Origin of the sequence: Bacteroides uniformis (assembly GCF_025147485.1) — a bacterium.
Classification (GTDB): Bacteria; Bacteroidota; Bacteroidia; order Bacteroidales; family Bacteroidaceae; genus Bacteroides; species Bacteroides uniformis.
The window spans coordinates 3,388,747-3,446,417 of sequence record NZ_CP102263.1; the positions used below are offsets into that span (position 1 = coordinate 3,388,747).

Here is a 57,671-nt window from a genome sequence, read left to right on the forward strand (position 1 = left end):
TGATTATATTAAACAAGACAGTTTGATACCTGACTATCATTATATGACATTGCGTGCTGATTCTAAACAGTATATTTCACCGGATATTTATTCGGCCCGTATCCGTCCATTACATTTAGAAGGTGAGAACCGTTATCAGATGCTACGCGATTACTTAAAAAAGGCAGTTGCCGAAAAAGCAAAGCAAAATGCATTTGACCAACTGACTATGGCCCGTGGCCATGGTTACAATTCTGAAGATCCTTTGGCATGGAGCGGTGAGCAAATAGCCTTACGTGAGCAATTGCCGCAAATATTCAAATCGGGTAATACAGTGAAGTTCTATGATTTTAACATGCGCTATCCGATGAAACCATTATACTTGAACGAGATTCAGCGCGAAGGATTAGATGTCATGCTATTCCATCACCACGGTGGCCCCACCATGCAGTATATCAATGGCTATGAAAATGGTTCCGGTATTAATTTGAGTATTGAGAATGCCAAAATATTCTTGCGAAGCAAAGTGCCTTCATACGCCAAGAAACATGGGCGTGAAGCTGCTATCAAAGAATATGCCAAGCAGTATGGGGTGCCTGAAAGTTGGTGTGCGGAAGCTTTCGATGAGGAGAAAATAAAATCGGATTCCATTGTAAACCGTAATATGGATATCTATACTGAAGATATTCGTCTTTTGACTCCTAATGCGCGTTTTATATTGTTCGATGCTTGTTTCAACGGTTCTTTCCATTTGGATGACAACATTGTAGGCTCTTATATATTCAATAAGGGTAAGACCATTGCTACTATGGGATGTACGGTTAACACCATTCAAGATAAATGGCCGGATGAATTTCTCGGCTTGTTAGCTGCCGGTATGCGCATCGGGCAGTTCACTCGTTTTACCTGCTTCTTGGAAAATCATCTGATCGGTGACCCGACTTTTCACTTCACCAATAATGCCGGGCTGGATATGGACATCAACCAAGCTTTAGTTGCGCAGGAAGGAAATGTTACATTCTGGAAAAAACAGCTGAATTCCCCTATGGCTGACATGCAGGCAATGGCGCTCCGTCAATTGTCAATGGCAAATTATAGTGGTCTCGTTGAGTTGCTGAAGAAAAGTTACCACGAATCGAACTATTTCGTTGTGCGGTTGGAAGCATTACGCCTATTAGCTTTGAACTATCCGACAGAGGTTGCCGATGTATTGCAGACAGCCATGAACGACAGTTATGAACTGATCCGTCGTTATGCGGTGGAATACGTTGAAAAGAATTGCAATCCGGAATTGTTGCCGGCATGGATAGAAAGCTATTTATTACGCGGACATGAAAACCGCCATCGTTTCAGAATTTTTAGTGCTATCAACACGTTCGACCATGATATGGCTTTGAATGAATTGAAGAAACAGGCTGCCGATTGGTCTTTCTACGATTCTTCCTATGTGAATGAATTGTTAGAATACCTTCCTCGCCAAAAGAAAGGACTTGAAAGAGATTTTGCACTTATTGACAGTCCGGAAAGTACTACCAAACAGATACAAAGCGAAATAAGTAGGTTCCGAAATAAACCTATTGCTAAAGCTATTGAGCCATTACTGAACATTATAAAAAATGAAAGCCAAGAAGAAGAACTTCGCATATTGGCTGCTGAAACATTAGGCTGGTATAATTTATACTATAATAAAGCAGATATAATCAAAGAACTTAACACATTTAGAACTTCCAATCAAAAGCTAATGAACGAAGTTACCAAAACAATTAATAGGCTGAAAAGTCAAAATAGGTAGAATCATCCAAACGATGAGATAGACCGGATCCAAAGGGCGGTTCTGCCATTCCTGAGCAGCCTGGTTGACTTTGTTCGTGATGATGGAAATAGCTGATGTGGACAGTTCTATCTCATAGATTTCACGCATCTCCTCTTCTATGTCTGACACGCTCATTCCTTTGGCATATAGGGAGATAACAAGTTTTTCTTTAATATTATCGACACTATACAGGGACATTCAGTAAATGTCTATAGTATAACTCCTCAACCAGTTCCAGACACCAATCATTAAAACAGGGATATTCCTAAAATAATAAAATTTAAGGCAACTAATTCATTGCGAGTTAGTTGCCTTTTTTGTATCTTTAAGCATTCCCCCCAAAAAACGGTTTGACGGCCAAAACGGGGGTAATCTAAAATAAAAACACATGGTAAAGATACAAAAAATCTCAGAAATCGAACCTCGTTTAGGTTTTACCGAGTTCGATATGCTAAAAAAATATCGTCAAAGTTTTGCAACGAGTGAATTAGGTCGCCTCCATGCTCTGTTTCCTTTCTCGGAACTGGCCCGACAAATGCATTTGAAGTCCTCTGCTTTGGGTCGTAAAAGTTATTTTTCTCCCGAAGGTAAAATAGCCTTGATGGTCTTGAAGTCCTATACCAACTTTTCCGATGCACAACTGATTGAGCATTTAAACGGTAATATTCATTACCAGTTGTTTTGTGGTGTTCAGATTGATCCGCTTCATCCACTAACCAATCCTAAAATCGTTAGTGCAATTCGTCAGGAACTAGCGCATCGCCTTGACGTTGAGCCCCTCCAGCTCATTCTTGCCGAGCATTGGAAACCTTATCTTGAGAACCTTCATGTCTGTATGACCGATGCCACCTGTTATGAAAGTCATCTGCGTTTTCCTACTGATACCAAACTCTTATGGGAAGGTATTGTATGGCTTCATCGTCATCTGTGCAAACATTGCCAGACCTTGCACATACAACGTCCCCGTAACAAGTATCTTGATGTACGCCGTGCCTATCTTGCTTATAGCAAACTGCGTAAACGCAGGAAATCACAGACTCGTATGATTACACGAAGGTTACTTCAGTTATTGGAAAATTCAATACTGCCAACAGATAATCCAAATGATCGCCTGTCATAATATAACAGGCATTGTTCATTACATAATTGTTGGCATCATATGCAAAAGCCATTTGGTTTCCGATTATTTTCCATACAATTTTTGGCTTAGAAAAATCCTCCCAATAACTGATGCTATCTTGTGTTTCAAACCACTCGTTACTAGTTTTCTTTCGGGCTTTTATTTTTTTGCCATTAACAATATGAGTTTCTCCTGTTTGTTCTAAACGCTCTATGCCAATTGACAGAAGATAATTTTTCACCGCAGGATAACTTTCTATATCATAATGCCGCGAAGGAAATGTGGCTATAATCCACAAGTCCGCCCATTCATATTCATATCTCTTGATATCCCTGCCACGAAGAATCGGTCGTATAAGTTCAGCCGTCCGAACACGTTCATCTTCTGTTTGACAATTCGCTAGTATCTCATCACGCTTTTCGGTAGAAATGATAAAAGCATCATTGAAACCAGTTTTTATCCCATAGTTGATTTGGATGTTCCAATCCTTCAAGGGTATTCCCACAGACTCAATCTTCTGCTTGATGCTCTGTTCAATGGGAGACAATATCACCCATGGGATAGAATCTGCAAAGTTACACTTCACGCCTTGTTGCTGCACGAAATCGCTCAAATTATTCAAGCCATTCGAATCTTGTACCAAACAAGCTTGTGTGTTAAAAATATTTGCTGCTTTTTGAGATAAAAGAATATTTGCTTCTACCGTTATTGCATCGAATATTTTTATACCTGCAAAATCTACCAACATAATAGGATTGGTCTTGCTTGCGAAATAACCTCGCAAGGCTTCACCATACCCTGCACGCATCCATTTATTAGACGTGATATAGCAAAGAAAACCATTGGGAGTAAGCAGGTTCATACCCAACTCATAGAAGAGGCAGTAAATATCACCAGTGCGTGCATAAGTTATGTAACCCATGCATTCTAATACATCGGCACTCTTACCCATAGATTGTAACTGAATGTAAGGTGGATTGCCAATGATACAGTCAAATCCCAAGAAGTTGCCTTCGGCATCGAGTACTTCTGGAAACTCTATACGCCATTCGAATGCACCAAGATAAATTTTGTTGGAGCGTATTTCCTCAAATATATTTTCTAAAGTCGCAATTTCTTTCTTTAAATCGGCAATGCGCTTGTCCGACGCTTTCTTTTCCTTTTTTGTCGGTTCAAACAGTTGAGGCGCTTGTAAGTTTGCCAACTCAGAGCGGCGTTTGTTCAATCTAACCAATCGTGCATCCCGGCGGTTGATCTCTGTTTTCAGTTTCGACTTGATTTCTGTTATAAACGTTTCCAAATCCTGCTTTTCGCTTTTACTTTGGGCATTTTTATATTTAGCTACAGCCTCCTTATATTGGCTGATGCTGATACTAGACTCTCGCAGTACGGTCTGAATACTGTCTGTCAAAGCGAATCGGTGAAGCAAAGAATTTCCACATTTGATGTTAATGTCGATATTTGGTAAGGTTTCTAAATAAGTGTAATTACTTTCAGCCGTATAGTAAGCATTCTTCAACAATTCAATCCACAGTCGTAGGCGGCAAATCTTCACAGAGTTGGGGTTAATATCAACGCCAAATAAACAGTTCTCAATGATTTGACGCTTCTCCTTGAAAAGAGTTTCCTGCATGCGGCGACTTTCCGCATTGAGTGGGTTGTAAGCAAATAAATTACCTTCGGTATCGGTAACAATCAGCTCGTCATTTTCAATGGCAAGTTGATAGTCCGCTTTGCGGATACGCTTACCGGTAGCATCTACCAAAATACCTAATTCGTATTTCAAGAGTATCAGTTCATTGAGAGCAGACACAAGAAAGTGACCCGAACCAACAGCTGGATCACACAGTCGCAAACTGTTAATTAGTTCATTAGCTTCGACTATATTGTCAATATGGTTGTATAGTTCTATACGGGTGGTACAATTCCAGCCATAATAACCATTAAACTTTTGCAACACGGTCTTGGTGATTGCTTCACGGCACATGAACATAGTGATAAAGCCTGGAGTGAATACTGAACCATCCTTGTGACCATTTATTTTCTCGAATATAAGCCCTAAAACAGAAGCATTGATGAGTGTTTTAGCCTCTTCTTGCACTTCTTCACTGCCTTCGCTCGCAAAGTTATAAGCGTCGAGAAAAGCAAACAAATATTGCAGGGTGGGTAATGCGTTGACTTGTAGATTGCGTTTTTTATTTCGTAATACGCTACTCGCCAAGACAGGAAGTACCGTACGTTGTGAAAGGCTGTTTATCTTAATTGTTTTACTTTCCAAATCTGTCACCTCGAAAAGAGAACTGTTAAGATAGGGAACGTAAGCAAAATCACGCATAATGGAGTGTGTGCGGCTGCCCATGTCACGTGCAAGCACTTGGAAAAAGAGTGTGTTGAGATCATCATAGTCATGAATCTTAGTTATTGAAAGAAATTTATAGATTGCATCTCCATTGTGGTATTTCAACATCTGAGCCTCCAACAGTTTCAAGAAAAGGATACGATTCATCCAAGTAATACACAATTCCATTGCAACATTGAATAACCGTTCCTCATAATCATTCCCATACAAACGACCATTTATGTGACGCAAACAATCTTCTGCATCCAGTTGGTTAATAGTATTCTCTAGTAATGAAGCCTCGTCACGCCGTTCCACAGCTTTGCGTACAATCACGGTTTTATTATTCTCTTTGCGTTCCTCAATACCAATAATGTGTAGCAGCTCAGTGTAGAATCCACGGTTGAGCGAATTGCTGTCATTTTGGAACGATAGCTTCAAAAGATGTGTATCGCTGAATATCTTATAAAGTTCGATAAGTTTGCGTGAAGCGCTACTGTCTGTTCTATCAAGCAGGTGTTGATAGTCTTGTAAGTTGAAGTAAGTGTATTCAAGGCTATCTTTCACCTCCTCAATATAGGTTGTTGCAATTTCAGTATAGAAGAAATCGGTTTTGTTACTGGTTTTGCGTCCATCCACAAAGTCTTGAAACTCACGACGTAATTGTTTGTTCTGATAGAATTTGCGTTCAAACTCATGGGCATCAAAAATAAAGAATTCATGAATATTAGTAGCGATGAGATATTTAATATCATTGTTCTTCTTATTGACACGTTCTTTAAGATAGTATAGCAATAATTCCTGCAAAGCCTTACGATTAAGATTGTCATTAGAAATCATCTCACCTTTGTTGGTGGTACTCTTTACTTCAATCAATAACCCTATATTGGACTTGATAGTTTTATCCAATCGGATAGCCAAATCAATATCTTCTTCGGGAGCCATGTAGTATGGCTTGTAGAACGTTTCACTCAGAAAATTACGTAAATGTTCTTTTTGCGTGTGTTCTCTTTGCCCATCCACAATATTGTCTCTCAATGTGCGAAGGGCATTTTTGAATAAGTCAAAATCTGTTGTTTCAATCGCAACCTGTCTATATGCTTTGTTCAAAACTTGATTCGGTTTGAGTAGTCCCATAATGTTTGGTAAATGAGTTAATAAAATACAAAGGTAGTCTAAAAACTTGATAATAAAGAATGAACGTATTGGTTTAACGAAAGTTTGTTCTACTGCCAGCCATTATCAACAAACAATAGCAGCAGTAGATTTGACATGATTCTACTTATTATATTGTAATAGCCAGCCAAAGTAATCTTTTCACATCCGGATCTATCACAGGTTGGATAAGTTGTTAACCTGAAGGTAACCGACCTGATGGTATAGGAACAGGAAGAAGTCTGTAATCATGGCATTTACCCGGATAGAGAAGCCACATTTTTTATTGCCGGACTTCCGGCATTGCCTCATCCATGTGTGAAAAGGAGTTTTTTCTTTCACCACAACGTTCCTTTCACATACCCAAAGGGGGTAGTGGATCCAGACCTGCTTCGGCTTTCTTTTTCCTTCCCATATGACAAAAACCGACTATCCATGACTATTCCTGCCAGTGTGCCGGTCGTGCTTGCCTCTCATGGTTTCTTCCCTTATATTCGCACTGATATTTAAACGAGTTGAAAATATGGAAATATGCTACATCGAGGCCGGTGTCCTTGAGAGGATGCTGGCGCGCGCCGAGAACCTGTCCGCACGTGTGGACAGATTGTATGAGAGAAACCGCTGTAAGGAACCCGGAGAGTGACTGGACGGCCAGGATGTCTGCCTGCGCCTTGACATCTCGCCGCGTACCCTGCAGACTCTCCGCGATACCGGACGGCTGGCGTTCACCCGCCTCCAGCGCAAGTTCTATTACAAGCCCGGGGATGTGGAGAAGTTGATGGTCTACGTCGGCATCAGACGCAAGGAGAAGGAGGTGAGAGAAAGAAGGAAGAACGGAAACCTTTAAAGAGCGGAAGAGATGGAAGGCATTATCGACAAGGAGAACGAACGTGTCCGCAGGTTCTTTGCCCTGCTGGACGACATGGAGAAAAAAGTGGAACGTCTTGCCCGTGACAACCGTCCTCCCTTCAACGGGGAACGGTTCCTGACCGACAGGGAGCTTTCCGGGATGTTGAAGATCAGCCGCAGGTGCCTGCAGGATTACAGGGACCAAGGACGGATTCCCTATATCCAGCTTGGCGGGAAGATCCTGTACAGGCAGTCGGACATCGAGAGGCTGCTGGAGGAGAACTATCACCCTGCATTGGTATAATATCGTATTTAAGTTTAAGGATTGTCGCCGGAATTGCATTTACGATTCCGGCGGCAGTTTTTATTTAGCCTGCGGCTTCCTTGCCGGCCGCGGGCTTTCTTCTTTCCATCAGCCGGTTCATGTCCGAGGATATCTTCCGGTCGGTGACCTGGGCGTAGACCTGCGTGCTGTCGATGTTCGTGTGGCCCATCATCCTGGCGATGCTCTCTATCGGAATACCTGCGGTCAGTGTCAGGGTCCCGAACGAATGCCGGGCCATGTGGTAGGACAGGTTCTCTTTCATGCCTAATGCCACGCCCATTCCATGTACCTCATACCAGAGGACGTCGCGGACCGGCAGCGGGAATACCGGCCTGTCGTCATCCGTGGTGTTGTAAAGCTCCAGTATCTGTCCGGCTATGGGATGCAGCGGGATGAACGCCTCCACGTCCGTTTTGGCGCGGCGGATGCGGATATACCTTCTTCCTTCCGAAGTCGTTCCGATGTGACGGGGATGGAGAGCCCTCGTATCCGCGTAGGCCAGACCGGTCAGCGAGGAGAAGATGAACGTCCTGCGTGCCAGCTCCATCATCGGGTCGGGCAGCGGGGTTTCCATCATCCGCTTCAGTTCACTGCGGCTGATATGCCTTAGTTTAGGTGTTTCTTTCCTCTCGTATGCCACGTCCTCTATCGGATTGGCTCTTAGTATTTCCCGGTCCACGGCGATGTAGATGAGCCGGTTGAGCCAGCACAGGCAGTGGTTCACGTGTCCGTTCCTGTGTCCCAGCTCCTTCTTGAGAAAGACCTTGAACGATTCGGCGAACTCCTCGGTGATGTCCGAAAAGGCGATGTCCTTCATCCCGCGGGATTCGATGAACTGCCTGAGGTTGAGCTGGGTGGTCTTCGACTGGCGGTAGGTGGAAGTGGAGTTGATCTCCTTGGAGCGGACCCTGAGCCGTTCGCGTTCCACCTCTCCGGCCTGCAGGAGGTATTCCGGTACGGAATTGGCGCCTGACACGGTGGTCTTGAGCAGTTCGGCCGTGACCACTCCCTGGTTCCTCAGCAGGTTCCCGTACGCCTCTTCCAACCGGCTGCGGAAGGCGGCAAGGCGGTTGTTCTCCCTGGCTGTTTTGATTTCACACTTCTTGCTGTCCCAGTCCCCGGGTTTGCAATAGACGCCTGTCGTGACTGCCGATTTCTTTCCGTCGATGCTGATCCGGCAGAGGACGGCGGTCGTGCCGTCCGATTTCACCTTGTTACGGTTGATGTAGAATAAGAGCTTGAATGTACTGCGCATGATAATGATTGTTTAGGGATTAAAGGATAAGTTTCAAATCGCGGGTTGCCTCGACGAACCTGTCCATGTCCTCGAACAGCTTCTTCGGGGTTACGCGCGCGTATATCTGGGTGGTCTTTATGTTGGAGTGTCCCAGCATTTTGCAGATGGTCTCTATCGGCACTCCCTCCTCGAGCGTGACCAGCGAGGCGAAAGAATGCCGTCCCATGTGGTAGACAAGGTCCTGGCTCAGCCCTGCCATCAGGCGCAGGGATTTCATATTGGCCCTGAGCGTGTGGTAGTCCTGCGGCGGGAAAAGAGTCTCGCGGGTATCGTCCCGGTATTTCTCAATCAACGCGACGGCTTCCGGAAGCAGCTTGACACGTCCGAGGTAGTCGGTTTTCTTTCGCTGGTATTTCAGCCAGAGGCTGCCCTCGTCATCCCGGAAGAGGTTCTTCCGGGTGATGCTTACCGCATCGGCATAGGCGGTGCCGGTGTAACAGGCGAAGAGGAAGAGGTCCCGGGTGATGACATGTGACCTGCGTTTTTCCGGTATCTCCAGATCACGCAGCTTCTCGAAATTCTCACGGCTGAGTGCTTTCGGTGTTGTCTCCTTCTGCTTGGGCAGCTTGAAGTGGCAGAAATGGTATTTCTCCGAGTGGCCCTCCTTGTAGGCGATGCGGCAGATCTTTTTCAAGATGGCCAGGTAGCCGCGAAGCGTGTCCACGGCATATCCCTTTTCCAGAAGGATGAAATCCTGATAGTCGCGGATGAACTGCTCGTTGAGCTGCCCGAAGACAAGGTCCGGAACCTTGAATTTCGCCTTGATGAATTCGGAAAGCGTGCGGTAGGTGAAGAGGTAGGTCGAGAGTGTGGTGAGCGCACGGTCCACACCGACACGGGCCTTCATTTCCCCGTTATGCCGGTCGAGAAGTTTGAGCAGGGTCATCTGCATGCCCGCATTGCCCTGGAACATGTCCCTGACCGCGGCGGCATCGAAATCCCTTTTTCTTTCCATGAGGGAATTGAAGGCCGAGTGTACGGCAAGCAGCAGTCTTTCTATTTTTTCATTGGTCTCCACCGCTTCCCGGCTCTTGCCGTTCAGCCGGCTCTCACGCGCGTTCCACAGCCCGGGGGTGCAGGAGAGCTTGCAGCTGAACTGCGCCATCGTGCGGTTGAGGGTGATCCGTCCCATGATCGGGGCTTTGCCGGTCTTGTCCGGCTCGCTCTTTTTCAGGTAGAGCAGCACCTTGAATTTTTCCACTTTCATAACGCTCTTTTTTAGGTTGTAAAAATACTCCTTTGAAAAGCGTCCTTTGGCATGCAAAACATTGATAAACAGTGAATACAAATCCGCTTTGTTCTTATCGGTAAAAATTCGGTTACCTGCCGTCGTTTCCGAAACAGGCGGCTAACAGTCTGGTAACTGAAACGTCGCAATATTTTGTTTTCTTTTGCAGGTCTGTCTGTTCTGCAATTCTCGCAAAATGCTTAATTATAAACGTTTTACGTTTAATTATCGTCATTCTGTTTTTTATTGCATTTCTAAATATTACTTATGCAGCGCGCCATACATGGGCTACGTTGGCTTTTCATGCAGGAATGAGTATCGGCATCATCAGCAAGGCATTGGGCCATTTCTCTATCAAGGTGACGGAAACATACCTGAAACCTTTTGAGAATGAAAAGGTGGATGCGGCCAATGAAGAACTGATAATCTCGGTCGCAGGATACAATGAAAAGAAAGTTGCATGAAAAATGCCGTCTGACAATGGCTCTGGTAAGGGAAGTGTTACTTACCAAGTAACGGATAGTTTGATTCACAAAGATTGGAATTCTTCCTCATAAATCCAAATAATAGTTTAGTTTTCTATAAAAATCTTATCATTTTATTTGTTTACCGACACAACACACGAAAAAATACATATTGTTCCGGTGTGTATTCTGAAAAACACACAAAGTGCTCCTCCATTTCTGATGCCTCAAAAACGGAATATATTTCTTTACATCATTATATGACTCCCAAAACAGCTTTTTTATTGCGGATAGAGAAGACTATCCGTTACTTGGTAAGTAACGGCTTGACAAAGCAAATTATAATGATACTTATAAAAATAAAACACTTGCTTTTTGCATCGGGAAACATGCTGCTATTGTGGGTGTTTTACAACTTCACCTTCTTCATGTTGGTCGCTTGTAGTCACCGTGAGCAGGTTTACTCCCTTGAAACTGAAATCATGATCAGTGCCGATTGGAGTCGGTCGGGATTGAATGAGAAGGAACAGGATTATGGTGCCACCACTGTATTCTATCCTACAGACGGCAGTAGTCCCCTTATGGTACTGATGGGCGACCGAACGTATAAGACTGTGTATCTGAAAGAAGGACGTTATGACGTTGTTCTCTTTAACCGTTCATTTGACGATTTTGGTAACCTGGGCTTTAGGGGAGAAGATGCCTACCGGACGTTGGAGGCACATGCCACAAATGTGGTGACAAAGGATGTCCCTTCCACGGAGATAATCATTATGGATAGTCCCGACGAACTTGCAGCCGATTGTATGGAAAGTTTTGAAGTGACTCCGGGCATGTCGGGAAACTATTCATCGGGCATGACTAACTGGGGGGGCAAAAAGATTGACGGTAGTAAAAATGGTTGCCAGCTCTGTTTCCTTCCCCAAAAACTGACTCAAAAGATAACAGTTAAAATCCGTATTAAAGGAATGAACAATATACGTAATGCCACTTGTAAATTGGATGGTATTGCAGAATCTGTGTTTCTCGCTTCGGGACAGATTTCAGAAAAGACTGTGGCGCAGGAGTTTTGTCTCGGTAATCCCGTTTATAATTCCGGATCGGCGACGGACGGAACACTAAGCGCCTCTATCAGCGTGTTTGGTTTTGATACGGAGATTTCACATAACCTGCATTTGAGAGCAGAATTGGTGGACGGGAAAACCACATTTGAAGAAAGTTTTGATGATCTGAAAATAAGCCAGTTGGAAGAAGGAGATGGAAGAATGAGCATTTTCATCGACATGACGTGCGAAAAAAAAGTACCGAATGTGAAAGTTGAAGGAAGTTCGGGTTTTGACGCCAATGTGGATGACTGGGAGGATGAAGTGAACAGTGATATAGATATTTGAGGACATAATTAATATTAATTGAAAAAATGAATAGAAGATGGGAACGAAAAGTTTATTGATGGCAATGGCAGCGCTGACGATAGCCGGTTGCTCGCAAAATGAAGTTACGGAGATAAATCCGGATGCAGACCGGACAATCGGTTTGGATGTATATACGGGAGTACAGACCAGAGGAACGGAAACCACTACGTCCACGCTGAAAGAAGCGGATGCCGGTTTCGGTATTTTTGCCTATAAAACAAGCAAGGAAGGATGGGATAGTGAGAAAGCGAGTACAACACCCGATTTTATGTATAATGAACATGCTACATGGACTTCCGGTAGTTGGGGGTATGCTTCTCTGCGTTTTTGGCCGACGAATGATGATAAAATAACTTTCTTCGCTTATGCACCTTATGAATCCAATCCGGGAGAGGGAACAGACCAAAAAATAATTTTATCGGCACAAAGTGATAAAGAGGCTCCTAAAATCACCTTTGAAGTAAAAACTTCAAATAATTGGAAAGATATGGTGGATTTAGTAACGGATTGCCGTACTACCATAAAAGACTTGACTTCTGAGAGCAATGTCGGTAACAAAGGAACAGTCCAGTTTAAATTCAGCCATGTGCTTACCCAAATAGCCAATGTCAAGGTGAAGCCGGACGTGAATCTGGGCGCTGAAACAAGAATCTTTGTAACAGGATTAAAACTGTCTCCGGGAAGTGGAATACTTTACAACAAAGCGGTTTATGATTTCGGTACTGATGCTTGGAATGCCATCTCACCTTCCGCATCCTATTTTTCGGCTGAGCAAGACCTTAGTGAGTTTGTGAATAGAACAGGTATTGACCAATGGGGGTATAAGAAGAGTGCTGTCGACGTGAGTAGTAATACCGATGCAACAGCTTTGTTCTCAGAAAAGGAAGCTCTTTATTTCATTCCTGTGAATAACCAAAACGGTACAGCCAAGGAAGGGGATTTGAGCCTAAAGATTAGTTATGATGTTGTGACAAAGGTGAATGATAGTAGTAATCTGACAAGTACTGTGACGGATAAAGAAGTCAAATTGCCGCAAGGAACTTTTAAAAAAGGGACACAGCATACTTACGTGTTGACCATCAAGATGAATGCTATCAGTATTGCTGTTGATGACAATATGACGGGATGGACCAGTAATGGGGAAAGTAACATTTAGGTAGAAGGAGTATGAAAGGAAAAGCAGAAGATATAGGGATGAAGCGGTTGTGTAGCATCCTCCTTGCATTACTTTTGTTGTTTGGAGCATGCAGTGGGGAAGAAAGTAAGAACGGACTTCCGCAGGAGAATCTTCCTATCGGCTTTTCTGGAGTTATTACAATGACGAGGGGAACCGGGAAATTTGCCACTGCCGGTGAACTTAAGAATGTGGGAGTGTTTGCATATTTTACACATGGAAAATTCAACGAGAATACTGCCATACCGAATTTTATGTATAACCAGCTTGTGGAAAAACAACAGGATGAGGGAACATGGTCTTATAGTCCGGTCAAGTTTTGGCCGGACAATTCCACCACGGATAAAATCAGTTTCTTTGCTTATGCCCCTTACGTGAATGAAGTGGAAAATGGTTACCTCTCTTTTCAGGATGAAGGAACGGCAAGCGGATTTCCGGTGTTGGGGTATACCGTTCCGATAGCTGTAAATAATCAGATAGATTTTCTTGCCGCAACTCCGGTAATGAATCAAAACAATGGTAATGTAACTTTCAAACTGCACCATACACTGACCAAGGTCAATGTCTATATAAAAAGTAATGATAATACGGAGGGAAAGTCAGTAACTTCCTTCTCGATTACGGGAATGAAGAGTGGATTGCTTACCTATTATAATCCTACAGCAGATAGTGACATAGGCTGGAAGTGGACATATCCATCGGCTGATGAAAAGGAAAACTTTACCACCGGTATAATAAGTTTTCCGGTACCGGATACAATTATAGAAGAAAAGAAACTGCTTGCAACCTTCTTTCTGCTTCCTGCCGGGGCAGGAAGTAAGTTCAATATTTCTTATCAATATACGGCCAAAGATAGTAATAATGCTCTTGTTGTTCAAACTGTCAGTATGGAAAACCAGTCTTTGCCTCTGACTGATAATTGGGCTTCGGGAAGGACCGTCAGCTATACTATAGGTATAGCACGAAAGGCAATTACTGTGATACCGGAGAACGGTCCCGTATCATGGGAAGAGAATGCTGAAACCGAGACAGTTATTGGAACGGAAGCAAAACAAGAGACTGATTGACCTGACGGGGTAATTCTGGACTTCGCAAAAAGATGCCAATCTGTTTAAAGTAAGATAATATGAAAAGATATATGAAATTTTTCACTGGAATAGTCTTTTGGGGCATCCTTTTAGTGTGTAGTGCATGCACTGACGAATACGAAGCAAACAATGGAGGTATGAAGGAGTGCTGTGAGGGAGTACCCTTTACAGTCCGGGCTATAGTCGCTGATTTTGAAGAGCTCTCCAATGCAGGAAAGTCCTCTACACGTACCTCTGTAAGGGACGAACATTTTAAAATGGAGTTTGTCGATGGTGATTCGATTGGTGTTTTTGCCATAAAGGACGGTGCTATAATGGATAATATTGATAATGCCAAATTGGTTTACAATATGTCAAGCGGCAGTTGGAATCCGGTGGGAAATGGTACACTTTATTGGTATGATGGAGTGAGTTATGTCGCTTACTATCCATATAGGAAGAATATCACAATAGATCTCTCAAAAGGTATGGACGGAGCTATTGCTTCACTGACCGGGAATGAAAAACTGCAACCTGCGAAGGACCAGTCCACAACAGAAAAGCATATTGTCAGCGATTTGTTGGTTGCCACCGGCGTACCTGCTATTGACAATTCTTCCGGAATAATCCTGAACTTGCTGTTTCAACACCAGTTTGCATTGCTTGTGTTGCAACCGCAAGTATACGTAGGTTGTTTTGCACCAGAAAAAGCAGGCTTTGTTTACCATAGGGAATCGAGGGTTTTAGGAACAGACTCGGCGGCTATTAATGTGAGTCTGAACGGTATTACTCCATATCAGATAGATTCTTTGAAATATTGTGCCATTGTTCCGCCGCAAGCAAATGCACGGGTTACCGGAAACTATATGACTACCGATGGCAGAGATGATACGAATATAAAGATAAATTATTCGGGCAGCTCCATCAGTTTTACTTCTGGAAAATGCTATACCTTGAAGGTTATTAGTCCCGTACCCGGTAAAGGAAGTATAGAAAGAAAGCTTTATCCCGGGGATTTTGTCTTTCAGAACGAAATCGATAAAAGAATAGAAGTACATCCCGGAAACGGGAAGTTGGAAGAAGATGGGAAAATCTATGATTATGAAAATGCTATCGGAATGGTAATTACTTGCGATCCGGAAAGGATGACAGACGAGAGGTGTAATAAAAAAGGATGGAATCATGCCTATGTGATGATGTTGGATAGTTTGAAAGAAGGGAATTGGGGACCGATGGATTTAATCGAAGCGGATATTGATACAATATCAATAGCTGATGTGAAGTCAAAGCATGATTTTAGCAGAATTAAGAATAACATGAACGGGTACTCTGAAACTTTACAAATGCTGGCAAATCATGAGGGTGATGCATCTTTTGTAAGCGACTGTCGTGCTTTTTATCTGGTGAAAACTTACAATAACAGCAATAAGGTGCCGGATGGGATCGAACGTAGTCCGTGGTTTCTGCCAAGCATAGGGCAATGGTTTGATGTATTGGTGAATATTTGTGGAAAATCTCCGGAAAACTTTCGGCACAATACCGGTAATGGTTTACAAGATGAAAAGTGGGGACAGGAAACGTTAGATAAATTAGAAGGACAGTTATCCAAAGTTGGTAAATCGTTACCGCAGTTTAACGTGAACTACAGACTTGGTTTCAGTTGCAGTTCTCAATATGATAAAGATAGAAGCTGGATGCTTCTCTGGCATATTGATGATCCCTTATATAAGTGGGAAAGGGTTTGCTTACAAGGATATAATAAGACTTCTGCATGGCATGTCCGGCCGTTTTTTGCATTTTAATCATTCCTTGATTAAAAATAGTCCTAATCTAAGTTTGAATTCATTATGAAAAAGTCCGGATAGCGCATTGATATTTTATGTAATTTCGTTTGTGTTCTCGAAATAGTGGAGTATCTTTGTTTTCATTTAAATATATTATGATTATGAAACTGAATACTTATCGCTTGTCTTCTTTGGAAGACCCTACTGATGAACAACTGCATGCTTTGATGGAACAAGTGGCTGTTGCGGCCCGTGAAAGTTCTCGCAAGGCAAAAAGAGAATTGGAGCGGAGAATGCAAGAGGTGAGAGAAAAATTGAAAGCATATAGAGCTAAAAATGTAAGTGATATATCCATGTGATGAACGAAAAAAATCCGACACTTTGTATAGTAGCTGGTCCGAATGGTTCGGGTAAAACTTCTACGACAGTGCAACTGCTTCATAATGAATGGGCAGAAAATAGCCTTTACATTAATCCTGATAATATAGCGCAAGAACAATATGGTGATTGGAATTCTCCCGTTGCAGTATTGAAGGCAGCAGAATTGGCGACTAAAATGCGTTATGAGTGTTTAAGGAAAAGGCAAGATTTTGTATTTGAAACAGTCTTTTCCTCAGACGAAAAACTTGCATTTGTTGAAGAAGCAAAAAAAGCAGGATTTTTTATTCGCATTTTTTTTGTCTGTACAAATAATCCTGAGATAAATGTACGGCGTATTACACAGCGCTATTTGAATGGAGGGCATGAAGTTCCCATTTCCAAAATTATTTCCCGTTATTATAAATCGTTATTGAATATAGGCAAAGCAATATCCTTGGTTGATAGGGTATATGTCTACGATAATTCAATAGAAAATCAAATTCCTCGATTATTGTTCCGCACTGTAAACGGGACCCTCTTCAAACAATATGTAGAGGAAATCCCGCAGTGGGCACAGTTCCTTATCAAATAGAGAATGAAAAGAGTCTATACCAAAACTGGAGACAAAGGAACAACGGGTATTCATGGTGGCGCGCGTGTGCCGAAAGATGACATCCGTATCGAGGCAAACGGATGCCTTGATGAATTGAATGCCGTGATTGGTATCGTGCGCTCCATGCTGGCGGCAAAAGATGCCTGGCAGGAGTTGCTGCATGCTGTCCAGCGGGAACTGATGGTGGTGATGAGCCATGTGGCCACTCCCTCGGGAGTGGTGAACCCTAATCCGCTTTCTGCCGCAGAGCTCACGCTACGCTGTGAGCAGGAGATGGATGCCATGACCGTCCTGCTGACGGACAACGGCTACTTCCTTTTGCCTGGTGGCACTCCCATATCAGCCCAACTGCAGTTTGCCCGTACCGTGGCCCGCCGTGCCGAACGCCGTTTGTGGACACTCCATCGCCAAGACCCTGTGAACGAGGATATTCTGCGCTTCATCAACCGCCTTTCGGACTTGTTCTTCGTCATGGCCCGCATGGAGATGCAGCGGCAGGACTGGCCGGAGGAGAAATGGCAAGAGTTTGCCTACAAAAGGAAAAGACTGTAAGCACTTATCGCTAACCGCCGGGAAGCTGTTTTCAGCATAGGGGTTCTATTTGCTGTCCGAGCCTTAAATCATACAGACATGCCCGTACTTCCGCTTCGCTGCCGATATGCTTTCCTGCATCGTCGGACAGCTTCACGCATTCGCGCCATTCCTGGTTGACGTTCATCTTGCATTGCGTCAGTTTCATTACAATGTTGGAGGGCTTGAATCCGGTATCATTCGTCAGATTGGTGCCGATGCCGAAGGAGCAGCGGATTTTGCCCCTGCAATGCTCCTGGATGTCGAGTGCCTTGCCAAAGTCGAGCGCATTGCTGAAGACGATGGTTTTAGTGGTAGGGTCGATGCCCAGTTCGCGGTAGCGGGCAACGAGCTTGTCGGTGAAATCGAATTCATCGCCGGAGTCGCAGCGTACACCGTCGAATAGTTTGGCCTGCTTGCGGCTCAGGTTACTTAAGAAAATGCCGGAGGTATAGGTATCGGACAGTGCGATGCCCAAGTCACCGTCGTACACGTTCACCCAGTTTTCCAAGGCCATGTAGTTGGCGTGTTTGTAGCCGAACTGTGCGCCGTGGAACATGAACCATTCATGCGGATGCGTCCCCATAGGCTTCATGCCGTATTTCATGGCGAAGTGGCAGTTGGAAGTCCCGGTACAGTATTCGGCGGCTTCCTTCAGACGGTCTATGACTTTGTCCTGTACCTCGAACGAGAAGCGTCTCCGGGTGCCGAACTCTGAAAAATACAGCTGGTGTCGGTTGGAGAGTGCCACCTTTTCGGACAGTTTGCAGAGTATGCCGTCCATGTCGGCCACGTTTCCCAAAGAACGGTTCTTTATTTCGGATACGATGGAAAGCAGGGGGACTTCGTAAAGGGTGGCCTTGTACAGATAGTCCGTGATTTCAATGTTCAGGTGCCGGTCCTCGTCCAGATGGATGCTTACCTTCTCCGGCTGGAAGCGGAAGGAGGAGAGCCACTCCCAATAGACCCTCGGCAGGAAACGGCAGTGGCGGGTCATGTATTCCAGCTCTTCGGCAGTAAGTACGGTCTGTGCCAGGCTGTCCACCGCCTCTTGCAGTTCCTTCAGAAACGTGTCCGTATAGGCGGTGTCGTCTCTGTCCTTGAAGCTGAAAGTGCCCATGGCATAGGGAAACAATTTGATGTAGGCATACGAGGTGGTGAATTTGTAAAGGTCTGTATCGAGTATGGTATGAATCATGGCAAAATATTCTTTAGTTATGATGTTCGATTTTGGGGATGAAGATAGTGAAAATTTCTTATTTGATCAGCCTCTATCTGTTAACAACGGCATATTCCTATTAAACCATGTTATAAATGAGACCGTCATGGACAGAAATTTTGGATATTTCGGGGAAGTCCGTACATTTGCAATGTGTTTTTCATAGTATTAGATTTAAGGTTAACAAAAGATTGGCTGTCTGGGATAGATAGCCTTTTTTTATGCCTTCACTTTTCCTTTTCCGTAGAGGTGGCGTGTAGTGCAGAGCGCCAAAGTTCCATAGACCAATACTTGTATCCACATCGTCAGCATCTGCGGCCATACGTCGGCCAGCGTTCCACCCATTGAATTCAGTTTTACAAAAGCAAGTACGGCAGGACCTGCCGGAAACAGATAGTGGGCTGTCTGCCAATACCACGGCATCAGCTCCAGCGGATAGGACACGCCCGAAAGGAAGATATAGCCCACAGAGAAGAAGGCTATCATCAGCAACGGCGCTTCGGAGTCTGTAAACCAGCGGGAGACGGCCAGGGCAAGGAAACTCGTGCCCAGCAGGAAGGGTATCATCATTGTGACGATGTCTCCTCCGCTGCCGATGTGTGGGATGCTGAACAGGTGCGGCAACAGTCCCAGCAGGAATAGGGAAAACACCACGTAGAGCATGAAGTATACGAAGGTCCTGCCTCCGACAATCCGTAATGTATCCTTCAATGAGTCGGCACGCATCAGCCGTATTCCTTTTCTTCGGGCTTCCGCTTCCTCGCCCGTCAGCATGGCAATCACCATCAGCATCGTCTGGAAGATGATGACAATTAGGACGGCGGGAATCAGATAGGAACCGTAGCCCTCTGTATAGTTGTAGAGCGCCGTGCCGGACACGCTGACGGGAGCGGACGAAGCCACTGCCAGCAGTCCTTGCGGAGGTAGGAATACGGTGCCCTCCATGCGGTGGGCATCGTTCACGGCAAGCATGACGCGCGCACTGGATTCTTGCAGTCCTTTGAAGTTGAGGAAAGCGTCCGTGGCGGCATAGAGCACGAAGACCGAAGTCTCGCCCCGTGCCACACGTGCCTCGAAGTCGGCAGGCAGGTAAAGGATGCCTGCCACGTCGCCCTGCTTCATCCATTGGCGGGCTTCGAGGATGTTGGGTGTCTGGCCGTAGACGGCGGTCTGGGGAGTGGCGTCGAGCAGCCGGATGTATTCGCGGCTGAGGGCAGAGTGGGAGAGGTCTACCACTGCGACAGGAGCCTTGCGCACCAGGTTGGGGGCGTACATGTAGTTGTAGAGCAGTCCGTAGAGGAAGATACCGCCTGCCAGCACGAGCAGGATGGCGGGATTGGTGGCGATGGCATGCCACTCGTGGCGGATGACGAAAGCTGTTGACAATGCGGTAGGTGGGCAAGGTGATGGGGAGGCGGAGATTGCTTCTTCCCTTATCTCTTTTTTTATCCACCATTTCAGCAATGGCAGTATCAGCAGTGCTGCCAGCAAGAAGATGAAGAGTGTGGCTACCGACTGCCAGAAGTAGGCAAATCCTGCATCGAAGTAAATCATGGCTTGCGCCGCCTCCGTGAAGTGCCGCACGGGGAAGAGGTAGGAGGCCGCATGCACGGGCGCATACATGGCTGTAACGGGAAACGTGACTCCGGACAGCGTAGCCCCCAACGACCCCACCATGGATACTACACTGATGATATAGGCAATCTTGGGAAAGACAGAATAGATAAAGACCGCCAATGCCTGGGTAGCGATGATGAAGAGCACGGTCACTGCATTCATCAGCCACAGACTGCCAGCGAAGGGGATATGTAGCGGGCCGAACAGTACATAGTTTGCCAGGATACCGATGGACGAGAAGATGAGGGTATAGGGCAGCAGTTTCCCTGCTACGGCAGTGAGGATATTGCCTCGTGCCGTCTCCAGCCATTCGCCGACGCTGCCGAATTTCAGTTCGCTGCCTATGGAGTAGACGGTGGTGAGCAGGATGAGTATCTGGAACAGTACGAAAAAGAAAGGCTGGCTCAGGTAGATGGAGTAGTCCATGTCCGGATTGTAGAGGGGATGGGTACTGGCTTCTACGGGGAGCAGAAAGGTCTGTATCTGTTCTCCGCTGACTCCCAGAGCTTCGGCCTGCATCACGATGGGCGAGAGCGCCACGGGGGCAAGCGTATTCTCGAACGCCGCCATCAGCTCGCTGCCTACCGAAAGAAGGGCATAGTGGTAATAATAGGTGAGCGTTGCGCCAGTTCCCGTCACCGCCTTCTGTTCGAAGCGGGGCGGGATGACGAGGTAGCCGTATATGTCCTTCTGTTGCAATGCCCGGCGGGCGTCGGCTTCGTCGGTGAAGTGCTCCGTCACACGGAAGGTGGGGGCGGCAGAGATGCGCCGGGAGATATTGCGCGAAGTGGCAGTGTTGTCCAGGTCGACGATACCTACGGGAATGTTCTCCATCTGTCCGTTTCCGAAGATGGTGGCCATGAAGAACAGACAGAACAAAGGCAGCACGACGCAGACGCCGAGGTATAGACGGCGGGAGGTCATGCGGTGCCATTCGCGACGGATAACCATGCGAAGCGCTTTCATTGCGCAGCCAAATTCTTTATCTTTCATTTTTCATTCTTCATTTTTAAGAGTACGGACATCCCCGGTCTCAATCCCTCTACCTGCTGTGTGGGACGTGCGTGTATCTCGAACGTCTGCATGTCATAGCTGCCCGTCTGTTTGGTGGATTTCCAGGTGGCGAAGCTGCCCAGCGGACTGATGTAATAGATGCGGAATTCAATGTCCTTGCCGTCGATGGCGGGGACATCGGCACGGAAAGTACCTCCCATCTTGAACTGCGGCATCAGGTCCTCGCGTATATTCAGTACCACGTGTGCATCGTCCATCACGACGAGGCTCATGATGGGAGTGCCGGGAGCCACCAGTTCTCCGCGTTTGGGGAAGATGGTGGCTATCTGGCCGTCTTCGGGAGCGGTGAGACGGGAGTCGACGAGGAGGGAGGAGACTTCATCGACAGTGCTTTGCGCCGCTTCCACCAAGCTACGGGCCGAGGCGCGGTCCTCGCTCTGCGCTCCGTCCACGGCCATCTGATATTGCTCGTAGGCGGCACGTTCGGCGGCTTGGGCGGCTTTGTACATGGCTTCCACCTCGTCACGCCGCTGGGAGGTGACGACACTGTCCTTATAAAGCGTTACAATGCGCTGGTAAGTAGTCTTGGCGAGGGCAAGGTCGCTCTGCGTCTTGTTCCAGAGTTGCCGGGCGGTGGCTACAATCTGGCGGCGGGTACCGGCGTCTATCTTCTTGTTCTGCTCCTGGGCCACCTGCTCCAGGGCATTCACCTGGCGGTATTTGGCTTCGATGGTGGGGCTGTTGATGACGACAAGCGTATCGCCTGCCTTCACCCAGTCGCCCTCTTGTACGAGGAAGGAGTCCACACGTCCGGGCAGCTTCCCGCTGATACGTATTTCCGTTGCTTCCACTTGTCCTTGCAGGACCAGGGGCTGCCGGCTCATGAGTAATATGCCGGCAAGCGAAATGATGACCGTTGCAGCCAGGATAATGACGAATGCAATGCTGATGCTTTTATTATTGATTTTCATAAAGGGTAGGTTTTAATAAGTTGTCTCGAAATATTTCTCGAACCGTTCCGGCGTTCCGCAGATAGCCAGCAGGTTCATCAGTGCCACATCATATTCGTAGTAGGCTGCCAGACGCGCCACGCGGACGGTTGCCAGCATCGTTTCCGCATCTACGACCTCGGTACTGGTTGCCATGCCTTCGGCAAAGGATTTCTTGCGGATTCGCACCAGCTCTTCGCTCAGCTCGATGGTGGTATTCAAGGCGCGTACGTTGTCTTGTGCCTTTTGCAGTTGGGTGTAGAGCTTGTCGATGCCTACGCTCAGGTCTTCTTTGGCTTTTTCTTGTCCCAGGGCAAGGGTCTGCTGGGCTATCTTCGACTGGCGGATGCGCTTCTCACGCGCCAGTCCGTCGAACAGGTTCCAGGTGAAGCCCACGCCTACGATGGTGCGGGGGACGAGGTTGCTCTGTATGCCGTGGGCATAGAGGGTCTGCTTGCCGAATACGGCGATGTCCGGCAGGTAGTCGCTCTGGTCGATGCGGAGCTGCTGGCGGGCAATCTGTGACTGCAGTTGCAGTTGGTTCACGGTGTAGTTCTCCACCCGCATGGCTTGCAGGAACTCCTCTTTGGCGGGCAGTTGGTCGTTGATGAAAAGCTCCGAAGTAGGATGGATGCTGCATGTGTCTTGCAGGTTGAGCAGGGTGCGCAGGGCACTTTGCACGACGGAGGCCTCCTTCCGGGCAGCCTCCAGTGAACGGGCAGTTTCATCCATATTCACTTGGGCAAAGAGCCGGCCTGCCTTGTCTATCATGCCGGCAGCTTCCAGTTTAAGGGCATTCTGGTAATGGCGTTGCAGACTGTTGTAAGTCTCCTGCCGCACGCGTACTACCTCTTGCGCAAGTTTCAGCCCGAAGTAGCTTTCTGCCAGCAGGGTGCGTTGCGTGGCATCGGTCTGTCCCCGGTTTTCGCGGGCAATGTCTATCATGGTGTTGCCTATCTTCGAGGCCCGGATGCGCTTGCCGCCGGAGAATACGACCCATTCGGCGGTCAGGCCGACGGAAGTCAGGTTGCGTGGAGCCAGTGGAAAGGCAAGGGTATGGGAGCCTATCTGGTCGAGTATGCTGCTGATGAATTGGTCGTCCGGCACGATGTTGTGCACAAAGTCCTTTGCCGGGTCGGTGAACTGGGAAAGGGGCTGTTTTACCTCTATCTTTTCGGAAAGATGCACGAACGTACCGGCACCTTGCAGGGAGGGGTACCAGAGGGCATTCAGTTTGTCACGTTCCGCACGGGCGGCTTCAATTCCCTTGTCGGCTATTTTCAGGCTGCGGTTGCCGTTTTGCATCTGCCTTAGGGCATCACCGAAGCTAAGGGGAAGGGAGGTTTGTGCGGCCACTCCACCGATGGCAAGCAGTACGCAGGCAGCAGCCGGAAAGAATCTCCGGCATAATAGATTATTCATAAGTTCGTTCGGTTTAGGGGTTCTTGTTTCTCTAAACAAGAGGAGGTGGGAATTGTTCAGTAGTCATCTTTTTGAATAGAACGTTACAAATATAACGAATAGTTTCCGAAGATATGGCTTATGAATGGGAGAGATATTCGGATTTGCACTATCTTTGCATTCGCTAAAATGGAATTTATGGAGAAACTTCATCCGATTATGTTTGCCGGGACGGGTAGTGATGTGGGAAAGAGCATCATTGCTGCCGCCTTCTGCCGTATCTTCAAGCAGGACGGCTATCAGCCCGCACCGTTCAAGGCACAGAATATGGCGCTCAATTCATTTGCCACTCCCGAAGGGCTGGAGATAGGCCGTGCCCAGGCTGTGCAAGCAGAAGCCGCCGGAGTGCCTTGCCACACGGACATGAATCCGCTGCTGCTGAAACCACAGTCGGACCATACCTCGCAGGTTGTTCTTAACGGGCGTCCTATCGGCAACCGCAATGCTTATGATTATTTCCGCAAGGAAGGACGCGACGAACTGCGCTGGGAGGTTTGTGCTGCCTACGACCGCCTTGCCGCCCGCTATAATCCCGTTGTGCTGGAAGGCGCGGGAAGCATCTCCGAAATCAATCTGCGGGATACCGACCTTGTCAATCTGCCGATGGCCCTGCATGCCGGAGCCGATGTAATTCTTGTGGGCGACATTGACCGTGGCGGTGTGTTTGCCAGCGTCTACGGTTCGCTGATGTTGCTTCGTCCCCATGAGCGGGAGCGAATTAAAGGAATTCTTATCAACAAGTTCCGGGGGGATATACGTCTCTTCGAGTCGGGCATTACGATGCTGGAGGAGCTTTGCGGCATTCCCGTTGTCGGGGTGGTGCCTTACTACCGTGATATCTACATTGAAGAAGAAGACTCCGTGGCGCTTGCCGCAAAGTCTGTCCGTGCCGAGAAGGGAAAGGTGAACATCGCCGTCATTCTGCTGCGCCACCTCAGTAACTTCACCGATTTTAATGTCCTGGAACGTGACCCGCGCGTACATCTCTTCTATACCAACAATGTGGATGAGCTGGCAAAGGCCGACGTCATCCTGCTGCCCGGCTCCAAGAGCACGCTTGATGACCTTTACGAATTGCGCCGTAACGGTGTGGCGGCTGCCATCATCCGTGCCCACCGTGAAGGTGCCACCGTGATGGGTATCTGCGGCGGCTATCAGATGATGGGGCAGGAGGTGCTCGACCCTGAGCATGTGGAGGGGGACATTGAACGCCTGCCCGGACTGGGGCTGTTGCCCATCAGTACCCGCATGTCGGGAGAGAAGGTGACCCGCCAGGTGAAGTTCGGTCTGTGCAATCCCCATTCTCCATCTTCCACTCTCCATTCTCCATTAATGCAGGGCTATGAAATCCATATGGGAGTGACCACCCCTGTGGAAGGTACTCCCGATTCTCCTTTGAATCTTCTGGAGAACGGCTCTACCGACGGTTACTACGTGGACTCCACCTGCATGGGGACCTATATTCATGGCATTCTCGACAATCCGGAATTCATAGATTTCCTGCTTGTGCCTTTTGCAGACAAACTGTCCGGGAATGCCGGCGCTTTCGATTACCATACATTCAAAGAAGAACAATACGATAGGCTTGCCGAGCACGTGCGCCGCCACGTCAACCTGCCGCTTATCTACCAAATATTGACAAAGAACCATGATTGAAGGACACGGAGACGATTCCTATAAATACAGCCGTCCCATTACGGCAAACTTCAGCTCGAACGTTTACAGCAGGGTAGACCTCTCTGCCTTGAAGGCGCATCTGTGTACCCGGATTGACGGCATCGGCAACTATCCCGAACCGGAGCCTTACACGCTTGAGGCCTGTCTTGCCCGCCACCACCGTCTTCCTGCCGAGGCAGTGTGCGTGACGAATGGAGCTACCGAAGCCATCTATCTTACCGCACAGACTTTCCGCGGGACAAACACCGCCATTGTGCAGCCCACTTTCAGTGAATATGCCGATGCCTGCCGCATGCACGGTCATCGGGTCACTTCCCTCTATCGGCTTCCTGCGGAGAGCGAGGGGTATCGCTTGCCGGAAGAGGTGCGCATGCTGTGGCTGTGCAATCCCAATAACCCTACCGGAACGGTTGTGGAGAAGGAATATCTGGCAACACTTATCAGTCATAATCCGCAGGTATGTTTCGTCATCGACCAGTCCTACGAGTTTTTCACCTTGCGTCCGCTTTTCTCTGCTGCCGAGGCTGCGGAGTTTCCCAACGTCTTGCTGCTGCACTCCATGACCAAGCGTTATGCCGTTCCCGGTCTGCGACTGGGATATGTCATCGGCGCCCCCCACCTGCTGCACCGTCTGCGTACCAACCGTATGCCCTGGTCGGTCAACCAGCTTGCCATTGAGGCAGGGCTCCATCTGCTGGAACATGATGTTCCCAATCCGCTGGATGTGGCGTCTTACTTGCAAGAGGCTGCCCGCCTGCGCAGTGCGCTCGAGGCATTGGGAGGACTGGAGGTATGGGCCACCGAAACCCATTTCATGCTGGTGTGCCTCCGTATGGGTAGGGCTTCCGCTTTGAAAGACTATCTGGCAGGGGAGCATGGTATCTTGATTCGGGACGCCTCCAACTTCGACGGACTGAATGAGCATTTCTTCCGTATAGCCGCCCAGAGCCGGGAGGAGAATGACAGGCTTGTAAAAGCAATAGGACAATGGCTTGAGGAGGAATAACCGATGGAAGAAGATGTGCTTATACTTTTGGGTGTCGCCTTCAACTTGAACCTGCCGCTTCTCACTGCCTGGCTGCTCGACCATTGGCTGGGCGACCCGGCGTGGCTACCCCATCCGGTGGTGGCTTTTGGCAAAGCCATCTCTTTCTGTGAGCACCGGTTGAACCGGGGCGATTCGCGTTTCCTGAAAGGTGCGTTTGTGGCGGTGTCTCTTGTCTTGGGGGTATATGTCATTACGCTTTTGTTGCTCCGCTTGGCGGCACTCTTTTCTCCGGGCATGCTTCTGACGGTGCAAATATTGCTGATATTCTATTGCTTGGCGGGCACTACGCTGGTTCGCGAGGTGCGTATGGTGTTCAAGGCGGTGGACCGTTCCTTGGAGGAAGGGAGGATGCAAGTGGCACGTATCGTAGGGCGTGATACGTCTGCACTCTCGGCGCAGGAGGTGAGAACCGCGGCATTGGAGACTTTGGCAGAGAATTTGAGCGATGGGGTGGTTGCTCCCTTGTTCTGGTATCTGCTGTTGGGAGTTCCGGGCATGCTTGCCTATAAGATGGTGAACACGCTGGATTCCATGGTCGGCTACAAGAATGAACGCTATCGTCGGTTCGGCTGTTTTGCTGCCCGTTTGGATGATGTTGCCAATTATATTCCTGCTCGTCTGACAGCCTTTCTGATGGTACTGGTTTCCGGTCGCCTTTCCTTGTTTGCTTTTGTGGGCAGATATGGCAGCCAGCATGCCAGTCCCAATTCCGGTTATCCGGAAGCCGCCCTTGCCGGTATTTTGAATTGCCGTTTCGGGGGTCCGCACAACTATTTCGGCGAGGAGGTATGGAAACCTTATATCGGTTCTAATGAACGGCCTCTGAAGACAGAAGATATGCGTGTGGCTGTCCGCATCAACCGGCGTGTGGAGTGGTGGATGGTAGTTGCCGTAATAGTGACATCGACCTTGGCTTCCTTTTGTTTTTAAAATGTTGTTATTTTAACTGATTCTTTGTCTGTTCCAAAAAGATATAATATCTTTGCAAGACCGCGTTGCATTAAAAATGTAACTTTTAAAGCAGACAAAGTCTTATAAATGAGGATAAAGCAACTATATATATTCCTTTTCTTTATTTGGTTCGGGAGCACAATAATTGCATCGACAACAGATAAAGCGGATTCTTGGACTAAAGAAAAGGAAAGTATAGTCCATGAGGTCATCTCCACTTTTCACAACAGCCTCGGTTTCGACTATCTGACCCGGGAGGAGTGTGACTCGCTGAATGCCGACGGCCTTTTGTCCCAATTGGATGAATCCCAGCGCTACTACACCTATTTCGAACTGGAAAGAATACTTATAAAATCCTCCCTTTTCCGTGGAGAAATCCGTATGGCCATTGCCCAGAGCGACCAGATGTACTCCAAAGCCCGCGCGCTTGCCTACCCCTTCGGCAATGCCCTTGCGCTGAATGCCATGGGAGAGGTGTACAGCTATACCGGTAGGCTCCGGGAAGCCGGTGCCGCTTACGAAGAGTCTTTGAGACTGCTGGATGGGATGGACGGGGAGGATGTGCATATCCGTATGCTACTGGTGGAACTGATAGATTATAACCTGCGCATACGGAATGTAAACGGTGCCTCGCGTTATCTTGCACGTCTGAACTTCTATCCGGAAGACCGGCTTTCTCCGCTGGAGCTGGCCATGCGTCACATCTCCAATGCTTCCTGCCAATTATTCAAGGGTGACTTGAAAGCTGCCAGCCATTGTCTGGTACAGATAGGCCAGCTTGAAACGCAACTGATTCCGGAGATACAGCAATACCTTCTGATTATAGATGCCCGTTATCTGGTGGCCACCGGAGAGCATGAGGCAGCCTTGACCGCCTACAATGATTTCCTTCAAACCGAATATGCCCGGATAAACCATAACATCTACAAGGAAGCTCTGCTCGAAAAAGCGGATTTACTGGTGAAGATGGGAAACAAGGAAGAAGCCTACGGACAGTACGGCAAGGTCTTTTCGTATATCAAGACTTCGTTCGAGAAGAACTATCCCAAGGAGATAGACCGGCTCTGTACCCGTTTCCAGGCCGACCAACTGGCCTACCAGAACGAACGCGACCGCATTGTATCCATGCGTTTCTATCTGGCAGGCATCATTGTGTCCGTACTGTTTCTGATATTCCTCCTGGTGCTGGGCTGGAAGAAGATATTCCGTTTGAAGCATTCCCAAATGCGGCAGGAGGCGATGAAGGAGAAAGCGGTGCAAGCCATACAACGGAAGAATATGTTTCTTTCGAACATGAGCCATGAGGTACGTACGCCGCTGAATGCCATTGTCGGATTCTCGGCGGTACTGACGGATGAGGACGAGTCGTTCGATGACGAATCGCGCCGGGAATTCTCCGAAATTATCAAGGTGAATTCCTTTCAGTTGCTGAAACTTATCAATGACATTCTGGATTTCTCGGATTTCGAGAATGACAACATAACCTTCAACATCCGCACGCATGATGCCGTGAAGTTGTGTAATGAGGTCGTGGAGACCGTGATGGTCTCGCGCAAGCTGGAGGTTGAAATGCGTTTTGACACGGATTTGTCCGTCCTGATGCTGGATACGGACGATGCGCGTCTCCGCCAAGTCTTGATAAACCTGCTGGTGAATGCCGCCAAGTTTACGGAACAAGGCTCCATTGTGCTGGAACTGAAGATGGCCGATGCCGATACGGCACTTTTCTCCGTGACGGATACCGGATGTGGCATTCCACCGGAGAAGCAGCACTTGATTTTTGAACGCTTTGAAAAGCTGAATGATTTTGTGCAGGGAAGCGGACTGGGCCTTTCCATCTGCCAACTGATTGTGAAATATATGAACGGCAAGCTGTGGGTGGACAGTGGGTACACCCGTGGCGCGCGTTTCTGTTTTACGTATCCTTTGAAGTATAATCCCGCATTACACGGAGGAACGGCGCAATGAAACGAATACTGATTCTCATCCCTGTTTTGTTTTGCGGATATATCTGTCCGCTGCTGGCAGAAGACACGGGGGCTGTCCGGTATCAGGACAGCATCCTGAAGGTTGCCGATACTCTGCCGGCCACCCTTGTCCGGCTGACGTATCTCCGTGACATGGCCTACAAGCACCAGTATGCTCCCTATAACATGACTTTTTCCACCCGTCTGTACGAGGAGGCGCGGCGGCAGAAGAACGCTTTCTATGAGAATATGGGCGCCTACTATCTGGCGGCATGTTATGACAAGAAACACGACCCGGACAGTCTGTCGTATTGGGTGGATGTGCTGAAGGATTTTGTCTCCCAGGTAGGCACTTACGATTATTATCTGGAGCAGAAGGCTGCCATCAGCCGCGCCCTGGCTTCCAAGAGACAGATAGAGAAAGCGGTGTATGTGGCTAAGGAGACGTTGGAGGAATCAAAACTCCGCCATAGCAATAACGGGATGATAGCGGCGTATAACAGTCTGGGATGTGCCTACGGAGTGTCCAGCCGCCCGAATGAGGCACTGGACTCTTTCTTGGAGGCTTACCGGAATTTCTCTCCCCAGACAAAGGCCAGCCTGAAGGTGGATATACTGTCGCGTATTGCCCAGGTATACGGCAATGGCGGTAAAGACAGCCTGAAGCTGCCCTATTTGCATGAAATGGACACGACGTTGCAGACGGTTATTTCCAAAGAACCCGAGACACGGAAGAACTGGAGCAATTTCGAGATTGACTGCGAAGTGAAGTATATCCTGCACTACATGAACCAGAAGAACTTTACAGTGGCGCACGAGCATATCGAGAAAGTAAAGAAACTGCTTGAACCGCATGTAGATCCCGTCTTCTGGCTGAATGTCCAGTTGATACAGCTTCAATACTATGCCAAGACCGATGAGTATGACAAAAGCATCGCATTGATAGACGAGGTGACCCCTACGGTACTGAACAACTACGTCTCCACCTTTGCCACTTTGATAAACTACAAGGCGAGTACGCAATATGACAAGGGGGACATTGACGGGGCCATCGAGACCCGGCGCTACCTCATACGCAAGCAGGATTCGCTGAACAATGCCTTCTCGGCCAACCAGTTGAAGCAGGTGAAGGAGATTTACCACATTGACGAGCTGTTGTTGGAGAAGCAGAAGATTCAGGACATGAATTACCGTATAGGATTTATATTCCTGGGTGTCTGCCTGCTGCTGATGCTGCTTTTCTACTTGTATACTCGCTATGTCTCCGGAAAGATTGCTGTCATAGAGAAGAAGACGGCTGAAGCCGCTTTGCAGGCAGAGACGGACAACATCGCGAAGGAACGTCTGAAATCGGAAATCAGCCATGATATACGTACTCCGCTGAATGTGGTGGTGGGCTTTGCCGAATTGCTGACCGGAAAGGAGGAGCTGGATAAAGAGACTAAGAGGGAGTACGGACAGATGATTCAGACCAATGCGGAAAGTCTGCTGAATTATGTCAACAGCATTCTGGAGTTGTCTCGCTTGGAGTCCGGCAAGATTCAGTATGAGGACGAGGAGTGTGACATTATTCAGTTGTGCAGTGAGGTGCTGGATAAAGTGAACGGCCGTGAGGAGAGCACTGTGTCTGTCAGCCTGCAGACCGACCTCAAGGAACAGTTTGCGAGGACGGACCGGAGGTGGTTCGATACATTGCTTGTCAGCATGCTGACTCCGTCAGAGAATGACACTGCCCGTTATGAGGCGATTATCCGCATCAGACGGGACCGCACTAGGTCGGCCCTCTATTTCGACGTGGTCAACGCCCCGTTTGCAAAGGTACATTTTGAGAATAAAACGAGCTTGATTCGCCATGAAATCAATGCCCATTTTATTCATTATTTTGGAGGTATCTACAAGGTGCAAACCGAAGCGGAGGAAGGCTCTACTATTTCGTTCACTATTCCTTGTTGAGATTGATGCGGACGATGCCGCCGTAGGGCGTCAATGCGTCGAAGGCTTCTTCGGCTTTGAGGATTCCGGCATAGAGTTGTGCGCAGATTAATACGCCTCCGTGTGCGAAGATGGCAACGCGTGTATAGGGCTTCTTCTTTAATTCGTCCAAAAACTGGCTGACACGCCGGTATTGCATGGTAAAAGATTCTCCACCGGTAGCTGCCACGTTCATGTAGTCGGCATACCATTCCTGCAGGCGTGGGTCTTCATTCTGCTCGAACGGCTTCATCTCCCAGTCGCCAAAATTGATTTCCATAATCCGTTTGTCCCGTTCTGCATCGGGATAGCCGCAATAGGTGGCGAGGCGCACGCAGCGGGTTAGGGGACTGGTGTAGACGTGGTCGAACGGAAGGTATGCCTTCAGGTTTTCTGCCGTCACGGCGGCTTCCGTTTCAAACGTGGGTTTCAGGGGAACATCGGTCTGACCGTAGCACATCCCCGGAGGAACATCTACCGAAGTGTGTCGAATGAGTATTACTTCCATCTTTAATTTTCAGTTGTTAATTTATAATTAGAATAAGGCTTCCCAAGTAGAAGGACAGTTCGCATAGCAGGAAAGTGGCCCCGCAGCAGTCACCCGTATATCCTTGTAGGCGCCGCTTCATCAATCGGTAGAGCAGGAAGAAGGTGAGCAGTGGGAAGAGGGTGGCAATCCACAGTTTTATAGGCAGCAGCAGTACGAAAGGAAGCAGACCGCAAAGAAATCCGGCCAGTAACTCGTGCCAGCTCATGCGGTTGTAGACGGTCTTGCTTTTGCTGTCTTCCTCTTTCCGGGCATAGGGCAGGTAGTTGACAATCTGGGAGGCACAGAACTTGGACCAGCAGTCACCGCTGAGCACAAGGATGCAGAGAAGTCCCAGTGGCAGGTGATGAAGTTGGAACAACAGCAGGAAATAGCATATCAATCCGATGACACCGTAGCTTCCGATGTGGGAATCCTTCATGATGGCAAGAGTCCGTTCTCGGGTGGTGCCGCCGCCGAAGCCGTCGAAAAAGTCCGCCAGTCCGTCTTCGTGCAGGCAACCGGTGACAAGCAGGCGTGCGATGAGGGCAAGAATCCATGCCAATGACACCGGCATAATCTGTCCGGCAAGCCACAGCACTGCCGCCATCACGCCTCCCGTCAGCCAGCCTACAAGCGGCCAATAGGGAACCACATGCTTGAAACACTCTGCCGGTACTTCCTTGATTTTCCAGAAGGGCAGTCGGGTGAGCATTATGAATGCAGCCAAGACATTGTTCATGTTAAAAGTATTTAGTGATGGAGGCATGTGCAAAGTTATCCATTTCATTGAGCATCCGCACGGCCGAGTCGACAATGGGATATGCACAGATGGCCCCCGTTCCTTCTCCCAAACGCAGCCCCAGATTCAGCAGCGGACGGGCATGCAGGGCGTCGAGTACCAGTTTGTGGCCCGACTCGTCTCCGCAGTGTCCGAAGATGGCGTAATCCGTCACTTCCGGGTAGAGCCTGGCGGCGGCAAGCAGGCAGTTGGTCATGATGAATCCGTCAACAAGGATAATCATCTTCAGCTCGGCAGCTTGCAGCATGGCGCCTATGGCCATTACCATTTCCAGTCCACCAAAGTAGCGGATGATGTCCCGGGGAGAGCCGTCGCCTTTGTAATTCTCCATAGACTGTTTCAGCACTTCGTATTTGTGGCGGATGCCCGCGCTGTCGAGTCCGCTGCCTGCGCCGACACATTGTTCCAGAGGAATGCCGGTAAAGCAGGTCATCCACAGGGAGGATGAAGAGGTGTTTCCGATACCCATTTCACCGAAGCTGAGGACATTGCTGCCTTCTTCATGGCATTGGCGCACCACCTCGGCACCCCGTTCCAGGCACATCTCCATTTCCTCTTCCGTCATGGCTGCCTCGTGCAGATAACTCCGGGTGCTTTTACGTACTTTCATATTGATGATGCCTTTCTCGTAGGGGAGGTCGTAGTCTACTCCTGCATCTACTATTTTCAGGGTAAAGCCGTGCTGCCGGCAGAGGAAATTGACACCTGCCCCTCCATGAAGGAAGTTGCTGATTTGCTGCCAGGTGATTTCCTTTGGAGACAGACTGACACCTTCTTCTACAATGCCGTGGTCGGCGGCGAAGATAATGTTTTGCGGATGTTTCAAGGTGGGGGATAATGTCTGTTGTATGAGTCCGATTTGGAGTGCCAGTTCTTCTAAAATGCCCAATGAGCCTTTGGGTTTGGTCAGGTTGTTGATTTTGTCAATCAATGCGGGACGGATTGACTCGTCCGGACGGGTGATATGAAATGTTTTCATCAGTCTGTTGAATTTTAATTGTCTGTTGTTTTATGAATGAGTGTTTTTTACGGTAAGTGGGATGCCGGATACCATCAGTATCACTTCGTCGGCACGGGCGGCTACATATTGGTTCATCCAGCCTTGCATGTCCGTGAACTTTCGTTGCAGTTCGTTCTCGGAAGTTCCTCCCATACCTATTTCATTGGTTACAAAGATGAAGGTTGCGTCTTGTGCCGTGAAGCGGTCGAACTCTGCCTTTACTGCGGCAAGTGCCCGGTCGGTATCTGAATGCAGGTCGAAGAAAAAGTTGGTACACCATAAGGTGATGCAGTCTATCAGGACGATCCGTCCCTCCAGCCGGTGGCGGCTGAGTTCTTTCTCCTCTTCGATGTTTGTCCATTCCGGTCCCCGGCGTTCCTGATGCCGGATTACCCTCTGGCGGAATTCTTCGTCCCAGATGCGTGCCGTGGCAAGATAAACGGGAGTGGGAGAGAGCTCGAGTGCCAGCTTTTCCGCATAGGTGCTTTTGCCGGAACGTGCTCCTCCGGTGATGAGTATGATTCGTTTCATTGGTATTTAGTCTGTATTTTGAAAGAATATCTTTGTTTTCCCGAGCAAAAATAGGAAATATTTGACGAAACGTTTGTTTTTTTAGGAAGGAATTTATTAACTTTGCCACCGTTTTTAAGGCATGACCTTGGAAATGTTTATGCGGCAGTAGCTCAGTTGGTAGAGCATCAGCTTCCCAAGCTGAGGGTCACGAGTTCGAACCTCGCTTGCCGCTCATAATGAAAGCCTTGATAGTTAATAGATTAGCTATCGAGGTTTTCTGCTTTTAGCAGGTTACGGAAAGTCTATTTTCGGGTGGTTTCAGAGGGTGCATGTAAACCAAGATGTAAACCGAAAATTCATTATGAATGCCTGTGTTTCAGTAGTTTGCTACAAATCTAAGACATTATCCAATGGTGAAAATCCATTGATGCTCCAAGTATCTAAAGGAGGAAAGCGTAAATACCAAAGTTTAGGCATATCCATCAATCCTAAATATTGGGACTTCACACGAAACAAACCTAAGCCTAACTGCCCTAATAAAGAATATATCCAAAAGATTATCTTGGATAAACAAAGGGAGCTACAACAACGCATGTTGGAACTAAACAGCGAACAAAAAGAATACACTACCACCACTTTACTCAATAATGAGAATACAAAGTTTGAGCTAAAAACAGTCAGTATGTTCTACAAGGAACTTATAGAGCAATACACACGGGAGGATAAATGTGGAAACCGTCTTATCTATAAAGGCTCATTCAATTCACTCAAAGTTTTCACTAATGGGAAATTGGATATTCCATTTAATGAAATAGATATTGCTTGGCTTAACAAGTATGAGAAGTGGCTACGCTCCAAAGGTAATAGAGAAACTACAATCAGCCTACTTTTTCGCACGCTCCGTAGTGCATACAATAAAGCTATCAAAGCAAAGTGTGCCCGAAAGTCCGATTATCCGTTTGATGATTACAAGATTAACAAATTCGATACCACTACCCAAAAGAGAGCCATTGCCAAAACAGACGTGCTGAAATTCACAACAGAAGTGCAGCCCATCGGAAAGCAACAATATATGGAGTTAAGCAAAGACATATTCGTGTTCAGCTATCTATGCGGTGGAATCAATTTCACAGACATAGCTAATCTGACAAACGAGAATATCCAAAATGGCAGGCTACACTATATTCGTCAAAAGACAAAAAAGCCAATCAAGATAGGAATACCGCAAGAAGCCATGCAGATAATCGAAAAATATTCAAAGGAGAGCAAAGGCTATCTATTTCCGATTTTAGATAGCAAGATACACAAGACCGCCCTACAAAAGCAGAACAGAATACATAAGATATTAGGAAAGGTCAATAAGAATCTAAAACTACTTGCCGCACAGCTTGGAGTTGAAGCCAACTTGACAACCTATGTCGCCCGGCACTCATTCGCAAGCGTCCTAAAGAAATCGGGAGTAAACATCGCATTGATAAGTGAAGCATTGGGACATTCAGACTTAGCCACCACTCAAATATACTTGGATAGTTTCGATAATGAGCAAGTGGATGAAGCCATGAGGAATCTCCTTTAATCTATAAATAAATCCCATTTGCAGCAATGCAGGTGGGATTTTCTTTATATTTTTGCAAAAAAAGGACAAAATGAGAAATATTGATTTTAATAAATACCAATCAGCTCTAATCATAGGAAATGGATTTGATTTAAGTTTAGGTTTATCCACAAGCTATATGGACTTTGTGAATAGTGATGAATTTCAAATCTTGCTGAATATGCAAAATCAATTAGCTATCTATTTAAAAGTAAATGCTGAATTACAAAACTGGATTGATATAGAAAATGAGTTAAAGCTTTATTCGAAAAATGAAGATAATGCAAAATTCAAAACTGAGTATGAGGCTTTATGTAAACAATTAGTTGTTTATATTAATAATATTGATTATTCAAGTATAAATAAGAATTCTAAAGCTTATGAAGTACTTACAAATTTGTCTTCAACAAAAAACAATATTATTTTAGATTTTAATTATACTGCATCAACAAGGCTGATATTAAAGCAATGTGGGCTATCTGACGAGGATATAGATAATAGATTAATAAAAGTTCATGGAGAAGCATCTGGAAAATCCAGTGTAAGCTGCCCCCTAAAACCAAGCGATTCTGCCCCCTTGTGCTAAAATAATCCTACCCCCTTGATTCCAATATAAAAATACCCCTGCTTGGCAATGCCCGGCAGGGGATTTTTCGTAGATTTGATTCCCGTCTTGACCGGTGGGATAAAATCATTTCTACTATGACAACAAAGATAGCAAACATCCTCCAATGTTACGCATTGGGGATGGGGATAAAGCAGATAAGCAGGAGCTTTGAGCTTTCCCGCAACACGGTGCGCAGATATGTGCGCCTGTTTCAAGAGTGTGGTATACCGATAAAGGAGTTGGCCGCCATGCCTTCCGCTCGCATCCAGGAAATGTTCTCTGAAGGTGTTGGCCGTAACAGGGAACCGTCACAACGCCAGCTTGAGCTTGAGGCACTCCTTCCTGAGTATGCTGCCCGGCTTAGCCGCCGAGGCGTAACAGTGAAAACCCTGTACGAAGAGTACCGCGAGACCCATCCTGACGGATACAGACATGCCAGTTTCGGCAACTATCTCATGCGTTACCGTATGGTGACACATGTCGTAGGCCATGTCGAGCATTATGCCGGAGACCAGATGTATATCGACTTCGCCGGTGACAAACTGGAAGTCGTTGACAGTGAAAGCGGTGAATGTCGCAGCGTTGAAGTGTTCGTGGCCATACTTCCGTGCAGCCACTATACCTATTGTGAGGCGGTCTGGTCCCAGTCAAGACAGGACTTGATTAAGGCGTGTGAGAACGCGCTTCATTTTTACGGCGGGGTTCCGATGGCGATCGTACCAGACAACCTCAAATCGGCGGTAACCCGCAGCGACCGTAACGAGCCGGTAATCAACGAGGAGTTTGCGGCATTTGCCGAACACTACGGATGTACCGTATACCCCACACGGGTACGTCATCCAAAGGACAAGGCCTTGGTGGAGAATGCCGTGAAGCTACTTTACCGATCCGTCTACGCTGACATCGAGGGTCTTGTATTCCACTCGCTGGAGTCTCTGAATGCGGCCATATCCGAATCGCTCTCGGCCTTCAACGGACGCAGGATGAGCGGGCGTCCCCAGTCCAGACGGGAACAGTTCGAGCAGATTGAGTCCGACTGCCTCCGCCCGCTTCCCGCCATACGCCATCAGATGAAAGAGCGACGCTCCGCAACAGTAATGCGTAACGGCTATGTCACCTTCAGGCTTCACCATTACAGCGTACCGAAAGAGTATATAGGCAAACGTGTCGAGATTGTCTATGATGCGGACACGCTGGAAATATATCATGGCCTGCGTCTGGTGACCACACACCAGCGCGATGACACGCCATACTCCTATACGACCAAGGATGCCCACGGACTGCCCGGACGTCATGGAAGTTATGAAAAGGATCTGGAACAGATTTACGAACGGGCCGGCCAGACAGATAACGTCCTGCTGCTGTATCTGCGCAAGGTGGCGGAACTCAAGAAGTATCCTCCCGCGGCGTTCCGTTCATGCAGAGGCATCATGGCGTTGGAGAAGACCTTCGGGCTGGAACGGTTGGTGGCGGCAAGCGCATGCGCCACGCAACTGCGCCTATACGGATATCAGGGAGATAAGGCGGATCCTTGAACGCGGGGATGATGCAGACTTCCTGTCAAAAGACGACATTGACGATGAGGTCCCCGTAACATCTATCCACAAAAACATCCGCGGAGCAGCCTACTTCGCACAATTAAAACATTTAAATAGAGACAACAATGGAAACAAATAATCTTACCGCACCGATAGCTGTCGAAAAAGACCGCAACACGTTGACAATCGAACTGATGAACCGTATGAAGCTGCACGGCATGGCCGCCGCCTTCACTGAAAGCCTAACCTCCACTATGGCAGAAACAATGACAATCGACTCTTTCCTGCACATGTTACTTGCCAGGGAATGGGACTACCGTGCCAATGCAGCCATCCAACGCCTTATACGCGGGGCGGCGTTCCGCTACAAGGCCTGCCTCGAGCAGATAGACTATGCAATCCCGCGTGGCCTTGACCGCAATCAGATGGAGCGGCTTGCATCGCTGGAGTTCATCCGCAAGGGACAGAACCTCTTCATCACAGGGTCATCCGGTACCGGGAAGAGCTTCCTTGCCACAGCAATGGGGTATGAAGCCTGCAAGAAGGGCATACGGACATATTATGCGAATGCTCCGAAACTTATGGGTACGCTTAAGGTGGCAAAAGTAAAAGGCACACTGGAATCGGAACTCAAGAGAATCGAACGGAGCACGCTGCTCATATTGGATGACCTCTTCCTTGTGAACCTTGATGCCAAGGAACGACCCATCCTGCTCGATATAATAGAGGACCGACATGGGCGCAAGTCCATCATCATCACCTCGCAACTGCCAACGGACAATTGGTATGATGCAATCGGAGACCCTACAGTAGCAGATGCCATTATGGATCGTATTATACATACGGCGCACCGGATTGAGCTGACAGGAGAAAGTGTCCGTAAAATGGCTGCATACAGAGGGAAATAAACTAAAATAATAATAACCCCATCGGTCAAGACTTTTTAAGGGGGCATTGTTGAATGTTTTAAGGGGGCAGAATCGCTTGGTTTTAGGGGGCAGCTTACACTGGATTTTCCACTTAGTTATTCAGTCTTTTTCTTTTTTAAGAACATTCATTCTCAGGTATTAATAATTCTTCTAAACTATTTTTTAAGCTGCACTTATATTGTTTTTCCCCTTTTTCTGTTTTTCTTATTGTTTGTTCGCATATGTAATATAGCCGAAACATATATTACATCGTGAATAGTAAATTTGCAAAAATGCAACACTTTAAAAGTTAATAAATATAAAAGAAGTAATAATATATTCTTTATATGTTGCTTTTATTAAAAATTATCCATTTATTTGTCTGACAAATAATACTAATAGGACTAATAATAACACGATTTAATATATGGAAAACTTAAAAATTGATGGGCAGTCGATTACTTTGGTAGACCAAGTGGAAGACAAGTTATTGAATTATTTCAGAAGTCAGGACTTGAAAGTGGGTGATTCTATCCCTAACGAAATTGAGTTGTCGTCAGCGTTGGGGGTAGCTCGTAGTGTTCTTCGGGAAGCTCTTAGCCGTCTGAAAATGATGGGAATGATTGAAAGCCGTACACGTCGTGGAATGATATTAACTGAGCCTTTCATCTTAGGGGGAATGAAGAGAGTGGTTGATCCCCGTATTATGAGCCAGGAATCACTTCTCGATCTTTTGGGATTCAGGGTTGCCTTGGAGATAGGAATCAGTAGTGACATATTTCATAATATTAAAGAGCAGGATATTATGGAACTGGAAGAGATTGTTAATGCAGGCGTTGCATTGGGGAACAACGAATATGCCAATCTCAGCGAATATACTTTCCATTCAAAACTATACGAAATAACGGGGAATAAGACGATTGTACAGTTCCAAAGCATCATTCATCCGGTTATGAACTTTGTAAAAACCAATTTGAGGGAACGGGTGGAAGCTATAAATATAGAACTGGAGAAAAAGGGAAAGATTGTAACTCACACCGATTTATTGAACTTTATCAAGAATAAGGATGAAATGGGCTACAGAAATGCTATCGAGCAACACTTTTATGTCTATAAGAAGCTGATTTATGATAGGGCAGTGTTAGGAGAACAGAATAAGGGTCAATCACAATAAAAATATGACAAATGACACGGATTGTAAATAATTGTGTTGCATTGGTATGCCTTTGTTTGTTTTGGGGTCAAAGCCTGAGAGCTGCAGATGCTTCTCATTCTGAGCAGATAAAGTGGGGCAACGAGAGTGTTTTTAATGAGGAACACAACACTTTGGGACTCTTTTCCGGAGTACTTGGCGGACAAATTGTATTGGCAGGCGGCACTTCCGACGATTATAGCCGATGGGGAAGAAATGCGGTATGCCTTTCTGAAAATGCCGGATTCGCTTTGTATGAAGATGTGTTGTCCAAGCCGTTGGCTTATGGCGCTTCCATAACACTCTCTGACGGTATCTTGTGTATTGGAGGGCGTGATTCTTCCCAATGCTACAAAGATGTATTTCTTGTCACAATGCAGCAGGGCAAACTGAATGTTTCGGAAGATTGGCCGCCACTTCCTTTTCCGTTGTCTAACGCGGCAGGAGCACTACTGGACAATAAGGTATATTTGTTTGGAGGCAGGAAGTCGGTAAGTCCGTCTAGGTTATCGGATTCTTTTTTTGTGCTGGACTTGTCGAACAAGTCCAGAGGATGGAAAGAACTACCGGGCTATCCGGGATGCGTCCGGGAAGATGCAATTCTCGTGGTACAGAACAACGGCGTTTCCCCTTGTCTGTATTTATTGGGTGGACAGACGGAAACGGAAGAAGGGTTGTCTTCTTGCTTGACTGATGGATATGTCTATAACCCCCAATTGGGTAAATGGAGTTCATTAGGTTCGGATTTTCCGAAAGGAATATGTGCTGCTGTCGCCAGCGGAGCCAACCATATACTTCTTTTTCAGAAAGAGCCGGAAGATACACAGCATCTTAAAAAAGAGAATGCTTTATGGAAATACCATACAATTACGCAGACTCTTGTCAAGTCTGAATGTATTCCAGGTACCTATGACACCATGCAAGTCTTGCAAAGAAACCGTTCCTTCGTTATACTCGGTAGCAATGCCAGTTCCGGAACGAATAGACTGTACAGCCTTCAAGGGGATATTGTTCCTTTGGAAAAGGGGTTGGGACTTGTCAATATCCTTGTGATTATCGGTTATTTTGCCGTATTGGCCGGAATTGGAATTTACTTTTCACGGCGCCAGAAAAGTACGAACGACTATTTCAAGGGTGGAGGACGCATTCCGTGGTGGGCTGCCGGGCTGAGTCTTTTCGGAACCGCGTTGAGTGCCATCACCTTCATGGCTATACCCTCCAAGGCATATGCCACGAACTGGAGTTATGTGTTGTTCAATACCGGTATTGTGTTTGTTGCCCCCGTCATTGTTTATGTCTTTATTCCTTTTTTCCGGAGATTGAATATAACGACTGCCTATGAATATCTGGAGATACGTTTCAATGTCTTTATCCGGGTTATTTGCAGTCTGGCCTTTATTATTTTCCAGGTAGGGCGTATGGGCGTTGTGCTTTTTCTGCCCTCCATTGCTTTGAATGTGGTGACTGGATTGGATATATTCCTATGTATCGGTATTATGGGAGTTTGTAGTATTCTATATACAATGATAGGGGGAATAGAGGCGGTTGTATGGACAGATGCCATTCAAGTAATTGTACTGTTGGGAGGAGCGATATTTGCAGTGATATACATCTCGTGTTCTCTTCCCGGTGGATTGGGTGAAACGATTGATATTGCCGTGGCAAACGGTAAGTTCGATTTGGGAGCAACGAACTTTGACTTGAAGGATGCTACGATGTGGACTGTCATTATTGCCGCATGTTTTACCCATCTTACCACCTATGGGACGGACCAAAGTATGGTGCAGCGCTATCTCACTACCTCTTCGATGAAAGAGGCACGGAAGAGTGTATGGACCAATGCGATACTGACTGTTCCCGCCACACTGATTTTCTTCTTTATAGGCACTGCGCTTTATGCCTATTACAAGGTGTATCCTGAGAATCTGAGTATCAGTATTCCTAACGGCGATGCTATTTTTCCGTGGTATATTTTTACCCAATTGCCGGTCGGTATTGTAGGGTTGTTGATTTCGGGCATCTTCGCTGCGGCAATGTCCACTTTGAGCGGCAGTATGAATTCGGCAGCCACAGCTTATATAGTAGACATTTATTCACGTTTCTTTCATAAGGGAGAGGGTGGCAATGAATTGCATGCGGCACGTATGGCAACTTGTGTGATAGGAGTCATTAGTCTATCTTTTGCTTTTCTTATGGCAACATGGAATATCGCTTCATTGTGGGACGAATTTAACAAGATACTCGGGCTCATATTGGGCAGTATGGGAGGACTGTTCATGTTGGGCATGCTTACCAAACGCGCCAATTCCGGAGGAGCAATCATTGGTATAGTCGCAAGTATCATCGTACAATTGTTTGTTGCCAGATTCCAGACGTTCCATTTGCTTTTGTACACGGCATCCGGCTTTATCTCATGTTTTGTCATAGGTTATCTGGCAAGCTTGTTCTTTAAGAAAAAATAGGTTTGAACCTATCATTAATTATAATATAATTTTATTTATGAACAAACGACTTTTAACAGGATTAATCGCTGCACCATTTACGCCAATGCACGAAGATGGTTCCTTAAATTTGCAGGTGATCGGGCCGTATGCAGAGTTTCTGATGCAAAAGAAATGTGTGACGGGAGTGTTTATTTGTGGCACGACGGGAGAATCCGTTTCTCTGACAACAGAAGAACGAAAGGCTGTTGCGGAAAAATGGATGGAGGCAGCCAAGGGAAAACTGAAAGTGATAGTGCATGTAGGTGGCATGTCGCAGGTTCAGTGTGCCGAGCTGGCAGCCCATGCGCAAGCTATTGGAGCTGATATGATAGCAGCCATGGCGCCCTGCTTTTTCAAGCCCGGTTCTGTAGATGAGCTGATAGGTTTTTTCAAGCCGATAGCTGCATCGGCTTCCCGCTTGCCGTTTTATTACTATAACATGCCGTCCATAACCGGGGTTTCCTTGCCGGTACACAAGTTCCTTATAGAGGGCAAGAAGCAAATTCCCAATCTGGTGGGAGTCAAGTTTACTCATAACAACCTGATGGAGATGCAGCAGTGCATTCATGCGGACGGTGGGGCGTTCGAAGTCTTGCACGGTTTTGATGAGATACTGATTACCGGATTGTCGGTTGGAGCTAAGGCTGCCGTAGGCAGTACCTACAACTATGTTCCGGGTATATACAAAGCTGTGATGGAAGCCATGGAAAAGGGAGACCTTGAAACAGCTCGTGAAATGCAATGGAAATCTGTTGAAATCATTGATGTGCTGATAAAGCATGGGGGAGGAGTCAGAGCTGGTAAGATATTCATGAAACTGGCAGGAATAGACTGTGGACCATGTCGATTGCCGATAGCTCCTTGTTCTGAAGAAGAGCTGGAGGAGACAAGAAACGAATTGAAAAATACGGAATTCTTCAAATACATTAATTAACTAAAAACGATTGCCTATGGAGATATTGCAACAATACATCCAATGAAAAAACTCATTGGCCAACTTAAGTTTGACCCCCGAAAAGGGAGGGGAAACGAGTATTGGCACTTCCCGTTTCCCCTTAAATAAATTACTGAAACAATTTATTATTAAAATCGTAACAAAGATGAGAAAAATATTTCATTTTCACCTCATAACTTTTCTACTATTTTGCCCATTTTTGCTTTGGGCACAAGAATTTAACCTATCAGGTGTAGTAGTGGACAATACTGGTGAAACTCTTCCAGGAGTTTCCATCGCTGTGAAGGGTACGACTCGAGGAGTTATTACGGATATGAATGGCGCTTTCCAGCTGAAAGTAAGCAAGGGGGAAACTCTTGTATTTTCCTATGTGGGCTATGATGAACAGCAAATCCTGATTACTAATCAAAAGATTCTTAACATCCGGATGGAACCGACCACCATGGGGCTGGATGAAGTGGTGGTTGTAGGTTATGGTACCCAATCCAAGCGTACCGTAACATCCGCCATCAGCAAGGTGGATGGAGAAACATTGAAGGCAACTCCTATCAATACTGTGGGAGAAGGGCTGAAGGGTAAAATTGCGGGTGTACGCGTGTACAATGAGAACAATACTCCGGGTGCAGAGGCTACGTTCTTGATTCGTGGTGGTTCATCTATCAGTCAGAGTAATTCTCCTCTTATATTAGTTGATGGCGTAGAGCGCAGTACAGCGGGTATCAATCCCAATGACATCGAATCTATCGAAGTCTTGAAGGATGCCGCTTCTTCTGCTATTTATGGTTCGCGTGCATCGAATGGAGTTGTCCTGATTACGACAAGAAAAGGAAAAAGCGGTGCTCCTCGAGTGACGTTTGAGGCTTCCTTTGCAAACGAGAATGTGGAGCGGATGATTGAGTATCTGGATGCTACCCAAGCTGTTACTATCATGCGCGATCGTTGGGCTTCCGGACCCAGTCCGGAAAAGTTATACCTTGACGGATATGCTTATAGTTCCGGCAATACGGATGCTTCCAAGTTTTCTACCCGTTACCTGAGGGATGGAGAGAGCATTCCGGCAGGATGGAAGTCTGTGGCTGATCCGTTGGATCCCAGTAAGACTTTGATTTTTGAAGATAATGATTGGGCCAGTACTTGTTTCAAGAATGCTCTTTGGCAAAATTATTATGTGGGGATAGAAGGAGGTACGGAGAAATTGAGCTATGTGGGCAGTATTGGCTATATGAAAGATTCCGGTGTAGGTGTAGGCACGGCATTCGACCGTTTTAACGCCCGTACTAATGTAACTGCCAAAATCAGAGAGAACCTGACTTTCAGTAGCAACATAGATTACAGCCAGACGAATAGCGAAGAGTATGCCAGTCAGTATCAGGTGATTTCCCGTGGACTGATGACCCCGGCCGTTCAACGTAAATATTGGGTGTCTGACAATGAATGGTACGGAACCCCGACGCCAGGTCCAAACTCTTCGTCTCCGAATCCGAGCTTCTACTCGTATTTTAATGATAACAATCAGCGTACCAACCGTTTGGGGTTAGTCGGCTCTCTTGATTGGGAAGTTTTGAAAGGATGGCATGCTGTGGGCACCGCTTCTTTGTTTACGCAAAACAGCCATGGAGATACATTCATGCGTGCCAACCCGATGAATGGAACGCGGAAGGCGACTACCAACATGACGGATGAGCAACGGAAGAAACTGGAATTCTACACCAGCTATACAAGAACGTTTGCCGATAAACACAGCATCAGTGCGATGGTAGGATATTCCTATCAGCAATATTTGTACAAGTATGTGTATGCTGCCACTACCGGACACAGCTCCGACAAGATACCGACATTGAACGGAGGTTCTGTTTATTCCGATGCAACGTCGACCAAGCAGGAAGATGTGAATATCGGTTATTTCGGCCGATTGAACTATGATTATCTGAAAAGATATATGTTGACTGCTACTTTCCGTGAGGACGGCTCTTCCCGTTTTGCCAAAGGCAACCAATGGGGATTCTTCCCCGGATTGTCTGTCGGATGGGTTATGAGTGATGAGCCTTTTATGCAGAATATCGGTTTTATAAGTAATTTGAAGTGGCGTGGCAGTTATGGGCAGACCGGTAACAACTCCATCGGCTATTACGATGCATTAGGATTGTATGCCATTACCACCAGTTACGATCAAAGTGCTGCGACCGTTTCTTCGGCCATGCCTAACAAGGCTCTTGAATGGGAGACTTCCACACAATTGGATTTAGGTTTTGATTTAGGCTTGTTCAAGAACCGCATCATATTGGGTATAGACTATTTCAATAAGATTACGGATAACCTGATTACTTCCAAAGTATTGCCCAATACGTCGGGATACGGTTCCATCCTTACCAATCTTGGAAAAGTACGTTTCCGTGGTTTCGATGCTGAAATAACAACACGTAACATTGTCAAGAAGGATTTCACGTGGGAATCTAAATTCACCATTACTTACGTAAAGAACAAGGTGCTTAAACTGCCCGAAAACGGACGGGACAAGAACCGCCAGGGAGGATACTCTGTAAAAATGCAGGATGGCACGACCAAAGAATTCGGAGGTGTTGCCGAGGGTGAACCGTTGGGGCGTTTCTATGGATATAAGAAAGACTTTATCATTACAACTCCCGAGCAGGCTGCCAATGCCCGTTATGACACCTCATCCAAAGGTTGGGACTGGACCACGAAACAGAAACTGGGTGTCGGAAAAAAGACTATCGGAGACTATGAGTGGAAAGACCTGAACGGAGACGATATCATCAACAGCAATGATATGTTCCTGCTGGGAAATACGATTCCCCATACCACCGGAGGTTTGAACAATACTTTCACTTACAAGGGCTTCACATTGAATGTCTATCTTGATTTTGCTTTGGGGCACTCCATTTCCAATGGTTATCTGCAACGCCAGATGTGTAATTTCATGAATGGAAACACCAGCCTGCCTGCTGAAATCCTAAAATGCTGGAATGTGGGGGATGACCCGAGTAAGGCCAAGTATGCCCGTTTCTCAGGCAATGACTCCGATGAGTTGAATAAGAATTTCCGGGACAACTCCGATGTTTTCACCCAGAAAGCCGATTATCTCTGTATCCGTGAAATCTCTCTGCAATATGCTCTGCCTCAGGCATTGCTGGCAAAGATTGGTCTGAAAGGGCTGGTATTGACCCTGGCCGGAAACAATCTGCATTATTTTACGGAAGTAATAGGCCTTTCTCCCGAAGTAGGTGCATCAAGTACCTATTCCGGTAGTTTCAACACCTATCCGCCTATCCGTAAGTTCTCTATCGGATGTAAAGTTACTTTGTGATAAAAGAAGTTTAATACGAAAAATAAGAATTATGAAAATAAAAATATTATCCGGCATTCTTCTTATAAGTGGGGTCTCGTTTTTTACATCATGTCATGGAGACCTGAATGTGATACAGCCCAGCCAGTTCACCAGCTTGTCCATGTGGACAGAGGAGAGCGATGCTACGAGTGCGGTAAATGGAGCATATACTCAATTCCGTTCCGCCTTTTCCGATTTGCTCAACATCTATGGAGAGATGCGCTCAAACTGGTATGAGAGTGGGGCGGTAAATGATGCGTTTTTTAATAGAGTGGGTACAAACGTATTGCTGAGCGGTGATGCAGGTACAAATTGGAGTAGTATATATACTACCATTAATAGTGCAAATTTGATTCTGAAGCATACTCCGGAAATCTCTTTCACCAATGAAGCTACACGTAATGAGGTGATGGCCAATGCCTATTTCCTACGGGCATATTGTTACTTTACTCTGGTGCGGGTATTCGGTGACTGTCCACTACTGACTTCCGGCTTTGAGTCAGAAAAGCAGGAGGACATGTATCCCAGCCGTACGGCGGCCTCTGAAGTATATGCTCAGGTCGAAACCGATATAGAAGAAGCTTTAAGGTTGATGCCCGCTTCTTCCAAGCTTCTCCATAAGGCATCTCCGGCAGCCATCAACATGTTGCGTACTGAATATTACTTATGGAAGGCAAAGCGTCTGGGAGGAGGGAATGCGGCTCTGAGTACGGCGCAGTCTTCTGTTGATGCGGTATTGAAAGCCGGATATGCACTTCTTCCCACGTTTGCCGATATTTTCAATTTAAGCAACGAAGCCAATTCTGAGCTTATCTGGACATTGCCCTATATCGTCAATGAAAATGTGACTCCGGGAACATCCCCCAACTTTTTCGCCTATTATCTGGCACCTAACGGTGACAGAACCCGGCTGAGGGAAGCCGGATATACCGAGGATGAGGTTCCTGCCGGTTCCCATGCCCAGTATGTTGTGCCCACGCAAGCCTATTGCGATTTCCTGGCTGAGGATGCACGTGACACGCGTACGGATGTTTCAGTACGGGTATTCGAGGATAAGTTCCTGACGGAAGAAGTACAGATTAAAAGGATGGTTGTGAAGTTCAAAGGCTCCTTTGCCAATGATACGCGTAGTTTTGACAGTGATGTCCCCGTCTATCGTTTGGCCGAAGCCTATCTTTTGAAAGCTGAAGTGGAAAATGCCTTGGGAAATACGGATGCCGCTTTGCAGAATCTGAATGTAGTGGCCAAGCGTGCTTATGGGGTAGACAACTACTACACGGCAAGGACTCAGGATGCCATAGACAATGCCATTATCAGCGAAATACTGAAAGAGTTTGTCGCAGAATCAAAAGCATGGTGGGCATACCTTCGCTTTAATAAGGAATTCGAGCTTATTGAGACCTTGAAGGGGCGTGAAGGGGAGAAGAATGTTACCTTGTGGCCTATTGCTCCTGCTTGTCTCAATACTAATCCGAATATAACACAAACGGAAGGTTACAAATAAATATTGGGATGATATGAGATATAAGACTATACTTTTACTGGTCTTGTCTGCTTGGGGCATCATGGCATGCCAAAATTATACGGATAAGATAGCGGTGGAGATTCGGCAACCGGTATATCCGGTGTTGACATTGAAGGAGCATAATCCGGTATTGTGTCTGCGTCTGATTAGGAACAGCGGCGTGGCATATCAGTTGGAAAAGATAAATTTCACTTTGGATGGAACTGTCCGTTCCGGTGATGTCGTTTCCGCTTCGCTGTTCTTGGATAAGAATTGTGGGCAGGTTTGTGCAAGTGCCAAACCGGTGAACAAACAATTGAGTTTTAAGGTAGGCCGGCAGATAGAGGAAGATACACTGACATGCTGGGTGACACTCCGACTGAGGGATGATGCGGCGCAGGCTACAAGCAAGATTGAAATCTCATGCAGCAGTGTCCAGACAGACTTGGGGCTGGTGGGCATCCGCCAGTTGCCCGCAGTAAAGCCGCTCCGTATAGGAGTGGCCCTGCGGCAGCCGGGTCAGGACGGGGTACACACTTCCCGCATTCCCGGATTGGTGACTTCGACGAAAGGTACCTTGCTGGCCTTGTATGATGCACGCAATGAAAGAGATGACGATTTGCAGGGCGACATTGATATTGCCATCAATCGCAGTGAAGATGGAGGGCGGACTTGGCAACCCATGCAGACTGTTCTGGATATGAAAGAATGGGGCGGGCTACCTCAGAAATATAATGGAGTGAGTGATGGTTGCATCTTGTCGGATGATTTCACCGGAGACCTCTATGTCATAGGGTTATGGATGCACGGAGTCTTGGACCCCAAGACGGGCAAATGGATAGAGAATCTTACCGATACCTCGACCGTATGGAACCACCAGTGGCGTGCGCACGGTTCTCAGCCGGGATATGGTGTCAAACAAAGTTCTCAATTCCTGATTAGTAAGAGTACCGACGACGGACTTACCTGGAGTGAGCCGCGTAACATTACCCGCCAAGTAAAAAAGGAAAAATGGTGGCTGCTTGCTCCCGGACCGGGTCGTGGCATCACAATGGAAGACGGTACATTGGTATTTCCGGTAGAGGGGCGGAACGAAGACGGGCTTCAGTTCTCTACAATCATGTGGAGTAAAGACAAGGGCGAAAACTGGACCGTAGGCGAACCGGCCTACTACAATACCAACGAATGTCAGGTGGTAGAACTTTCAGACCATTCCTTGATGTTGAACATGCGTGAGCGCAGCAACCGGGGACGTCAGGAAGGTAATGGGCGGGCCATTGCCGTCACTGCCGATTTGGGAAAAACGTGGACGGAACATCCCACGTCGCGCAGAGCTCTCATTGAACCGGCTTGCCAGGCATCCTTGCTGCGCCATGATTATATTGAAGACGGAGAAGAACGTCATGTATTACTCTTTGCCAATCCTAATTCAAAAGAGCGCCGTAACAACATTACCATTAAGGTGAGTTTCGATGACGGGCAAACTTGGCCCGAGGAGTATTGGATGTTGTTGGATGAAGGTAGGGGGGCGGGGTACTCTTGCATGACTTCTATTGACGAGCATACCATAGGTATCTTTTATGAGGGGAGTCAAGCCGACATTCAGTTCCAGGCTATCCCGCTGAAAGAATTATTGAAGAAATAAAAGTATAACACCTTAAAAAATAGATAAATATGAAACGCAGTGAAATCAATCAATATATCCGCGAAGCCAAAGCATTTATGACAAAGTACCACTTCATGCTGCCTCCATGGGCGGACTGGACTCCGGACGACTGGAAGACCAAAGGACCGGAATGTGATGATATCCGGGAAAGAGCCATGGGTTGGGACCTGACCGACTTCGGCTGGGGCGATTTCCTGAAAATCGGCCTGACGCTGGTAACCCTCCGTAATGGAAGTCTGCAGAAGAAAGACAAACCCTATTGTGAAAAGATTATGTTTGTCCGCTGCGGACAAGTTACTCCCACCCATTTCCATTGGCTGAAAACGGAAGACATCATCAACCGGGGTGGAGGAATCCTCTGCATGCGTCTGTGGAAGGCCGACAAGGAAACTGAAATGCTGACTGAAGAACCGCTTGTCGTTTCCATCGACGGAGTCAGTACACGGGTAGCTCCCGGAGAAACGGTGCGTCTTGCTCCCGGACAAAGCATTTGTTATGAGCCTTATCTCTACCATACTTTCTGGGCCGAGGACGACCATTGTCTGGTAGGCGAAGTCTCTACAGTGAACGATGACATGAGAGACAACCGTTTCCTCACCCCCAAGGGGCGTTTCCCGCAGATAGAAGAGGATGTTCCGGCCGAACATCTGTTGTGCAACGAATATCCCGAAGTTTAGAAAGTATGAAAGATAAGACCAACCTGACGGGATTGAATCCTGATAATTTCCGGTCCGTAATCAACGGAAAGGATACCGGCCTTTATATACTGCGCAATGGCAGCGGTATGGAGATGTGCGTCACGAACTACGGGGCCATCGTCTTATCCATCATGGCTCCTGATAGTCATGGTAAGTTTGAAAATGTCGTCATAGGCTTCGATACGCTGGAAGAGGCCCGCAGGCAAAGCAAGGACTATTATATAGGAGCTACTATAGGCCCCGTAGCCGGACGCATATTGCACGGCGCTTTCCGTGTAGGAGAAAAAGATTATCACTTACAGCTTAACTCTGTTTCTAATACTCTGCACAGTGGTGATAACGGTTTTCACACGGTGGTGTGGGAAGCACAGCAACCGTGTGAAAACCAACTTCTCCTCCGGCATTTCCATGCCGATGGAGAAGCCGGTTTTCCGGGCAATGTTACGGTAAGGATGATGTATACCTTGACGGACGACAATGGGTTCCGTATAGATTATGAGGCGGAGACAGACCGCGACACCTTGTTCTGTCCCACCAATCATGCCTATTTTAACCTGGCGGGCATGGGAACTCCCACTACTTCCATTGAAGACCATCTGGTGAGGATAAACGCGGATTTCTACCTGCCTATCGACATGAATACGAACAATACCGGTGAAGTCAGGGCAGTGGGCGATACGCCTTTTGATTTCCGCGACTACCATTCCATAGGCGAACGCATCAACCGGAAAGACTTGCAGTTGCTCAACGGCCACGGTTATGACCACTGTTTTGTCTTGAAGAAACCCGCGCTGCATGAGCTCTCTTTCGCCGCCACCTGCATCAGTCCGTCCAGTGGGCGCAGAATGGATATCTATACCACAGAGCCGGGGCTTATCATGTACACCGGCAATTATTTGCCGGGCTTCACGGGCATGCATGGCACTGTGTATCCGCGTCGTAGCGCCGTCTGCTTTGAAACCCAGTGCTTTCCCGATACACCGAACAATCCGCATTTCCCCTCCATCGTATTACGTGAAGGAGACCTTTATAAACAGACATGTATTTATCAATTCAGTACGCAACCATGAAAAACAGAATCATTCTTTGTTTGGGATGCCTGCTGGCATTCCTCCAGCTCCGGGCACAAGTCAATACCAACCAGCAGCATTTGTGCAATCCTAATTCTTTTTCCATCGTCCTGCTGGGCGACCCGCAAAACTACGTGAAGTATGACTATAACCAGCCGGTTTTTGAGCTGATGACGGCGTGGACCGCTCATCATATAGACTCCCTCCGTGTAAAGGCGGTGCTTTGTACGGGCGACTTGGTAGACCAGAATGAATGTATTCTACCTCCCTTCCCGCGTTTCGGGAATCTTACGAGCCGGGAGCAGTGGACATTTGTGTCGCGGGCTTTCGGGCGGTTGGACAACAAGGTCCCTTATCTCATTTCTACCGGAAACCATGATTACGGCTACACCCGTTCGGAGAACTCGATGACCCGTTTCCCGGAATATTTCCCGATAGAGCGCAACAGCCTATGGAGAAAGACCATCGTGGCCGCCACCAATAACAGAAACGGCCTGCCTACGCTGGAGAATGCCGCCATGGAGATAACGGACGAGCATTGGGGGAGGATTTTGATTATTGCCGTTGAATTTGCCCCGCGCGACGAGGTCTTGTCATGGGCCAGGGAGCTGGTGGCTGCCCCGCGCTTCAAGGACCATACGGTGATTCTCATCACCCATTCCTACCTTACCGGCTTCGACAGCAAGCGCATCACCAAAGAAGGCTATAAGATAACCCCGTCCAATACGGGCGAAGGCATCTGGCAGAAGCTGGTGCAACCTTCCGCCAACATCCGTCTTGTGTTGTGCGGACACTATGCCACTCCGAATGAACGGTTGGACTATACCACGGGATTCCGTACCGACAAGAATGCAGCCGGACACGATGTGCACCAGATGATGTTCAACTGCCAGGCGTTGGGTGGCGGCATGAGTGGAAACGGGGGAGACGGCTGGCTGCGTCTGCTCGAATTCCTGCCCGACGGACATACGGTGCAGGTCAGGACCTATTCTCCGCTTTTCGGCTTTTCTCCTCAAACCAAGGACAAGGCATGGCGTACGGAATCTTATGACCAGTTTCAATTCACGATAAAATAAAAAATATGAAGCGTATATCAATTATTTATTCATTAATACTCTTTTGTATGTATTTATCAGCACAGACAAGTCCGGAGTGGACTTCCGGAAATGCGAAGAAATGGATGAAAAGTGCCGTTTGGTCCAATGGCTGGACTGTCTCTCCCCATAAATCAGTCAATGCTGTTGAATTTGCCTGCCAATATCATAAGAACAAGGATGTCTGGGATGCTGCATTCCGCTTTCTTGCCGAACATGATTTGGAAGCGCTGTCCATTGGCAACCATGTCATTCTGGAGGGGAAATGCTGGGCTACGGTCAGTGAATACATTCCCAAAGAGGTGGAGAAAGGGAATATTGAAAGTCACCTCCGTTTTGTCGACCTTCAGTATGTACTCTGGGGAAATGAAAAGATGGGGCTGGCAAGTGACGTCGAAGTACGTCAGGCGTATAATTCAAAAAAGGATGTTGCTTTTTATACCTCTTCCCGGATAAAACACTACTCTGCCGATGCCGGCAGTTTCTTCTTGTTTTTCCCTTCGGACATTCACCAGCCTTCTGTTCGGGGAAAGGGGGAACTTGTTAAAAGCAGGAAGATTGTGATTAAAATAGAATATGTAGATTAGTGTGTTTTCGGTTCTATTAAAAATACTATTTGTTTTTCAAATAAATTTCCTTTAAAATTTGTACTTTTGCCGACTGTTTAGAGAAATCAACGAAAACTTTAAAAAACGAAATAGAATGGCAGTAGAATTGAAAGACCTTACCAAACGTAGTGAGAACTATTCTCAGTGGTACAACGAGTTGGTGGTAAAAGCCGATTTGGCAGAACAATCGGCTGTACGCGGCTGTATGGTGATCAAGCCTTACGGATACGCTATCTGGGAGAAGATGCAACGTCAGTTGGACGATATGTTCAAGGAAACGGGACACGTCAACGCTTATTTTCCCTTGCTTATTCCGAAATCATTCCTCAGCCGTGAAGCGGAACATGTGGAAGGCTTTGCCAAAGAGTGTGCCGTCGTGACGCACTATCGTTTGAAGAACGATCCGAATGGCGGCGGTGTGGTGGTGGACCCTGCTGCAAAACTGGAAGAAGAGCTGATTATCCGCCCCACTTCCGAAACCATCATCTGGAACACCTACAAGAACTGGATCAATTCATACCGCGACCTGCCTATCTTGTGCAACCAGTGGGCAAACGTGTTCCGTTGGGAAATGCGTACCCGTCTGTTCCTCCGTACCGCCGAATTCCTCTGGCAGGAAGGACACACGGCACATGCCACTCGCGAGGAAGCCGAAGAAGAAGCGGTAAAGATGCTGAATGTATATGCCGAGTTTGCCGAAAAATACATGGCGGTGCCCGTGGTAAAGGGCGTGAAGTCTGCCAACGAGCGTTTTGCCGGTGCCCTCAACACCTACACCATCGAAGCGATGATGCAGGACGGAAAGGCTTTGCAGAGCGGTACTTCCCACTTCTTGGGACAGAACTTCGCCAAGGCGTTCGATGTACAGTTCGTCAATAAGGAGAACAAGCTGGAGTATGTTTGGGCTACCTCCTGGGGTGTTTCCACCCGTCTGATGGGAGCGCTTATCATGACGCATTCCGATGACAACGGTCTGGTACTTCCTCCGCACCTGGCTCCGATACAAGTAGTCATCGTACCTATCTACAAGAATGCGGAGATGCTGGCTAAGATTGACGAGAAAGTGGCAGGCATTGTTGCCAAGCTGAAATCGATGGGCATTTCCGTGAAGTACGACAATGCCGACAACAAACGTCCGGGCTTCAAGTTTGCCGACTATGAGGTGAAGGGTGTTCCCGTTCGTCTGGTGATGGGTGGCCGCGACCTGGAGAACAATACAATGGAAATCATGCGTCGCGATACACTGGAGAAGGAGACGCGTTCCTGCGAGGGTATCGAAGAGTACGTGAAGGATTTGCTCGAGGACATTCAGGCAAATGTCTACAAGAAAGCGCTCGATTACCGTAACAGCCGCATCACCAGCGTGGACAGCTACGAGGAATTCAAGGAAAAGATTGAAGAAGGCGGCTTCATTCTGGCTCATTGGGACGGGACTACCGAAACCGAAGAGAAAATCAAGGAAGAGACCAAAGCAACCATCCGTTGTATTCCCTTCGATTCATTTGTTCCGGGTGACAAGGAACCGGGCAAGTGTATGGTTACCGGCAAGCCTTCTGCCTGCCGCGTGATTTTCGCACGTTCCTATTAATAATACCCACCCCGGATTACGCGGATTAACACAGATGATTTTAGGAGTTCTGATAATCAGAAACTTTTATCTGCGTTAATCCGCGTAATCCGGGGTGATTGTATATCTTGATACGTCCTCTCGGTTTTAAATTTATAGAGTTATCTCTCATCATGAATTGATGAACAGCTATTTATATTGCTTCAGAAATTCTGAGATTGTTTTACGTACAGTTTCCGGAGATTGTTTTGAATGAAGCATTGCTGCAATGACAATCCTATTCTCATCAATCAAATAATATATCACGTTAGGGGAAAGTTTTAAATGACGGACAGTAATGTTGTTAAATAGAGTAGAAAAATTACTGTCTATAATTCCTATATACGGATGTTTTGCTAAAAGATTTACTTTGTCTTGTATCTTTTGACGTGTTTTCTGTGCCGTCAACATGCCAAAATTATTCTCTACATAAATAAGTATCTCTAAAAAGTGCTCATAAGCCAACTTAGACCAGACTATTTCCATCCCATGCGTTCATTTATCATACTCTCTATTTGGGAGTTTGATATACAGTGTCCTGCTTTATTCTCTTCTAAGGCAAATAGAAGGGCTTCAGCCAAAGCATCTCGGGGAATACTGTTGATAAAGTCGTCCATCGGTATGGCTGATTGATGATAAGTTGCCATCATCGGTTCTTGTGCCGTTTGTTTGGAAGAGTCCTGCTCTTTATATGGTTTAATTTTACCCATTGCTTTTATTTTTAATCAAAGGTAAACTGAATAAATGAAAACTCCTAATATTCAATCCATTTATTTTCCACTGCATCAAAGCCAACCAATCTACATACTATTGTAACCTCCTTCACATCTCCTCGTAACAACTTTCCCTCATTTTTGCAGCGTAAAAAAAGAAAGGAGGCCCGAATATGAAACTGAACAGAAATGACTATACCGTAGAGGCGGCAGCCGGCGGTGGTTTTTACGCTTATTTTATGAATAATGTGTTGTGCAGCGCCTACGGTGAAACGCCTGACGAAGCCTGCGAAAACCTGGAACAGATTGTTGACGATTTTGTCAGTGATATGTATATGGTCGAGGAATTTGTCTGATATTCCGGCATCATATGCCGACCGAATTATCCTTTTTACGTATTTATTCCATAAATTCTCTTGAAGTCATGTCTGCGCGATGCCGGTGTGACTTTTGTCATTTATAACCGAATTGTCACATTCTTCACATTCTGCCGTAACACGGAGGTGCGATATTTGCATCAACTAAATGCAACGTCATGTGCTGCATGTGTTTCAACAGTAATTTGTAAATCATCAAGTCGTCTCAATGAAAGTCCTTTTTATCGTTCAAGGAGAAGGCCGCGGGCATCTGACCCAAGCCATTACAATGGAAGAGCTGCTGCGCCGCAACGGTCACGAAGTAGTGGAAGTGTTGGTGGGCAAAAGCAATTCGCGCTGTCTGCCCGGTTTCTTCAACCGCAGCATTCAAGCTCCGGTGAAACGCTTTCTCAGTCCCAATTTCCTGCCTACGCCTGCCAACAAGCGGGCAAGTCTTGCGCGCAGTGTGGCCTATAATCTCACCCGTCTGCCCGTCTATCTGAAAAGCATGCACTATATACACCGCCGCATTGAGGAGAGTGGCGCCGAACTGGTCATCAACTTCTACGAACTGCTCACGGGGCTGACCTATCTCTTGTTCCGTCCTTCCGTCCCTCAAATAAGCGTCGGGCACCAGTACCTGTTCCTGCACCGCGATTTCGAGTTTCCCGGTAAGAACGGCTTCCATCTGTGGCTGCTCCGCCTTTTCACCCGCCTCACGTGCATAGGTGCCCGCGAAAAACTCGCCCTTTCCTTCCGCGAGATGGAGGATGACGAAGAAGCGCATATCCGCGTGGTTCCGCCATTGCTGCGGAGGGAGGTGCTGTCGTGCGAAGGTACGGAAGGGGATTATCTCCACGGATACATGGTAAACTCCGGTTTTGGCGAGAATATCCGTCACTGGCACAGTGCCCATCCGGAAATACCCCTCCACTTCTTCTGGGACAAGCAGGACGAAGCCGAGGTGTGCCGTGTGGACGACACCTTGAGTTTCCATCAGCTCGATGACGTCAAATTCCTGCGCTACATGGCAGGCTGCAAGGCCTATGCCACCACTGCCGGCTTCGAGTCGGTCTGCGAGGCGATGTATCTGGGCAAGCCTTTGCTGATGGTTCCGGCGCATATCGAGCAGGACTGTAACGCCTACGATGCATTCCGTAGCGGTGCCGGTGTCATCTCCGAGGAGTTCGATTTGGAACGTCTGCTGGACTTCTCGGAGCATTTCCGTCCGAACATGGCTTTCCGCTATTGGGTGCGTAGCTGCGACTGGCGTATCCTGCGCTGTATAGAGAGGGAAGAAAAAGAGGAAACCTTTTTCGGGGTTTCCTCTTCCTGCCGTCCTTTCTTTCCGGCGACTTAAATGCTCACGTTCATCGCATTGGCTCCCAATGCCCCTAAGATGGCGGAGGCTACTGCAATTACGACTTTCA

Annotated in this window: 46 protein-coding genes, 1 tRNA gene and 3 pseudogenes (2 of these 50 only partly in view); 35 read left to right on the top strand and 15 right to left on the bottom strand. The window is 47.2% G+C overall.

Annotation, left to right across the window (positions count from 1 at the left end; all coding sequences use genetic code 11):
* Nucleotides 1-1,771 carry the 3' portion of a hypothetical protein gene (locus NQ510_RS13500; protein ID WP_004311265.1) on the top strand. 422 nt of this gene lie to the left of the window's left edge, so 1,771 of the gene's 2,193 nt are visible here — the last part of the coding sequence; its start codon lies off the left edge, out of view; it ends in the stop codon at nucleotides 1,769-1,771.
* A 3-nt stretch (nucleotides 1,772-1,774) separates the two neighbouring features.
* Here NQ510_RS13500 and NQ510_RS13505 read toward each other — a convergent pair.
* Nucleotides 1,775-1,948 (bottom strand): annotated as a pseudogene (locus NQ510_RS13505) (transposase); the annotation flags it as partial.
* A gap of 232 nt (nucleotides 1,949-2,180) precedes the next feature.
* On the opposite strand from NQ510_RS13505, the pseudogene NQ510_RS13510 reads away from it, so the two are divergent.
* Nucleotides 2,181-2,867: pseudogene (locus NQ510_RS13510) on the top strand (transposase); the annotation flags it as partial.
* Here NQ510_RS13510 and NQ510_RS13515 read toward each other — a convergent pair.
* On the bottom strand, nucleotides 2,839-6,387 hold the full coding sequence (locus NQ510_RS13515) for a type IIG restriction enzyme/methyltransferase (RefSeq protein ID WP_004311263.1): 3,549 nt from the start codon (nucleotides 6,385-6,387) through the stop codon (nucleotides 2,839-2,841). The pseudogene NQ510_RS13510 and the gene NQ510_RS13515 overlap by 29 nt on opposite strands.
* Before the next feature lie 661 nt (nucleotides 6,388-7,048).
* On the opposite strand from NQ510_RS13515, the gene NQ510_RS13520 reads away from it, so the two are divergent.
* Together NQ510_RS13520 and NQ510_RS13525 are read left to right on the top strand one after the other, a co-directional pair.
* Nucleotides 7,049-7,252: a helix-turn-helix domain-containing protein gene (locus NQ510_RS13520; RefSeq protein WP_032849094.1), complete on the top strand. Its 204-nt coding sequence runs from the start codon at nucleotides 7,049-7,051 to the stop codon at nucleotides 7,250-7,252.
* A 12-nt stretch (nucleotides 7,253-7,264) separates the two neighbouring features.
* Nucleotides 7,265-7,558 carry a helix-turn-helix domain-containing protein gene (locus NQ510_RS13525; RefSeq protein WP_004311261.1) on the top strand — a complete coding sequence of 98 codons (294 nt, stop codon included), beginning with the start codon at nucleotides 7,265-7,267 and terminating at the stop codon, nucleotides 7,556-7,558.
* A 64-nt stretch (nucleotides 7,559-7,622) separates the two neighbouring features.
* Here NQ510_RS13525 and NQ510_RS13530 read toward each other — a convergent pair whose 3' ends face one another.
* Together NQ510_RS13530 and NQ510_RS13535 are read right to left on the bottom strand one after the other, a co-directional pair.
* Nucleotides 7,623-8,834, bottom strand: coding sequence for a site-specific integrase (locus NQ510_RS13530; RefSeq protein WP_004311260.1), 1,212 nt, complete (start codon nucleotides 8,832-8,834; stop codon nucleotides 7,623-7,625).
* Nucleotides 8,835-8,853: 19 nt separating this feature from the next.
* On the bottom strand, nucleotides 8,854-10,083 hold the full coding sequence (locus NQ510_RS13535) for a site-specific integrase (RefSeq protein WP_005829312.1): 1,230 nt from the start codon (nucleotides 10,081-10,083) through the stop codon (nucleotides 8,854-8,856).
* A gap of 314 nt (nucleotides 10,084-10,397) precedes the next feature.
* Here NQ510_RS13535 and NQ510_RS13540 point away from each other — a divergent pair, with 314 nt between their 5' ends.
* The 8 genes from NQ510_RS13540 (at nucleotide 10,398) to NQ510_RS13575 (ending at nucleotide 17,530) form a co-directional block, all read left to right on the top strand.
* Nucleotides 10,398-10,568 carry a hypothetical protein gene (locus NQ510_RS13540; RefSeq protein WP_192913967.1) on the top strand — a complete coding sequence of 57 codons (171 nt, stop codon included), beginning with the start codon at nucleotides 10,398-10,400 and terminating at the stop codon, nucleotides 10,566-10,568.
* 344 nt (nucleotides 10,569-10,912) lie between these two features.
* Nucleotides 10,913-11,959, top strand: coding sequence for a DUF5119 domain-containing protein (locus tag NQ510_RS13545; RefSeq protein WP_229031950.1), 1,047 nt, complete (start codon nucleotides 10,913-10,915; stop codon nucleotides 11,957-11,959).
* A gap of 37 nt (nucleotides 11,960-11,996) precedes the next feature.
* Complete coding sequence (locus tag NQ510_RS13550) at nucleotides 11,997-13,136, top strand: fimbrillin family protein (protein ID WP_005829307.1); 1,140 nt, start codon at nucleotides 11,997-11,999, stop codon at nucleotides 13,134-13,136.
* Between the two features lie 11 nt (nucleotides 13,137-13,147).
* Nucleotides 13,148-14,221: a fimbrillin family protein gene (locus NQ510_RS13555; RefSeq protein ID WP_005829305.1), complete on the top strand. Its 1,074-nt coding sequence runs from the start codon at nucleotides 13,148-13,150 to the stop codon at nucleotides 14,219-14,221.
* A 59-nt stretch (nucleotides 14,222-14,280) separates the two neighbouring features.
* A complete protein-coding gene (locus tag NQ510_RS13560; protein ID WP_005829303.1) occupies nucleotides 14,281-16,023 on the top strand; it encodes a fimbrillin family protein in 1,743 nt (580 codons plus the stop codon).
* Nucleotides 16,024-16,166: 143 nt separating this feature from the next.
* Nucleotides 16,167-16,364 carry a hypothetical protein gene (locus tag NQ510_RS13565; protein WP_005836934.1) on the top strand — a complete coding sequence of 66 codons (198 nt, stop codon included), beginning with the start codon at nucleotides 16,167-16,169 and terminating at the stop codon, nucleotides 16,362-16,364.
* A complete protein-coding gene (locus NQ510_RS13570; RefSeq protein WP_005829300.1) occupies nucleotides 16,364-16,957 on the top strand; it encodes a zeta toxin family protein in 594 nt (197 codons plus the stop codon). The genes NQ510_RS13565 and NQ510_RS13570 overlap by 1 nt, the downstream gene beginning before the upstream one ends.
* Before the next feature lie 3 nt (nucleotides 16,958-16,960).
* Nucleotides 16,961-17,530, top strand: a complete 570-nt coding sequence (locus NQ510_RS13575; RefSeq protein WP_005829298.1) for a cob(I)yrinic acid a,c-diamide adenosyltransferase — start codon at nucleotides 16,961-16,963, stop codon at nucleotides 17,528-17,530.
* 31 nt (nucleotides 17,531-17,561) lie between these two features.
* Here NQ510_RS13575 and pncB read toward each other — a convergent pair whose 3' ends face one another.
* The 4 genes from pncB to NQ510_RS13595 all read right to left on the bottom strand — a co-directional run bounded on the left by pncB (nucleotide 17,562) and on the right by NQ510_RS13595 (nucleotide 23,809).
* Nucleotides 17,562-18,746: a nicotinate phosphoribosyltransferase gene (gene pncB / locus NQ510_RS13580; protein ID WP_005829296.1), complete on the bottom strand. Its 1,185-nt coding sequence runs from the start codon at nucleotides 18,744-18,746 to the stop codon at nucleotides 17,562-17,564.
* Between the two features lie 240 nt (nucleotides 18,747-18,986).
* Nucleotides 18,987-21,377 carry an ABC transporter permease gene (locus tag NQ510_RS13585; protein ID WP_005829291.1) on the bottom strand — a complete coding sequence of 797 codons (2,391 nt, stop codon included), beginning with the start codon at nucleotides 21,375-21,377 and terminating at the stop codon, nucleotides 18,987-18,989.
* Nucleotides 21,374-22,369 (bottom strand): HlyD family secretion protein, encoded by a 996-nt coding sequence (locus tag NQ510_RS13590; RefSeq protein WP_005829289.1) that lies wholly within the window; start codon nucleotides 22,367-22,369, stop codon nucleotides 21,374-21,376. Before NQ510_RS13590 ends, NQ510_RS13585 begins: the two co-directional genes overlap by 4 nt.
* Before the next feature lie 12 nt (nucleotides 22,370-22,381).
* Entirely contained in the window at nucleotides 22,382-23,809 is a 1,428-nt protein-coding gene (locus tag NQ510_RS13595) for a TolC family protein (protein WP_005829287.1), read from the bottom strand.
* 177 nt (nucleotides 23,810-23,986) lie between these two features.
* Between NQ510_RS13595 and NQ510_RS13600 the strand changes: the two genes are divergently transcribed.
* The 5 genes from NQ510_RS13600 to NQ510_RS13620 all read left to right on the top strand — a co-directional run bounded on the left by NQ510_RS13600 (nucleotide 23,987) and on the right by NQ510_RS13620 (nucleotide 31,444).
* Entirely contained in the window at nucleotides 23,987-25,504 is a 1,518-nt protein-coding gene (locus tag NQ510_RS13600) for a cobyric acid synthase (protein ID WP_005836942.1), read from the top strand.
* The gene (locus NQ510_RS13605) at nucleotides 25,497-26,531 is read left to right on the top strand and encodes a threonine-phosphate decarboxylase (protein ID WP_005829283.1); all 1,035 of its coding nucleotides are present in this window, start codon (nucleotides 25,497-25,499) and stop codon (nucleotides 26,529-26,531) included. Before NQ510_RS13600 ends, NQ510_RS13605 begins: the two co-directional genes overlap by 8 nt.
* Nucleotides 26,532-26,534: 3 nt before the next feature.
* Entirely contained in the window at nucleotides 26,535-27,503 is a 969-nt protein-coding gene (gene cbiB, locus NQ510_RS13610; RefSeq protein ID WP_005829281.1) for an adenosylcobinamide-phosphate synthase CbiB, read from the top strand.
* Between the two features lie 108 nt (nucleotides 27,504-27,611).
* Nucleotides 27,612-29,492: a sensor histidine kinase gene (locus tag NQ510_RS13615; protein WP_005829279.1), complete on the top strand. Its 1,881-nt coding sequence runs from the start codon at nucleotides 27,612-27,614 to the stop codon at nucleotides 29,490-29,492.
* On the top strand, nucleotides 29,489-31,444 hold the full coding sequence (locus NQ510_RS13620) for a sensor histidine kinase (RefSeq protein WP_005829277.1): 1,956 nt from the start codon (nucleotides 29,489-29,491) through the stop codon (nucleotides 31,442-31,444). The genes NQ510_RS13615 and NQ510_RS13620 overlap by 4 nt, the downstream gene beginning before the upstream one ends.
* On the opposite strand, the gene cobC is transcribed toward NQ510_RS13620, so the two are convergent.
* Genes cobC through cobU form a run of 4 tightly spaced genes read right to left on the bottom strand, consistent with a single transcriptional unit; the run spans nucleotide 31,431 to nucleotide 34,321 of the window.
* Complete coding sequence (cobC, locus tag NQ510_RS13625) at nucleotides 31,431-31,970, bottom strand: alpha-ribazole phosphatase (protein WP_005829275.1); 540 nt, start codon at nucleotides 31,968-31,970, stop codon at nucleotides 31,431-31,433. The genes NQ510_RS13620 and cobC overlap by 14 nt on opposite strands.
* Before the next feature lie 16 nt (nucleotides 31,971-31,986).
* Nucleotides 31,987-32,730: an adenosylcobinamide-GDP ribazoletransferase gene (cobS, locus tag NQ510_RS13630; RefSeq protein ID WP_005829273.1), complete on the bottom strand. Its 744-nt coding sequence runs from the start codon at nucleotides 32,728-32,730 to the stop codon at nucleotides 31,987-31,989.
* A gap of 1 nt (nucleotide 32,731) precedes the next feature.
* Nucleotides 32,732-33,769, bottom strand: coding sequence for a nicotinate-nucleotide--dimethylbenzimidazole phosphoribosyltransferase (cobT, locus tag NQ510_RS13635; protein WP_005829272.1), 1,038 nt, complete (start codon nucleotides 33,767-33,769; stop codon nucleotides 32,732-32,734).
* Nucleotides 33,770-33,799: 30 nt separating this feature from the next.
* On the bottom strand, nucleotides 33,800-34,321 hold the full coding sequence (gene cobU / locus NQ510_RS13640) for a bifunctional adenosylcobinamide kinase/adenosylcobinamide-phosphate guanylyltransferase (RefSeq protein WP_005829269.1): 522 nt from the start codon (nucleotides 34,319-34,321) through the stop codon (nucleotides 33,800-33,802).
* A gap of 141 nt (nucleotides 34,322-34,462) precedes the next feature.
* On the opposite strand from cobU, the gene NQ510_RS13645 reads away from it, so the two are divergent.
* The 16 genes and pseudogenes from NQ510_RS13645 to proS all read left to right on the top strand — a co-directional run bounded on the left by NQ510_RS13645 (nucleotide 34,463) and on the right by proS (nucleotide 55,154).
* Nucleotides 34,463-34,535, top strand: a tRNA-Gly gene (locus NQ510_RS13645).
* A gap of 129 nt (nucleotides 34,536-34,664) precedes the next feature.
* On the top strand, nucleotides 34,665-35,879 hold the full coding sequence (locus tag NQ510_RS13650; protein ID WP_012055549.1) for a site-specific integrase: 1,215 nt from the start codon (nucleotides 34,665-34,667) through the stop codon (nucleotides 35,877-35,879).
* 70 nt (nucleotides 35,880-35,949) lie between these two features.
* On the top strand, nucleotides 35,950-36,483 hold the full coding sequence (locus NQ510_RS13655; RefSeq protein WP_034525771.1) for an AbiH family protein: 534 nt from the start codon (nucleotides 35,950-35,952) through the stop codon (nucleotides 36,481-36,483).
* Between the two features lie 116 nt (nucleotides 36,484-36,599).
* A pseudogene (gene istA / locus NQ510_RS13660) lies at nucleotides 36,600-38,181 on the top strand (IS21 family transposase).
* Nucleotides 38,168-38,950, top strand: coding sequence for an IS21-like element helper ATPase IstB (gene istB, locus NQ510_RS13665; protein WP_005824105.1), 783 nt, complete (start codon nucleotides 38,168-38,170; stop codon nucleotides 38,948-38,950). The pseudogene istA and the gene istB overlap by 14 nt, the downstream one beginning before the upstream one ends.
* Nucleotides 38,951-39,377: 427 nt before the next feature.
* The gene (locus NQ510_RS13670) at nucleotides 39,378-40,124 is read left to right on the top strand and encodes a FadR/GntR family transcriptional regulator (RefSeq protein ID WP_005829254.1); all 747 of its coding nucleotides are present in this window, start codon (nucleotides 39,378-39,380) and stop codon (nucleotides 40,122-40,124) included.
* Nucleotides 40,125-40,135: 11 nt separating this feature from the next.
* Nucleotides 40,136-42,604, top strand: coding sequence for a sodium:solute symporter family transporter (locus tag NQ510_RS13675; protein WP_005829250.1), 2,469 nt, complete (start codon nucleotides 40,136-40,138; stop codon nucleotides 42,602-42,604).
* 37 nt (nucleotides 42,605-42,641) lie between these two features.
* Nucleotides 42,642-43,559 carry a dihydrodipicolinate synthase family protein gene (locus NQ510_RS13680; RefSeq protein WP_005829247.1) on the top strand — a complete coding sequence of 306 codons (918 nt, stop codon included), beginning with the start codon at nucleotides 42,642-42,644 and terminating at the stop codon, nucleotides 43,557-43,559.
* A 166-nt stretch (nucleotides 43,560-43,725) separates the two neighbouring features.
* Nucleotides 43,726-46,905 carry a SusC/RagA family TonB-linked outer membrane protein gene (locus NQ510_RS13685; RefSeq protein ID WP_005836952.1) on the top strand — a complete coding sequence of 1,060 codons (3,180 nt, stop codon included), beginning with the start codon at nucleotides 43,726-43,728 and terminating at the stop codon, nucleotides 46,903-46,905.
* 31 nt (nucleotides 46,906-46,936) lie between these two features.
* Nucleotides 46,937-48,430: a RagB/SusD family nutrient uptake outer membrane protein gene (locus tag NQ510_RS13690; protein WP_005829240.1), complete on the top strand. Its 1,494-nt coding sequence runs from the start codon at nucleotides 46,937-46,939 to the stop codon at nucleotides 48,428-48,430.
* 13 nt (nucleotides 48,431-48,443) lie between these two features.
* Nucleotides 48,444-50,075, top strand: a complete 1,632-nt coding sequence (locus tag NQ510_RS13695) for a sialidase family protein (protein ID WP_005829237.1) — start codon at nucleotides 48,444-48,446, stop codon at nucleotides 50,073-50,075.
* 29 nt (nucleotides 50,076-50,104) lie between these two features.
* Nucleotides 50,105-50,773: a D-lyxose/D-mannose family sugar isomerase gene (locus NQ510_RS13700; protein ID WP_005829234.1), complete on the top strand. Its 669-nt coding sequence runs from the start codon at nucleotides 50,105-50,107 to the stop codon at nucleotides 50,771-50,773.
* A gap of 5 nt (nucleotides 50,774-50,778) precedes the next feature.
* A complete protein-coding gene (locus NQ510_RS13705) occupies nucleotides 50,779-51,864 on the top strand; it encodes an aldose epimerase family protein (RefSeq protein WP_005829232.1) in 1,086 nt (361 codons plus the stop codon).
* Nucleotides 51,861-52,940 (top strand): metallophosphoesterase, encoded by a 1,080-nt coding sequence (locus NQ510_RS13710; protein WP_005829230.1) that lies wholly within the window; start codon nucleotides 51,861-51,863, stop codon nucleotides 52,938-52,940. The genes NQ510_RS13705 and NQ510_RS13710 overlap by 4 nt, the downstream gene beginning before the upstream one ends.
* A gap of 47 nt (nucleotides 52,941-52,987) precedes the next feature.
* Nucleotides 52,988-53,545 (top strand): YhcH/YjgK/YiaL family protein, encoded by a 558-nt coding sequence (locus tag NQ510_RS13715; RefSeq protein WP_005829228.1) that lies wholly within the window; start codon nucleotides 52,988-52,990, stop codon nucleotides 53,543-53,545.
* Between the two features lie 115 nt (nucleotides 53,546-53,660).
* Complete coding sequence (proS, locus tag NQ510_RS13720; RefSeq protein ID WP_005829226.1) at nucleotides 53,661-55,154, top strand: proline--tRNA ligase; 1,494 nt, start codon at nucleotides 53,661-53,663, stop codon at nucleotides 55,152-55,154.
* A gap of 168 nt (nucleotides 55,155-55,322) precedes the next feature.
* On the opposite strand, the gene NQ510_RS13725 is transcribed toward proS, so the two are convergent.
* Nucleotides 55,323-55,658, bottom strand: coding sequence for a type II toxin-antitoxin system RelE/ParE family toxin (locus NQ510_RS13725; RefSeq protein ID WP_005829225.1), 336 nt, complete (start codon nucleotides 55,656-55,658; stop codon nucleotides 55,323-55,325).
* Nucleotides 55,649-55,882: a hypothetical protein gene (locus tag NQ510_RS13730; protein WP_005829224.1), complete on the bottom strand. Its 234-nt coding sequence runs from the start codon at nucleotides 55,880-55,882 to the stop codon at nucleotides 55,649-55,651. Before NQ510_RS13730 ends, NQ510_RS13725 begins: the two co-directional genes overlap by 10 nt.
* Nucleotides 55,883-56,058: 176 nt before the next feature.
* Between NQ510_RS13730 and NQ510_RS13735 the strand changes: the two genes are divergently transcribed.
* Both NQ510_RS13735 and NQ510_RS13740 read left to right on the top strand, forming a co-directional pair.
* Nucleotides 56,059-56,241, top strand: coding sequence for a hypothetical protein (locus NQ510_RS13735; RefSeq protein ID WP_005829223.1), 183 nt, complete (start codon nucleotides 56,059-56,061; stop codon nucleotides 56,239-56,241).
* 229 nt (nucleotides 56,242-56,470) lie between these two features.
* A complete protein-coding gene (locus NQ510_RS13740) occupies nucleotides 56,471-57,601 on the top strand; it encodes a glycosyltransferase family protein (protein WP_005829221.1) in 1,131 nt (376 codons plus the stop codon).
* On the opposite strand, the gene NQ510_RS13745 is transcribed toward NQ510_RS13740, so the two are convergent.
* Nucleotides 57,598-57,671, bottom strand: the 3' portion of a protein-coding gene (locus tag NQ510_RS13745) for a smalltalk protein (RefSeq protein WP_005829220.1). It continues 28 nt past the right edge of the window; 74 of the gene's 102 nt are visible here — the last part of the coding sequence; the start codon falls outside the window, past its right edge; its stop codon occupies nucleotides 57,598-57,600. The two genes, NQ510_RS13740 and NQ510_RS13745, sit on opposite strands and share 4 nt — an antisense overlap.

Bases quoted from the DNA above. Each gene is read 5' to 3' on its own strand.
- NQ510_RS13515 (WP_004311263.1), bottom strand. From the start codon at position 6,387: ATGGGACTACTCAAACCGAATCAAGTTTTGAACAAAGCATATAGACAG.
- NQ510_RS13525 (WP_004311261.1), top strand. From the start codon at position 7,265: ATGGAAGGCATTATCGACAAGGAGAACGAACGTGTCCGCAGGTTCTTT.
- NQ510_RS13530 (WP_004311260.1), bottom strand. From the start codon at position 8,834: ATGCGCAGTACATTCAAGCTCTTATTCTACATCAACCGTAACAAGGTG.
- NQ510_RS13535 (WP_005829312.1), bottom strand. From the start codon at position 10,083: ATGAAAGTGGAAAAATTCAAGGTGCTGCTCTACCTGAAAAAGAGCGAG.
- NQ510_RS13545 (WP_229031950.1), top strand. From the start codon at position 10,913: ATGATACTTATAAAAATAAAACACTTGCTTTTTGCATCGGGAAACATG.
- NQ510_RS13550 (WP_005829307.1), top strand. From the start codon at position 11,997: ATGGGAACGAAAAGTTTATTGATGGCAATGGCAGCGCTGACGATAGCC.
- NQ510_RS13555 (WP_005829305.1), top strand. From the start codon at position 13,148: ATGAAAGGAAAAGCAGAAGATATAGGGATGAAGCGGTTGTGTAGCATC.
- NQ510_RS13560 (WP_005829303.1), top strand. From the start codon at position 14,281: ATGAAAAGATATATGAAATTTTTCACTGGAATAGTCTTTTGGGGCATC.
- NQ510_RS13565 (WP_005836934.1), top strand. From the start codon at position 16,167: ATGAAACTGAATACTTATCGCTTGTCTTCTTTGGAAGACCCTACTGAT.
- NQ510_RS13570 (WP_005829300.1), top strand. From the start codon at position 16,364: ATGAACGAAAAAAATCCGACACTTTGTATAGTAGCTGGTCCGAATGGT.
- NQ510_RS13575 (WP_005829298.1), top strand. From the start codon at position 16,961: ATGAAAAGAGTCTATACCAAAACTGGAGACAAAGGAACAACGGGTATT.
- pncB (WP_005829296.1), bottom strand. From the start codon at position 18,746: ATGATTCATACCATACTCGATACAGACCTTTACAAATTCACCACCTCG.
- NQ510_RS13585 (WP_005829291.1), bottom strand. From the start codon at position 21,377: ATGAAAGATAAAGAATTTGGCTGCGCAATGAAAGCGCTTCGCATGGTT.
- NQ510_RS13590 (WP_005829289.1), bottom strand. From the start codon at position 22,369: ATGAAAATCAATAATAAAAGCATCAGCATTGCATTCGTCATTATCCTG.
- NQ510_RS13595 (WP_005829287.1), bottom strand. From the start codon at position 23,809: ATGAATAATCTATTATGCCGGAGATTCTTTCCGGCTGCTGCCTGCGTA.
- NQ510_RS13600 (WP_005836942.1), top strand. From the start codon at position 23,987: ATGGAGAAACTTCATCCGATTATGTTTGCCGGGACGGGTAGTGATGTG.
- NQ510_RS13605 (WP_005829283.1), top strand. From the start codon at position 25,497: ATGATTGAAGGACACGGAGACGATTCCTATAAATACAGCCGTCCCATT.
- cbiB (WP_005829281.1), top strand. From the start codon at position 26,535: ATGGAAGAAGATGTGCTTATACTTTTGGGTGTCGCCTTCAACTTGAAC.
- NQ510_RS13615 (WP_005829279.1), top strand. From the start codon at position 27,612: ATGAGGATAAAGCAACTATATATATTCCTTTTCTTTATTTGGTTCGGG.
- NQ510_RS13620 (WP_005829277.1), top strand. From the start codon at position 29,489: ATGAAACGAATACTGATTCTCATCCCTGTTTTGTTTTGCGGATATATC.
- cobC (WP_005829275.1), bottom strand. From the start codon at position 31,970: ATGGAAGTAATACTCATTCGACACACTTCGGTAGATGTTCCTCCGGGG.
- cobS (WP_005829273.1), bottom strand. From the start codon at position 32,730: ATGAACAATGTCTTGGCTGCATTCATAATGCTCACCCGACTGCCCTTC.
- cobT (WP_005829272.1), bottom strand. From the start codon at position 33,769: ATGAAAACATTTCATATCACCCGTCCGGACGAGTCAATCCGTCCCGCA.
- cobU (WP_005829269.1), bottom strand. From the start codon at position 34,321: ATGAAACGAATCATACTCATCACCGGAGGAGCACGTTCCGGCAAAAGC.
- NQ510_RS13650 (WP_012055549.1), top strand. From the start codon at position 34,665: ATGAATGCCTGTGTTTCAGTAGTTTGCTACAAATCTAAGACATTATCC.
- NQ510_RS13655 (WP_034525771.1), top strand. From the start codon at position 35,950: ATGAGAAATATTGATTTTAATAAATACCAATCAGCTCTAATCATAGGA.
- istB (WP_005824105.1), top strand. From the start codon at position 38,168: ATGGAAACAAATAATCTTACCGCACCGATAGCTGTCGAAAAAGACCGC.
- NQ510_RS13670 (WP_005829254.1), top strand. From the start codon at position 39,378: ATGGAAAACTTAAAAATTGATGGGCAGTCGATTACTTTGGTAGACCAA.
- NQ510_RS13675 (WP_005829250.1), top strand. From the start codon at position 40,136: ATGACACGGATTGTAAATAATTGTGTTGCATTGGTATGCCTTTGTTTG.
- NQ510_RS13680 (WP_005829247.1), top strand. From the start codon at position 42,642: ATGAACAAACGACTTTTAACAGGATTAATCGCTGCACCATTTACGCCA.
- NQ510_RS13685 (WP_005836952.1), top strand. From the start codon at position 43,726: ATGAGAAAAATATTTCATTTTCACCTCATAACTTTTCTACTATTTTGC.
- NQ510_RS13690 (WP_005829240.1), top strand. From the start codon at position 46,937: ATGAAAATAAAAATATTATCCGGCATTCTTCTTATAAGTGGGGTCTCG.
- NQ510_RS13695 (WP_005829237.1), top strand. From the start codon at position 48,444: ATGAGATATAAGACTATACTTTTACTGGTCTTGTCTGCTTGGGGCATC.
- NQ510_RS13700 (WP_005829234.1), top strand. From the start codon at position 50,105: ATGAAACGCAGTGAAATCAATCAATATATCCGCGAAGCCAAAGCATTT.
- NQ510_RS13705 (WP_005829232.1), top strand. From the start codon at position 50,779: ATGAAAGATAAGACCAACCTGACGGGATTGAATCCTGATAATTTCCGG.
- NQ510_RS13710 (WP_005829230.1), top strand. From the start codon at position 51,861: ATGAAAAACAGAATCATTCTTTGTTTGGGATGCCTGCTGGCATTCCTC.
- NQ510_RS13715 (WP_005829228.1), top strand. From the start codon at position 52,988: ATGTATTTATCAGCACAGACAAGTCCGGAGTGGACTTCCGGAAATGCG.
- proS (WP_005829226.1), top strand. From the start codon at position 53,661: ATGGCAGTAGAATTGAAAGACCTTACCAAACGTAGTGAGAACTATTCT.
- NQ510_RS13725 (WP_005829225.1), bottom strand. From the start codon at position 55,658: ATGGAAATAGTCTGGTCTAAGTTGGCTTATGAGCACTTTTTAGAGATA.
- NQ510_RS13730 (WP_005829224.1), bottom strand. From the start codon at position 55,882: ATGGGTAAAATTAAACCATATAAAGAGCAGGACTCTTCCAAACAAACG.
- NQ510_RS13735 (WP_005829223.1), top strand. From the start codon at position 56,059: ATGAAACTGAACAGAAATGACTATACCGTAGAGGCGGCAGCCGGCGGT.
- NQ510_RS13740 (WP_005829221.1), top strand. From the start codon at position 56,471: ATGAAAGTCCTTTTTATCGTTCAAGGAGAAGGCCGCGGGCATCTGACC.